General features: G+C 36.9%; 59 protein-coding genes (1 of these 59 running past the window's edge). 37 read left to right on the top strand and 22 right to left on the bottom strand.

Features of this window, described 5'->3' with window-relative positions:
- Positions 1 to 114 precede the first annotated feature (114 nt).
- Positions 115 to 1,632, bottom strand: coding sequence for an aldehyde dehydrogenase (gene adh, locus MF646_RS14535; protein WP_250097237.1), 1,518 nt, complete (start codon positions 1,630 to 1,632; stop codon positions 115 to 117).
- Positions 1,633 to 1,955: 323 nt separating this feature from the next.
- Here adh and MF646_RS14540 point away from each other — a divergent pair, with 323 nt between their 5' ends.
- From MF646_RS14540 to MF646_RS14565, 6 genes are all read left to right on the top strand, one after another.
- Positions 1,956 to 2,486: an RNA polymerase sigma factor gene (locus MF646_RS14540; protein WP_250097238.1), complete on the top strand. Its 531-nt coding sequence runs from the start codon at positions 1,956 to 1,958 to the stop codon at positions 2,484 to 2,486.
- Entirely contained in the window at positions 2,483 to 3,361 is an 879-nt protein-coding gene (locus MF646_RS14545) for a hypothetical protein (RefSeq protein WP_250097239.1), read from the top strand. The genes MF646_RS14540 and MF646_RS14545 overlap by 4 nt, the downstream gene beginning before the upstream one ends.
- A 205-nt stretch (positions 3,362 to 3,566) precedes the next feature.
- Complete coding sequence (pepF, locus tag MF646_RS14550; RefSeq protein ID WP_250097240.1) at positions 3,567 to 5,354, top strand: oligoendopeptidase F; 1,788 nt, start codon at positions 3,567 to 3,569, stop codon at positions 5,352 to 5,354.
- A 269-nt stretch (positions 5,355 to 5,623) separates the two neighbouring features.
- On the top strand, positions 5,624 to 6,823 hold the full coding sequence (locus MF646_RS14555; protein WP_250097356.1) for an MFS transporter: 1,200 nt from the start codon (positions 5,624 to 5,626) through the stop codon (positions 6,821 to 6,823).
- Between the two features lie 19 nt (positions 6,824 to 6,842).
- Complete coding sequence (locus MF646_RS14560) at positions 6,843 to 7,145, top strand: hypothetical protein (protein ID WP_250097241.1); 303 nt, start codon at positions 6,843 to 6,845, stop codon at positions 7,143 to 7,145.
- Between the two features lie 77 nt (positions 7,146 to 7,222).
- Positions 7,223 to 9,184, top strand: a complete 1,962-nt coding sequence (locus MF646_RS14565; RefSeq protein ID WP_250097242.1) for a tripartite tricarboxylate transporter permease — start codon at positions 7,223 to 7,225, stop codon at positions 9,182 to 9,184.
- Between the two features lie 54 nt (positions 9,185 to 9,238).
- Here MF646_RS14565 and MF646_RS14570 read toward each other — a convergent pair whose 3' ends face one another.
- Together MF646_RS14570 and MF646_RS14575 are read right to left on the bottom strand one after the other, a co-directional pair.
- Positions 9,239 to 10,204 carry a tripartite tricarboxylate transporter substrate binding protein gene (locus MF646_RS14570; RefSeq protein ID WP_250097243.1) on the bottom strand — a complete coding sequence of 322 codons (966 nt, stop codon included), beginning with the start codon at positions 10,202 to 10,204 and terminating at the stop codon, positions 9,239 to 9,241.
- A 100-nt stretch (positions 10,205 to 10,304) separates the two neighbouring features.
- Positions 10,305 to 10,937, bottom strand: a complete 633-nt coding sequence (locus MF646_RS14575) for a YitT family protein (protein WP_250097244.1) — start codon at positions 10,935 to 10,937, stop codon at positions 10,305 to 10,307.
- Between the two features lie 212 nt (positions 10,938 to 11,149).
- Between MF646_RS14575 and MF646_RS14580 the strand changes: the two genes are divergently transcribed.
- On the top strand, positions 11,150 to 11,248 hold the full coding sequence (locus MF646_RS14580; protein WP_250097245.1) for a YjcZ family sporulation protein: 99 nt from the start codon (positions 11,150 to 11,152) through the stop codon (positions 11,246 to 11,248).
- Positions 11,249 to 11,389: 141 nt separating this feature from the next.
- Positions 11,390 to 12,019: a LysE family transporter gene (locus MF646_RS14585; RefSeq protein ID WP_250097246.1), complete on the top strand. Its 630-nt coding sequence runs from the start codon at positions 11,390 to 11,392 to the stop codon at positions 12,017 to 12,019.
- Here the strand turns inward: MF646_RS14585 and MF646_RS14590 are convergent.
- Entirely contained in the window at positions 12,003 to 13,379 is a 1,377-nt protein-coding gene (locus MF646_RS14590; RefSeq protein WP_420842512.1) for an amino acid permease, read from the bottom strand. The genes MF646_RS14585 and MF646_RS14590 overlap by 17 nt on opposite strands.
- Before the next feature lie 153 nt (positions 13,380 to 13,532).
- On the opposite strand from MF646_RS14590, the gene MF646_RS14595 reads away from it, so the two are divergent.
- Positions 13,533 to 14,411: a metal-dependent hydrolase gene (locus MF646_RS14595; RefSeq protein ID WP_250097248.1), complete on the top strand. Its 879-nt coding sequence runs from the start codon at positions 13,533 to 13,535 to the stop codon at positions 14,409 to 14,411.
- Positions 14,412 to 14,424: 13 nt separating this feature from the next.
- On the opposite strand, the gene MF646_RS14600 is transcribed toward MF646_RS14595, so the two are convergent.
- From MF646_RS14600 to MF646_RS14610, 3 genes are all read right to left on the bottom strand, one after another.
- Positions 14,425 to 14,610 (bottom strand): hypothetical protein, encoded by a 186-nt coding sequence (locus tag MF646_RS14600; protein ID WP_250097249.1) that lies wholly within the window; start codon positions 14,608 to 14,610, stop codon positions 14,425 to 14,427.
- A 202-nt stretch (positions 14,611 to 14,812) separates the two neighbouring features.
- Complete coding sequence (locus tag MF646_RS14605; protein ID WP_250097250.1) at positions 14,813 to 15,727, bottom strand: MBL fold metallo-hydrolase; 915 nt, start codon at positions 15,725 to 15,727, stop codon at positions 14,813 to 14,815.
- Positions 15,728 to 15,880: 153 nt separating this feature from the next.
- Positions 15,881 to 16,747 carry a dimethylarginine dimethylaminohydrolase family protein gene (locus tag MF646_RS14610; RefSeq protein WP_250097251.1) on the bottom strand — a complete coding sequence of 289 codons (867 nt, stop codon included), beginning with the start codon at positions 16,745 to 16,747 and terminating at the stop codon, positions 15,881 to 15,883.
- A 163-nt stretch (positions 16,748 to 16,910) separates the two neighbouring features.
- On the opposite strand from MF646_RS14610, the gene MF646_RS14615 reads away from it, so the two are divergent.
- The 3 genes from MF646_RS14615 (at position 16,911) to MF646_RS14625 (ending at position 19,856) form a co-directional block, all read left to right on the top strand.
- Entirely contained in the window at positions 16,911 to 17,282 is a 372-nt protein-coding gene (locus MF646_RS14615) for a hypothetical protein (protein ID WP_250097252.1), read from the top strand.
- 107 nt (positions 17,283 to 17,389) lie between these two features.
- Positions 17,390 to 18,948, top strand: a protein-coding gene (locus tag MF646_RS14620; RefSeq protein WP_250097253.1) for an IS3 family transposase whose coding sequence is annotated in 2 segments (ribosomal slippage) — positions 17,390 to 18,032 and positions 18,032 to 18,948 — 1,560 coding nt in all. Because the reading frame shifts where the segments join, the coding sequence is not laid out codon by codon here.
- Between the two features lie 152 nt (positions 18,949 to 19,100).
- The gene (locus MF646_RS14625) at positions 19,101 to 19,856 is read left to right on the top strand and encodes an exodeoxyribonuclease III (protein ID WP_250097254.1); all 756 of its coding nucleotides are present in this window, start codon (positions 19,101 to 19,103) and stop codon (positions 19,854 to 19,856) included.
- A gap of 62 nt (positions 19,857 to 19,918) precedes the next feature.
- On the opposite strand, the gene MF646_RS14630 is transcribed toward MF646_RS14625, so the two are convergent.
- Together MF646_RS14630 and MF646_RS14635 are read right to left on the bottom strand one after the other, a co-directional pair.
- Positions 19,919 to 21,214: a hypothetical protein gene (locus MF646_RS14630; protein WP_250097255.1), complete on the bottom strand. Its 1,296-nt coding sequence runs from the start codon at positions 21,212 to 21,214 to the stop codon at positions 19,919 to 19,921.
- Between the two features lie 163 nt (positions 21,215 to 21,377).
- Positions 21,378 to 22,196, bottom strand: a complete 819-nt coding sequence (locus MF646_RS14635; RefSeq protein WP_250097256.1) for a Cof-type HAD-IIB family hydrolase — start codon at positions 22,194 to 22,196, stop codon at positions 21,378 to 21,380.
- A 179-nt stretch (positions 22,197 to 22,375) separates the two neighbouring features.
- On the opposite strand from MF646_RS14635, the gene MF646_RS14640 reads away from it, so the two are divergent.
- The gene (locus tag MF646_RS14640; RefSeq protein ID WP_250097257.1) at positions 22,376 to 23,431 is read left to right on the top strand and encodes an iron-containing alcohol dehydrogenase family protein; all 1,056 of its coding nucleotides are present in this window, start codon (positions 22,376 to 22,378) and stop codon (positions 23,429 to 23,431) included.
- A gap of 71 nt (positions 23,432 to 23,502) precedes the next feature.
- Here the strand turns inward: MF646_RS14640 and MF646_RS14645 are convergent, their stop codons facing one another.
- A complete protein-coding gene (locus MF646_RS14645; protein WP_250097258.1) occupies positions 23,503 to 23,673 on the bottom strand; it encodes a hypothetical protein in 171 nt (56 codons plus the stop codon).
- A 155-nt stretch (positions 23,674 to 23,828) separates the two neighbouring features.
- On the opposite strand from MF646_RS14645, the gene MF646_RS14650 reads away from it, so the two are divergent.
- Complete coding sequence (locus tag MF646_RS14650; protein WP_250097259.1) at positions 23,829 to 24,458, top strand: MOSC domain-containing protein; 630 nt, start codon at positions 23,829 to 23,831, stop codon at positions 24,456 to 24,458.
- 220 nt (positions 24,459 to 24,678) lie between these two features.
- Positions 24,679 to 25,071: a hypothetical protein gene (locus MF646_RS14655; protein ID WP_250097260.1), complete on the top strand. Its 393-nt coding sequence runs from the start codon at positions 24,679 to 24,681 to the stop codon at positions 25,069 to 25,071.
- Between the two features lie 7 nt (positions 25,072 to 25,078).
- Here MF646_RS14655 and MF646_RS14660 read toward each other — a convergent pair whose 3' ends face one another.
- Positions 25,079 to 26,038, bottom strand: a complete 960-nt coding sequence (locus tag MF646_RS14660; protein ID WP_250097261.1) for a LacI family DNA-binding transcriptional regulator — start codon at positions 26,036 to 26,038, stop codon at positions 25,079 to 25,081.
- 214 nt (positions 26,039 to 26,252) lie between these two features.
- Here MF646_RS14660 and MF646_RS14665 point away from each other — a divergent pair, with 214 nt between their 5' ends.
- The 6 genes from MF646_RS14665 to MF646_RS14690 all read left to right on the top strand — a co-directional run bounded on the left by MF646_RS14665 (position 26,253) and on the right by MF646_RS14690 (position 33,164).
- Positions 26,253 to 27,035 (top strand): Cof-type HAD-IIB family hydrolase, encoded by a 783-nt coding sequence (locus MF646_RS14665; protein WP_250097262.1) that lies wholly within the window; start codon positions 26,253 to 26,255, stop codon positions 27,033 to 27,035.
- A 278-nt stretch (positions 27,036 to 27,313) separates the two neighbouring features.
- Positions 27,314 to 28,603, top strand: coding sequence for a glycosyl hydrolase family 18 protein (locus MF646_RS14670; RefSeq protein ID WP_250097263.1), 1,290 nt, complete (start codon positions 27,314 to 27,316; stop codon positions 28,601 to 28,603).
- Between the two features lie 178 nt (positions 28,604 to 28,781).
- Entirely contained in the window at positions 28,782 to 29,171 is a 390-nt protein-coding gene (locus MF646_RS14675; RefSeq protein WP_250097264.1) for a thiol-disulfide oxidoreductase DCC family protein, read from the top strand.
- Between the two features lie 114 nt (positions 29,172 to 29,285).
- A complete protein-coding gene (locus tag MF646_RS14680; protein WP_338035498.1) occupies positions 29,286 to 29,876 on the top strand; it encodes a CBO0543 family protein in 591 nt (196 codons plus the stop codon).
- 87 nt (positions 29,877 to 29,963) lie between these two features.
- Positions 29,964 to 30,824 carry a hypothetical protein gene (locus MF646_RS14685; RefSeq protein WP_250097266.1) on the top strand — a complete coding sequence of 287 codons (861 nt, stop codon included), beginning with the start codon at positions 29,964 to 29,966 and terminating at the stop codon, positions 30,822 to 30,824.
- Between the two features lie 204 nt (positions 30,825 to 31,028).
- Positions 31,029 to 33,164: a peptidoglycan D,D-transpeptidase FtsI family protein gene (locus MF646_RS14690; protein ID WP_250097267.1), complete on the top strand. Its 2,136-nt coding sequence runs from the start codon at positions 31,029 to 31,031 to the stop codon at positions 33,162 to 33,164.
- Between the two features lie 50 nt (positions 33,165 to 33,214).
- On the opposite strand, the gene MF646_RS14695 is transcribed toward MF646_RS14690, so the two are convergent.
- Positions 33,215 to 33,784: an LOG family protein gene (locus tag MF646_RS14695; RefSeq protein WP_250097268.1), complete on the bottom strand. Its 570-nt coding sequence runs from the start codon at positions 33,782 to 33,784 to the stop codon at positions 33,215 to 33,217.
- Between the two features lie 178 nt (positions 33,785 to 33,962).
- Here MF646_RS14695 and MF646_RS14700 point away from each other — a divergent pair, with 178 nt between their 5' ends.
- Entirely contained in the window at positions 33,963 to 34,784 is an 822-nt protein-coding gene (locus MF646_RS14700; protein ID WP_338035499.1) for an ABC transporter ATP-binding protein, read from the top strand.
- A 165-nt stretch (positions 34,785 to 34,949) separates the two neighbouring features.
- Positions 34,950 to 35,459 (top strand): cupin domain-containing protein, encoded by a 510-nt coding sequence (locus MF646_RS14705; RefSeq protein ID WP_250097270.1) that lies wholly within the window; start codon positions 34,950 to 34,952, stop codon positions 35,457 to 35,459.
- Between the two features lie 93 nt (positions 35,460 to 35,552).
- Here MF646_RS14705 and MF646_RS14710 read toward each other — a convergent pair whose 3' ends face one another.
- The 4 genes from MF646_RS14710 to MF646_RS14725 form a co-directional block, all read right to left on the bottom strand.
- Positions 35,553 to 35,915 (bottom strand): DUF4363 family protein, encoded by a 363-nt coding sequence (locus MF646_RS14710; protein WP_250097271.1) that lies wholly within the window; start codon positions 35,913 to 35,915, stop codon positions 35,553 to 35,555.
- 21 nt (positions 35,916 to 35,936) lie between these two features.
- Positions 35,937 to 36,665, bottom strand: coding sequence for a DUF421 domain-containing protein (locus tag MF646_RS14715; protein ID WP_250097272.1), 729 nt, complete (start codon positions 36,663 to 36,665; stop codon positions 35,937 to 35,939).
- A gap of 155 nt (positions 36,666 to 36,820) precedes the next feature.
- Positions 36,821 to 37,162 (bottom strand): YolD-like family protein, encoded by a 342-nt coding sequence (locus MF646_RS14720; RefSeq protein ID WP_250097273.1) that lies wholly within the window; start codon positions 37,160 to 37,162, stop codon positions 36,821 to 36,823.
- Complete coding sequence (locus tag MF646_RS14725) at positions 37,159 to 38,388, bottom strand: DNA polymerase IV (RefSeq protein ID WP_250097274.1); 1,230 nt, start codon at positions 38,386 to 38,388, stop codon at positions 37,159 to 37,161. The genes MF646_RS14720 and MF646_RS14725 overlap by 4 nt, the downstream gene beginning before the upstream one ends.
- Before the next feature lie 185 nt (positions 38,389 to 38,573).
- Here MF646_RS14725 and MF646_RS14730 point away from each other — a divergent pair, with 185 nt between their 5' ends.
- From MF646_RS14730 to MF646_RS14755, 6 genes are all read left to right on the top strand, one after another.
- Positions 38,574 to 38,834, top strand: a complete 261-nt coding sequence (locus MF646_RS14730) for a metal-sensitive transcriptional regulator (RefSeq protein ID WP_250097275.1) — start codon at positions 38,574 to 38,576, stop codon at positions 38,832 to 38,834.
- A 37-nt stretch (positions 38,835 to 38,871) separates the two neighbouring features.
- Entirely contained in the window at positions 38,872 to 39,480 is a 609-nt protein-coding gene (locus MF646_RS14735) for a polysaccharide deacetylase family protein (protein WP_250097276.1), read from the top strand.
- A gap of 132 nt (positions 39,481 to 39,612) precedes the next feature.
- On the top strand, positions 39,613 to 40,683 hold the full coding sequence (locus MF646_RS14740) for a polysaccharide deacetylase family protein (protein ID WP_250097277.1): 1,071 nt from the start codon (positions 39,613 to 39,615) through the stop codon (positions 40,681 to 40,683).
- Between the two features lie 199 nt (positions 40,684 to 40,882).
- Complete coding sequence (locus MF646_RS14745) at positions 40,883 to 41,950, top strand: SDR family oxidoreductase (RefSeq protein WP_250097278.1); 1,068 nt, start codon at positions 40,883 to 40,885, stop codon at positions 41,948 to 41,950.
- 25 nt (positions 41,951 to 41,975) lie between these two features.
- Positions 41,976 to 42,770, top strand: a complete 795-nt coding sequence (locus tag MF646_RS14750) for an alpha/beta fold hydrolase (protein WP_250097279.1) — start codon at positions 41,976 to 41,978, stop codon at positions 42,768 to 42,770.
- 266 nt (positions 42,771 to 43,036) lie between these two features.
- Positions 43,037 to 44,131 carry a PRK06851 family protein gene (locus tag MF646_RS14755; RefSeq protein WP_250097280.1) on the top strand — a complete coding sequence of 365 codons (1,095 nt, stop codon included), beginning with the start codon at positions 43,037 to 43,039 and terminating at the stop codon, positions 44,129 to 44,131.
- Positions 44,132 to 44,228: 97 nt separating this feature from the next.
- Here MF646_RS14755 and asnB read toward each other — a convergent pair whose 3' ends face one another.
- The gene (gene asnB, locus MF646_RS14760) at positions 44,229 to 46,118 is read right to left on the bottom strand and encodes an asparagine synthase (glutamine-hydrolyzing) (RefSeq protein ID WP_250097281.1); all 1,890 of its coding nucleotides are present in this window, start codon (positions 46,116 to 46,118) and stop codon (positions 44,229 to 44,231) included.
- Between the two features lie 155 nt (positions 46,119 to 46,273).
- On the opposite strand from asnB, the gene MF646_RS14765 reads away from it, so the two are divergent.
- A complete protein-coding gene (locus MF646_RS14765) occupies positions 46,274 to 46,894 on the top strand; it encodes a restriction endonuclease (protein WP_250097282.1) in 621 nt (206 codons plus the stop codon).
- Between the two features lie 116 nt (positions 46,895 to 47,010).
- Here MF646_RS14765 and MF646_RS14770 read toward each other — a convergent pair whose 3' ends face one another.
- Together MF646_RS14770 and MF646_RS23450 are read right to left on the bottom strand one after the other, a co-directional pair.
- A complete protein-coding gene (locus MF646_RS14770; RefSeq protein WP_338035500.1) occupies positions 47,011 to 47,151 on the bottom strand; it encodes a YrzI family small protein in 141 nt (46 codons plus the stop codon).
- A 214-nt stretch (positions 47,152 to 47,365) separates the two neighbouring features.
- Positions 47,366 to 48,658, bottom strand: coding sequence for a glycoside hydrolase domain-containing protein (locus MF646_RS23450; protein WP_250097284.1), 1,293 nt, complete (start codon positions 48,656 to 48,658; stop codon positions 47,366 to 47,368).
- Between the two features lie 292 nt (positions 48,659 to 48,950).
- On the opposite strand from MF646_RS23450, the gene MF646_RS14780 reads away from it, so the two are divergent.
- A complete protein-coding gene (locus MF646_RS14780; protein ID WP_338035501.1) occupies positions 48,951 to 49,847 on the top strand; it encodes an EamA family transporter in 897 nt (298 codons plus the stop codon).
- A 49-nt stretch (positions 49,848 to 49,896) separates the two neighbouring features.
- Here the strand turns inward: MF646_RS14780 and MF646_RS14785 are convergent, their stop codons facing one another.
- The gene (locus MF646_RS14785) at positions 49,897 to 50,160 is read right to left on the bottom strand and encodes a DUF6154 family protein (RefSeq protein ID WP_250097286.1); all 264 of its coding nucleotides are present in this window, start codon (positions 50,158 to 50,160) and stop codon (positions 49,897 to 49,899) included.
- A 146-nt stretch (positions 50,161 to 50,306) separates the two neighbouring features.
- Here MF646_RS14785 and MF646_RS14790 point away from each other — a divergent pair, with 146 nt between their 5' ends.
- The 3 genes from MF646_RS14790 to MF646_RS14800 all read left to right on the top strand — a co-directional run bounded on the left by MF646_RS14790 (position 50,307) and on the right by MF646_RS14800 (position 52,331).
- A complete protein-coding gene (locus tag MF646_RS14790) occupies positions 50,307 to 51,038 on the top strand; it encodes an ATP-dependent DNA ligase (RefSeq protein WP_250097287.1) in 732 nt (243 codons plus the stop codon).
- 143 nt (positions 51,039 to 51,181) lie between these two features.
- On the top strand, positions 51,182 to 51,412 hold the full coding sequence (locus MF646_RS14795) for a DUF1450 domain-containing protein (RefSeq protein WP_250097288.1): 231 nt from the start codon (positions 51,182 to 51,184) through the stop codon (positions 51,410 to 51,412).
- Between the two features lie 307 nt (positions 51,413 to 51,719).
- Positions 51,720 to 52,331, top strand: a complete 612-nt coding sequence (locus MF646_RS14800) for a pyridoxamine 5'-phosphate oxidase family protein (protein WP_250097289.1) — start codon at positions 51,720 to 51,722, stop codon at positions 52,329 to 52,331.
- Positions 52,332 to 52,404: 73 nt separating this feature from the next.
- Here MF646_RS14800 and MF646_RS14805 read toward each other — a convergent pair whose 3' ends face one another.
- Both MF646_RS14805 and MF646_RS14810 read right to left on the bottom strand, forming a co-directional pair.
- On the bottom strand, positions 52,405 to 52,851 hold the full coding sequence (locus tag MF646_RS14805; RefSeq protein ID WP_250097290.1) for an Rrf2 family transcriptional regulator: 447 nt from the start codon (positions 52,849 to 52,851) through the stop codon (positions 52,405 to 52,407).
- A gap of 365 nt (positions 52,852 to 53,216) precedes the next feature.
- A complete protein-coding gene (locus MF646_RS14810) occupies positions 53,217 to 54,467 on the bottom strand; it encodes a hemolysin family protein (RefSeq protein WP_250097291.1) in 1,251 nt (416 codons plus the stop codon).
- Between the two features lie 268 nt (positions 54,468 to 54,735).
- Between MF646_RS14810 and MF646_RS14815 the strand changes: the two genes are divergently transcribed.
- The 3 genes from MF646_RS14815 to MF646_RS14825 form a co-directional block, all read left to right on the top strand.
- Positions 54,736 to 56,013 (top strand): cell wall-binding repeat-containing protein, encoded by a 1,278-nt coding sequence (locus tag MF646_RS14815; RefSeq protein WP_250097292.1) that lies wholly within the window; start codon positions 54,736 to 54,738, stop codon positions 56,011 to 56,013.
- Between the two features lie 85 nt (positions 56,014 to 56,098).
- Entirely contained in the window at positions 56,099 to 56,794 is a 696-nt protein-coding gene (locus MF646_RS14820) for a response regulator transcription factor (RefSeq protein ID WP_250097293.1), read from the top strand.
- Positions 56,791 to 57,671, top strand: the 5' portion of a protein-coding gene (locus MF646_RS14825) for a sensor histidine kinase (RefSeq protein ID WP_250097294.1). Its footprint extends 499 nt past the window's final position; the window shows 881 of its 1,380 coding nt (coding positions 1-881); the start codon lies at positions 56,791 to 56,793; the stop codon falls past the right edge of the window. Before MF646_RS14820 ends, MF646_RS14825 begins: the two co-directional genes overlap by 4 nt.

Here is a 57,671-nt window from a genome sequence, read left to right on the forward strand (position 1 = left end):
CCCCACGCCGTGCGCCTTTTGAGAAGATCGCTCAAAAGGCTTAAAAGATAACGGCGGCTCCGCACATCGCTTAGATTAAAGTAAAAAAGGAAAAATCGCCTTTTTTACTTTAATCTAAAAAAATCCTAATGCGTCTGGGCTGTAGCTTACTAGCATGTTTTTTGTTTGTTGGTAATGTGAGAGCATCATTTTATGGTTTTCGCGTCCGACACCAGATGCTTTATAACCACCAAATGCTGCATGTGCAGGATAAGCATGATAGCAATTTGTCCATACACGACCTGCTTCAATGTTTCTGCCAAAACGATAAGCTTTGTTTATATCGCGGGTCCATATACCTGCTCCAAGTCCATAAAGTGTATCATTGGCAATTTGCAATGCTTCTTCTTCATCCTTATAAGTTGTGACAGAAACAACGGGACCGAAAATTTCTTCTTGAAAGATTCGCATCTTATTGTGCCCTTTAAAAACAGTAGGTTGGATATAGTACCCATTTTCGAATCCCTTAATGATATTTCTTTCCCCACCGGTTAAGCACTCTGCTCCTTCTTGCTTTCCGATATCTAAGTACGATATTATTTTTTCCATTTGTTCATTTGATGCTTGAGCTCCCATCATCGTAGATACATCAAGCGGGTTTCCTATCTTTATTTCTTTTACCCTAGCAAGAGCTCGTTCCATAAACTGATCGTACATCGATTCAGGGATGAGTGCACGAGAAGGGCATGTACATACTTCACCTTGATTTAAAGCAAAAAGAACAAATCCTTCTATCGCTTTATTCAAAAAGGCGTCATCTTCCGCCATTACATCTTCAAAAAATATATTTGGTGATTTTCCTCCAAGTTCTAATGTGACTGGAATAATATTTTGAGAAGCGTATTGCATAATTAATCGACCTGTAGTTGTTTCCCCAGTAAAGGCTACTTTAGCGATTCTGGAGCTAGTAGCCAGTGGTTTTCCTGCTTCAACTCCAAATCCATTTACTACATTTAATACACCAGGTGGTAGAAGGTCCTGGATTAATTCTAGTAACACCATAATTGAAGCTGGGGTTTGCTCTGCTGGTTTAAGAACGATGCAGTTACCAGCTGCTAAAGCAGGGGCTATCTTCCAAACGGCCATTAAGATTGGAAAGTTCCAAGGGATAATCTGACCTACAACCCCTAATGGATCATGGAAGTGATAAGCAACCGTATCATTATCAATTTGACTAATAGAGCCCTCTTGAGAGCGGATGACTCCTGCGAAATAGCGGAAATGGTCAACCGCGAGCGGGAGATCTGCGTTCAATGTTTCGCGCACTGCTTTTCCGTTATCCCATGTTTCAGCAACAGCTAACATCTCAAGGTTTTCTTCGATCCGATCAGCAATTTTATTTAGAATATTCGCTCTTTCCGTAACTGACGTTTTCCCCCAAGAAGCTTTCGCCGCATGTGCAGCATCAAGGGCAAGTTCAATGTCTTCGGCAGTCGACCTTGCAACCTCACAAAAAACATTCCCAGTAACAGGGGTTACATTTTCAAAATATTGACCTTTCACAGGGGTTGTCCATTCTCCATTAATATAATTCTCATACTTTTTCTTAAAGGTTATTTTCGAATTGGGTGTACCTGGTTGAGCATAGATCATTTTTTATTTTCCTCCTTGAAAGAGAGTAGTGGTTCTCTCTTATTAACTTTATAAAATGCCTACATAAAAGGTGTATTATCGTGACTACTAGATTATTCATATAAAATAGATGTTTTTGGAAAAAATTTTAATAAAGCTGCTATATTAACAAACTAGTAAACTTCAGTTAGACTTAATATCAAAGTTTAAGTGTCATTGTTTCTTATTTATACAGGCAGTCGTCATAAAAAGAAGAGATATCTTTGTAAGTTGAAACCTTTTGTCATGATTGGTCGTTTCATTAGTAGAGAAATAAGTTGAGAGTATAGACGGAGGTTGCAAACATGGAAGAACAATTAATCGAGCGGGCCAAGAAAGGCGATGATGACGCCTTCCAGCAATTAATTGAGCAACACCTTAAGACAGTTGAAAAATTCGCCTTTCAAATTGGTGTCTCACCAACTCACATTGAAGATGTAACTCAAGAAGTCTTTATTAAGGTGTATCGTTTTATTCATAAACACAACCGTGGAAAATTTACAACATGGCTTTATTCGATTACGTTAAATGTTATCCGAGATTTTTATCGAAAAGAAAAACAAATGAAAAGAAAAACAGTTGAACTACAAAAGTATGCCTCACAGCAAATGTACTTTAATGACCATTTTGATGAGGAAGCCCAAGAACTGCATCAAATGATCCATGGTTTAGAAGAGAAATACAAAATTCCTATTGTATTACATTTTTTTCATGGGCAAAATTACCAAGAGATCGCTAAGGTACTAGGAGTAACAGAAGGGGCAATCAAAACGAGAATTTTACGTGCAAAGCAAAAACTCAAGGCGGAGTATGAAAAAGTAGGTGAGCAACTATGAGCAGAAACAATTTTGATGAGACGATGGAACGATTAAATAAATATTATGAAAAAATGCCGACTCAATCATCCTCTGCGGATATAATGGCTAATATAAAAAAGAGAAAGAAACGAAACTGGTCTTGGGCGAGGTCGTATCAACGTTGGCAAGTAGCAGCATTGGTTGTTCTTATGTTAGGAATTGGCTATGTGCTAGGTGCTAGTCAGTTTTCAGGTGGCAATGAATCAGCATCGCCAATTGATTCAGCATCTGATCAAGCGCCTATGGAGAGTATGAGTATCATGATGGCAGAAGAAGAGGCTGCAGATCAAGAAGCTGTTGGGGAGAATAGAATTCTTGAATCCTTGACTGATGAAGAGACAAAGTGGATTCAGATTGTTGATGAAGAGGGAATGAACGATGAGAAGCTAGTTCGTAGATTAGAAATTGAAGGTCTCTCATTTACAACGTATTATGATCATGAATTTGAGTTGGAACAAGTTACAAATGAGCAAGGACAGTCCATTAAAATTTTTGCAAATTATGGTCAAGGTCGTGTTGAACCAGTACTATTTGAAGTTCATAAATTTGCCGATTCTAACAGCTACGATCAAGCAGTTGAAGCTTATAAAACAATGATGAGTGAGTCAGGGTATAGCGAAGTTGAAGCAAATAACTATTTTGAGACCATTGGGGTTCCAGGGCAAGGTGTGGAAGAGTTTATGTTTGAAAAAGATGGCATGTACGCTCATGTAGTTCCAGTTGAACATGTAGATGGTTATTATTTTCTAAGAACAAGTTCTTTTAGCATTGACAATACAGAAATGATTGAATACAGTGAAGGATTTAGTCGAGAGCTAAAGGTGATCCTTGATGAGTTTAGTTGGGTTTATTAGTAACTTGAAAAATTAAACAAATAGGTTGTTTTAGAAGGCACTGAAAAAAGGAAACCAACTTTTTCAGTGCCTTCGTTGTTTTGGGCTTTCATTTCTCTAATATTAAGTAAGTCATATTGTCCTTTTTCTTTGTAACTAATTCAAAATGTAGTAACATATAACTGAAATGGAATACATAGGAGTCGATGGAAGGGAGCTTGATCAAATGCCACAGTATAAATCAAGAGAAGAAGTCCCATTAGAGGAAAAGTGGAATTTAGCTGATATTTATGAAGACATTTCACATTGGGAAAAGGACTTACAATCAGTTGAAGAGCGATTGCCAAAGTTAAAAGAGTTTGATGGGAGCATTAACGATGCAAAGTCGTTATATGATTATCTTGTCCTTAGTGAGGAAACAGGTTATACGTTTAAAAAAGTGTATGTTTATGCAATGCTTCAAGTGGATTTGGACACGAGAGATTCTAATTCTCAATCGTATCTAGATCGTGCTAAAACACTTGGTGTTAAACTTAGTTCAGCAACATCGTTCTTTATGCCATTTCTCTTAAGTTTAGAGGAGAGTACATTGAAAGGCTATATTAGTGAAATTGATGGCCTTACGTATTTTGAAGAAGACCTTTTAGAGTCGTATCGTTATAAAAAGCATGTACTTACAAAAGAAAAAGAGGAAGTTTTATCAGATCTAGGAGAGGCTCTTTCAGCTCCAAGTAATACGTTTGGAATGATTAATAATGCTGATATTAAGTTTGGTGAAGTAACAACAAAAGAGGGAGAGAAAGTTGAACTGACAAGAGGTATGTATTCAAAATTAATTGAAGACGAAAATCGTGATGTCCGTCTTGAAGCATATAAAGCGTATTATCAGCCATATGTTCAACTTAAAAATACGATTGCATCTACCTTATCTTCAGCGATTAAAAATAATGTGACGTTATCGAAAATGCGTCAATATCCTTCTGCTTTAGAGAAATCTTTATTCTCTGATATGGTTCCAAAAGAAGTGTATGATAATTTAATTGAAGCAACTAAAGCAAATATTGCACCGTTACATCGTTATGCGGCGATTCGAAAAGAAGTCCTTGGGCTTGAAGAGCTACGTCAGTATGACTTGAATGTTCCTTTAGTAAAGGATGTTAAAGAGGACATTTCTTTTGAGGAAGCATATGACACCATGTTAAAAAGCTTGGCGCCACTTGGAGAAGAATATGTTGAAACTTTACGTAGCTTCAAAGAAAAGCGCTATTTTGATGTTAGAGAAACACCGGGAAAAAGATCAGGAGCTTATAATTTAGGTCTTTACGGGGTTCATCCATTTGTACTGCTTAATCATCAAGATGACTTAGATAGTTTATTTACACTTGTACACGAGTGCGGACATGCGATGCATTCATGGTACTCATCCAAACATCAACCCCAAATTACGGCGGGGTATTCAATCTTCGTTGCCGAAGTAGCATCTACTGTAAATGAAGTACTTCTTATTCGCTATTTGTTAAAAACGACTGAAGATGCGAAAATGAAAAAGCATTTACTTAATCATTTTATTGACAGTTTTAGAGGTACGCTTTTTACTCAAGTAATGTTTGCTGAGTTTGAGAAAATCACACATGAAAAGGCTGGGAATGGAGAACCATTAAATGCCGATGTATTTAATGAGATATATGAGGGCATTTTTAGAGAATTTAATGGGGATGAAGTTGTCTTTGATAAGGAAGTTAAATACGGTTGGTCGCGAATCCCTCATTTTTATCGTCCGTTTTATGTATACAAATATGCAACTGGTTATGCAGCAGCCATCCATATCGCAGATCAACTTCTAGAAAGGAAGCCGGAGACGCTTGAGAAGTACTTGACTTTCTTAAAAAGTGGCAGCTCTGATTATCCACTCGAGCTACTAAAGGCAACAGGTGTTGATCTAACGAAACCAGAGCCAATTAAAAATGCATTAACGATATTCGGTGAGTTAGTTGATGAATTTTCGAAACTATAATTTTTGCTATGAGAAGGGAGTATCTAAAAGGTCAAAATTCAGGCCTTTTGGTATAGCCCTTCTTTTTTCTTGTCCTTGATCTTTTTCCCATGTATGAAATTGTAATTCCACCGCATCTTATAAAGGAATAAAACGTATGAAAAAGCATGATTTAACCCATTTGACCTACTTTTTGATACGTTTCAAGATGAATGAAGGATGTGTTATGACGATTGGCGAAAAAAGGCAAAGGCTTAGTCATATTAGCAATTGGGTCGATCCCTTTAATTATGACATTAGGAAATTCAATGCTCATACCGATCTTGCCGAGATTGGAAACTGAATTAGGGATAACTGCTTTTCAAGCAAGTTTGACAATAACAATTTTCTCAATTACAGCGGCCATTTTTATTCCAATTCTAGGATACATGTCTGACCGATTTTCAAGAAAAGCAATTATTGTGCCTGCTCTCATTCTTTACGGAATTGGTGGATTATTAGCAGGGGTATCTGCTGCCTGGTTTAATAGCGCTTATATTTGGATCATGATTGGCAGAGCATTACAAGGGATTGGCGCAGCCGGTACAGCTCCAATTGCAATGGCTTTAACAGGTGATTTGTTTAAAGGTGGAGACCAAAGTAAAGTGCTAGGGATTGTGGAAGCCTCAAATGGATTTGGTAAAGTACTTTCGCCAATTGTAGGATCGCTATTGGCTTTATTAGTTTGGTATGGTCCTTTCTGGGGATTTCCAGTATTTGTATTAATTTCTTTGCTACTAACCATGTTCTTTATTAAAGAAAAAAAGAAAAAGAAAAAAGCTCCTCCATTAGGCAAATATGTAAAGGGTTTATTTTCGGTCTTCAAACATGAAGGCAGATGGTTATTTACAGCTTATTTAGCCGGAGCAACTTGTTTGTTTACGCTTTTTGGGATTTTGTTTTATTTATCGGATACGTTGGAGACACAATATAATATCGATGGAGTACTGAAGGGTGCAATTTTAGCGATTCCGCTTCTTTTTATGATGATTACGTCTTTAACAACAGGTAGTAAAATTGGTAAAGACATAAAAAGAATGAAAAAAGTGATTATTACTGGGTTTTTATTAATGACTATTTCGTTTGCTTCGTTGGTCTTCTTTACAAGATTGGTTCCATTCATTGGTATATTAGCTATATCAAGCATCGGAACGGGCCTTGTCTTGCCTTGTTTAAATAGTCTCATTACAGGCTCTGTTGGAGCGGAACGACGAGGATTTGTGACGTCCCTCTATGGTTCAGTACGATTTCTAGGAGTGGCCGCTGGTCCACCGATCTTTGAAGCGTTAATGAATTGGTCGAGGACTGGTATGTTTTTAGCGACTGCTGGGTTAACTCTTTTCGTCGGATTATTATGTCTTGTATTAATCCATGTGAAAAATCAGAAGAACACAAGTGAAGACAGCGAAGTGACTACACTATTTAAAAAACTTCAACTAACGACAGAATAAGAACTAGGAGGAGTTCGTTTTGCAAATTTATTTTTCTCCCGAATTTTTAAAAGAGGATGCACAAGTATTAAATGTTGTAACAGATTCGAATAAGCCGGTTGGATACATGGCCTTTTTAATGGAAGAAGAAAAGAAAAAAATGTATGTTTATGGGCAGTTGCAAGAAGAGGGAGTATATGAGGACTTTAAAGATTTAGTGAAACCATACTTAGAAGGATTAAAAAAATTAAAACCAGATTTAGAAGTGTATTCTTACTTATCAGTTGGTGGGAAGAAAGTTGAATTAGGAGAAGGAGAAGGAGAAGAGGATAAAGAAGAATAGTCTCTAAATTTGTGTACACACACTAATTCAGAATTAGGTGAATATCATATCCTAGCTTAAAAAAGGGGGGCTAGGATATGGATTTTTTTTGGCAGGTGTTCGAGATCCATCACGTGCTCGTCCTGTTTCTAGGTTTACTACTTGGCATTGTTGTAGGAGCACTGCCGGGACTAACGCCAACTATGGGTGTTGCTCTTATGATACCTTTTACGTTTGCACTTGGGCCAACAGAGGGGTTAATTCTACTAGGTGGTATTTATTGCGGAAGTGTATTTGGAGGGTCCATACCAGCGATATTATTTAATGTTCCTGGTGCACCTGCAAATGTTGCAACAACCTTTGACGGTTACCCAATGACCAAACAAGGGAAATCCAGAAAGGCGCTGGAGTTAGCTACGATATCCTCGGTAATCGGCGGATTATTTGGGATGTTTTTGTTGCTATTTTTTGCGCCAGTATTTGCTGATTTCTCATTAAGGTTCGGACCGACAGAGAGCTTTTGGATCGCAATATTTGGAATAACCGTTATTGCAGCGATTTCTGATGGGGCAGTCACTAAGAACTTAATCGGTGGTTGTATAGGGATTGGCTTATCATTTGTAGGGATTAGTATGATTACAGGTACAGCTCGCTTTACGTTTGGTATGGACTCATTAGTTGGAGGGCTACATATGGTAGCTGTGTTAATAGGGCTGTTCGCCTTTCCGCAAGCGTTACGAATGATTGAGGATTTTCGAGAAAATTCTAGAGGAGAAAATAAGCAGAATGGCTATAAGCCATCCCGATCATCAATTAGAGAGTCTTTTGGGGATGTCTTAAAAAAACCAAAATATGTAACTATTGGTAGTGGATTAGGCGCGTTTATTGGAATGATCCCTGGAGCAGGAGGGAATATTGCCAGTTTACTAGCTTATAATGAAGCAAAGCGTTTCTCTAAAAAGAAAGACCAATTTGGAAAAGGCGATAAAAATGGGATTATCGCATCAGAAAGTTCGAATAATGCGATGGTCGGAGGTTCACTTATTCCATTACTAACGCTTGGTATTCCTGGATCACCAACCGCAGCAATATTTTTGGGCGGATTGCTCATTCACGGTATTTGGCCAGGGAATAACCTATTTGTTGATCATGCTCATGTAGCATATACATTTCTATATAGTATGATTGCTGCACAAATCTTACTACTCGTGCTTGGCCTTTCACTTATTAAATATATGACAAGGCTTACCTCTATTCCAGCTTACTTTATGGCTCCTGTTATTCTTTCATTTTCGATCATTGGTGCTTATACAACGCAAAACAATTTATTTGATATTTATACGGTTGTCATTTTAGGTTTACTAATGTTCTGTTTGCAAAAATATGGGTTTTCTCCAGCTCCCATTGCATTAGGTTTCATCCTAGGTCCAATAGCGGAGCAAGGGTTACTACAAGGACTTCAACTGGGCGGGGCTCGCGGTTCAGTTTTTGCTTATTTTTTTACAGGAACGTGGAACGTAATTTTATATAGCTTAGTATTGTTGACGATGGTTTTGGCAATAAGGCAAGCCGTAAACAAAAATAAAACTTTACGAAAAAAGAAACCTCAATTCACTCTTAAAGGATTAGGTACAACATATGCTTGGGCTTGGCTCCTCGTTGGAGGGGGAATTCTTAGCTCGATTTATATGATGTCTTCAATGCAATTTGAGCAAAAAATCTTCCCTCTTATTAATGCAGGTTTTCTCTTTCTTTTAGTTATGATTGAGTATGGTAAGAAAGCTTTTGTTAGTCAGGACACTAAAGGTATTTCACAACAACGAAGATCATGGTCGTTATATGTACTTATTGTTATAGTCTCAATTGTTAGCTTATTAACTACATTTATCGGCTACTATACTCAAGTATTACTATTAATGATTACGATACCACTGTTTGTTTATTTAAAATACAAACAAAAGGAATCATCTTTAACGATACGGAAGATAGTTATTGTCTCTTTTTCATTTACACTCGTTCTGTATGTCGTTTTCTCTATACTATTAAAGGTTCCAATTTAAAAATAAAGGGGTCTGATCCTACCCAATGGGGTAGGGTCAGACCCCTAATCTTTTTTACTCGGTTACACCAATTGATTTTAATAATTCCTCATAAATGTCAGTTCTAGCTTCCATGTCCGCTATAACTTCATTGCGGTTCATAATAAGCATATCGGCTCCAGCCTGTTCCATTTCAGCTAGGAACTTTTCATCTTGTAGAATGCTCAGAAATGCTTCTTCTAGCTTTTCAATGACTTCCGTAGGAGTATCTTTTCTGGCTGCAATACCACGGTCTGTACTCATAACGATTGGATAGCCTAATTCAGTAAATGTTGGGATATCAGGTGAAAAGGGATGGCGTTCTTCTGTTGCTATTGCAAGTGGGATTACTTCATCACCTAGGCGATAAATGTCAGAAAGGTTACCGGCAACAACATCTGTATGGCCACCAAGAACAGAGGCAATGGCGTCAGCTGCTCCTTGAAAAGGGACATCTTCAAGGTTAATATCTGCTGCGTTCTCTAGCATTAAAGTCGCCAAATGTTGACCAACATATAACCCCGCATTCCCAACCGTAATCGTGCCAGGAGAACGTCTGGCTTTGTCAATCAATTCCTCTAAATTTGTAATACTACTGTCTGCTCTTACCGCAAAAACTGTTGGATCTCCGCCCCAGTTAACAAGTGGCTCAAACGTATCGACTTCAAAGCTCGTTTGGCTAACTAACGGTTGAGTTATGATATGAGGAAGATTATAAGCTGCTAATGTATATCCATCTGGTTCCACTGTTGAAAATGAGTTCCACCCGACTTGACCGCCTCCACCTGGCCTATTTACGATGACAAGTTCTTGCCCAAGGTACTCACTAGCATACTTTGAGATAATTCTTGCTTGGGTGTCAGTAGCAGCTCCTGGAGAAAAAGCAACAATCAACTGAATGCTCTTGTCTGGAAATTCTTCGGTGGTGGGTGAAGAGTCTGAACAGCTTGCTAAAAAAAGAACAATAAAACAACCCAACAATGCGACCAAGCTTTTTTTCATAGTTACACATCCTTCGAAAAATTTACCTTCATATGAAGGATATGCCAAAAATACATAATAGAATGTTGTCTATAAGAAAAAGCGATACATATACGATGATCTATCGCTTTACACTTTTTTTCCTCCAACCTTGTATAGGTTGTTCAAAAAGTAACATTGTTCTTAAACGGAAAATAACATCAACCATTTTTGTAGAGAGCCATTGAGAAATTAGTGCTTGAATAACAATGGGCCAGGCAATGATTGAGCCGGTTACAATAAAAATGGAACCATTCAGAAGAAAAAGGGGCCTTCCTGGGGCAATGTCTCGAACGTTTGCTATGATAAGGGCAAGGACGCCCATCCCGCCATTTGAGACACCTTGGCGAAGAAGAATTCCTACACCAACTCCTAAAATAATGGATCCAATGACTAAATCAATCCAAACATTGTTATAGGGCCTGTACAACTCAAAACTGAATAAATGAACACTTAAGGATGTAATGGTAATCCCGTACATCGTTCCAATTGCACTTGCATTTCCAAGCCAATATATAGCAGCAACAAGCATTGAAAAGTTTACGAGCCATAAAGCAAAACTCAATGGAATATTTACCCAATAATTGAGCAAAACAGCAATTCCACCTGCACCACCTGAAGGAATTGAATGAGGAAAAAGAAAAAGTGCCATTCCAATGCCTTGAATGAACCCTCCGCACGTAATTAATAAATATGACCGTAATGAATGTACCATAGTAGCTCCTATAGTTTATTTGTTATTGTCGAGTTCTTGTCCTTATATCATTGTATTAGCTTTTTACATATTTATGTTAGCAGCTTTTCAAGGTTCATTGAATTACGCAGTTTTATTTTTTTAAGAAAATTGTAAAGAGCCCAAACGAAATAAAAGAATAAACATAGGATAGGATTGTAAGTTAACAATGAATCAAAAGGGGATGATTTTTCATGTCACACACAACTGCAGGTTACGGCGGCGGATTCGCGTTATTAGTAGTGCTGTTTATTTTATTAATCATTATTGGATGTAGCTGGTGCGGCTATTAATTTGCATTTTCAAGAGGGCTGGCTCATAAAGTCAGCTTTCTTTTTTTGTTAAAATCTTGTCCTAATAACCTAAATCATTTCATAGACTTGTACAAGCGTTAAAGTTGTCCGTCGTAAGATTGATGATTGGAGGATGGTTCTATGAGTGTGTTTTTAGGGTACATATTTTTAGGATTAAGTTTGGCTGCACCTATTGGTCCGGTTAATGCAGCCCAATTAGATCGTGGAATAAAAAGCGGTTTTTTTCATGCGTGGCTTGTCGGTTTAGGTGCTACTGTTGCGGATGCTTTTTATATGTTACTTGTTTTTGTTGGAGTGGTGCAATTTATTGAAATACCAATCATTCAAACGTTTCTATGGATTTTCGGTTTTTTTGTTTTAGTGTATACGGGGATTGAGAGTATTTCTGGGGCAGGAAGGATTTCCGCTACAAATATGAGGAGTTCAAAGGATTCACATTTGAAATCCTTCTTCTCGGGCTTTTTTATGTCACTATTTAACCCACTAACGATATTATTTTGGCTCGGAATCTTTGGATCCATTTTGGCAAAAACGGTGACGACTTATGGGACAAGTCAAGTGGTTTTATATAGTGCTGCCATCTTTATTGGTATAACTGTGTGGGATATAACTATGGCAGCACTTGCTAGTACATTGCGAAAATACCTTACGAATAGACTGTTAACCATCATTTCAATCGTTTCTGGTTTTTCCCTTATTGGATTTGGAGTTTACTTTGGGATTCAAGCATTTCTTATTCTAACTTCGTAAATAAAGAAGGGCTAGGCGGTTTATCATCTTCTTTCTTCTTCCAAAAATGGCTCATAATTAATGTAACAATAGCTACCACTAGGATAAAAACAAGGCTTATATAGAAGCCTGGTCGGCTTGTTTGATGAAACACCGTACCAATAACAGCAAGGAGAATGAAGACAAAACCAAGAACTCGCTTTATTTTGTCCTTTGTCGTTAATTCTAATAAACGTCCGTACGATCCTAAGATGAAAATCCAGTTATATAGCAACATAATTCCAGCTGCCGTCGTTACATATTCGTAAAGGCGGCCTGGGATGATAATGGCAAGAATAATAGAGACGACCATTCCAGCGGCTGTTAGACCAATTGCTGGTAAAGCAATGTTTTTCCCAATTCTTTTAGAAAATAAAGTAGGGGCATCTCGGTCTTCCGCTAAAGTAACAAGAATTCGAATAACAGCAAATAAAGAGGCTACCATCGTTGAAAAGCCTGCAATTATAAATACAGCATTAAAGAAATGATTTACATAAGGAACATTAAAAGCATTAAGTGCAGTTACAAACGGACTTTGCTCTGTCGTGAAGTTATTCCAAGAAACCATAAGCAAGGCTAGTCCAATAGAAGCAATGTAAATAATTGCTAGGACTGTAAGCATTACTTTACCCGATTTCGGTGCTTCTTTCATATTTTTTAAACGTATGGCAATTAAACCCATAATTTCGATCCCCGCAAAGCCGTAAAATCCGTAGATGAAAGCAGGAAGTAATCCAGTAAGTCCATTCGGAAAAAGGGAATCGAAAGTTCTTGGAAGGGGGACATCTTCTCCACCTTGACCGAATATTCCAAATAAGGCTAAAATGGCTAAAATAATAAACATGAGAATGGCTGCAACTTTTAGAACTGCCAAAAGGTTTTCAACACGGTCAAAGCTCTTTGTTCCAACTACTATAACAAGAATTCCAAGAGCAGCATATACACAAGCAAATACCCATAAAGGAACGGCTGGGAACCAAAATCTAGTGAAGATCGATAATGCAGTCATTTGACTTCCCATAATTAGCATTTCTGATAACCAATATACCCAACCACTACTAAAGCCTGCCCAGCGACCATAGGCTTTTTTTGCGTATGAACGAAACGATCCTTTTTGCGGATCAGCCATTGTCATCTTTGCCAGTGCTTCATAAACAAAATAGGTTCCAACAGCAGCTAAGGCAAAGGCAAATAAAACGGAAGGGCCAGCCATATCAATAGCAATGCTTGATCCGAGAAAAAAACCTGTACCAATTGTACCGGCTATACCTAGTAAGGATAATTCCCACCATTTCAATGGTTTTTCCGCTTGTTCACCAGCTTTTGTCTTCAAGTTTATCACTCCTCATTCGAAATTATTGTTCGAAAAAGAAGCGTTGTTTATGTAATGAATGAGATAGAATTTATGATTTATTAAATGGGAAGCGTCTTTCATTTGGATTACATCGTAGAAATGGTTATGATATAGGAAGGACAAAAAGGGTAGGGAAGCATTATGGACACAGTAACTCACACGTTGTTTGGTTTAACAACGTACGGCGCAGTGAAGAAAGAGGAAATGGACCGAAATACAAAAAGAGCATTGCTATTTTCTGCTTTGACTGCAAGCCAAATTCCGGATATAGATGTGGTTGCTAATATAACGGAAACCGGTAAAGTAATGGAACAAATGTGGCATAGAGGGTTAACGCATTCGTTTTTTCTTGTACCAATATGGGCCGGACTTATTTATGTAGTTGCCTATTTTATTTGGAAGCGTAAAGACTTACTTATTTTCTATTTGGCTATGGTAAATGTCGCAATACATAACGCGTCAGATGCATTAAATGCTTGGGGAACAGGGGTTTTTGAACCACTTTCACAGATGAGGGTGACGCTTGGAGTTATCCCAATTGTTGACTTAGTGATCTGGTCGATTATTTTATTTGGTTTCGTCATTATTAGGATCAAAAGGGATATACAACGGTATAAAGTATGGAGATATGTTTGGGTTGGTATCGCTTTACACATATTCATCCAGGGAACTCAAGGGATACTCATTTATCAAGAAGCGATAAAAGATTATGAAGAAGTGGCTCTCTCAGCTAGTTTCCTCCCAGGTCATTTTTCGGTTATTGGAAAAAACTCAGATATTGTCACACTTTCTAATGCAACGGTTTGGGGAGGAAAAGTTGTGAATGAAACCATTGTATCAATGGATGAGGCTAATTTAGAGCCACTTTATCAAGCAAATCCGAAAGCGGAAGTATTAGTGGAATGGGCACCATTTGTCGTAGTAGTTGAAACAGATGAAATACTTGGGGTGTATGATCCACGTTTTTATCGGGACGGTTCGTCTTTTTTGTTTGAATATATTAACATTAACCGAGATTAGAGTGACAATTAGTTCACTCTTTCTTTTCTTGGTTATGAGTATTTTTCGTTCGTTCACGTTGATACCTTACGATAATCGACATAAGCTCCGCTTTTGAAATAAAATCTCCAAATTCCTGTGAATATTTGTGCTGCAGTTTCTCAAGGTGCTTTAGTGACTTTTTGCTTAAGCGAGAAAATTGTTTTTCTGATAAATCCATTTGTATTCTCCCTTCTATAGTAAACCTATATATTATATGCAGGAATATCGATAATATTTCTACGAAAAAAGGCGGAATTTAGAACCGAAAAGCAGGGGGTGACGAAATACAAGCAGTAGATTAAAGGAAGTAATAGAAATTATAATGAGCCAGTCTTTTCGCATTGAAAGCAAACTGGCTACTATCATTTTTATTAGAGGCTCTACAATAAGATTGTCTCTCCTATTTTCAAAGTGTTTAACTTTTTGTCCGGTGTGTTTCTGCGGGACCATTCAGCATGCAGTCTTTCTAACGCTTCAGGACCCGTATCCATTGATAGTCGGTAAGTCCCGTAATGCATCGGTACAAATGTTTGTGCACCAAGGTCTAAAAATGCTTGTACCGCCTGTTCTGGGTTCATATGTTGCAATCCTGACATCCATTCCGGTTCATAATCGCCTATTGGCATAAAAGCCGTATCAATCGTAAAACGATTCCCAATATCATAAAACCCACGAAAATAACCAGTATCTCCAGCAAAATAAAATGTATGTTGATCAGTTTGAATGATCCAGCCTCCCCAATGTGCACGATTTTTATCAAAGAGATTTCTTCGGCTCCAATGTTGAGCGGGAACGAAATGGAGTTTGGTATCTTTGTACTTGTATGAATTCCACCAATTGGCCTCACTAACTGATGTGATTTTTCGTTGTTTAAATAGTTTTTTTAATCCTTGAGGTACGAAAAAATGAGGATTTCCTTTTAGTCTTCTAATGGATGAAAATTCAAGATGATCAAAATGTGCATGGGAGATGACGACGATATCTATTTCTGGTAACTTTTCAAGTTCAATCCCTAATGGAACCAATCTTCTTTCCGTTCCCATCCGTTTAGAAAAGACAGGATCTGTTAAAATATTGAGTCCGTGACATTGTATGAAGAAGGTAGAGTGACCAATCCATGTATACGTCATATGGGAGCGATTTTGTTGGAGATAGTGAATATTTGTATTCTCTTCTATGGGGATACGGCTTGTTAAATCCTTGCCTTTATTACGAATTCGAAAATAATGATACAACTTTCGAAGATTCACTTTATTTTTATCGATATTATCTAAATTTTGAAAAGGTCTCTTCAAAACAGATCACTCCTTGTTTAATCGTAGAGAGGTGATGAAGGAGCTGTTTCAAAAAGCCAAGAAACAGAAATAGCAATGGCTCTGGTCGCTACTCGCCTTGAGAAGAGAATCCAACTCAAGGCTTATAAAAGATGTAACGACCCCGCACATTGCTTAATGGTTATCTCCTTCTCTTAGAACAGGAAGAGTGCAGCAGCGGAACGACCCTCCAGATTTGATGATTTCGGTAATATCGACTTCAATCACTTCAAAACCACGTGCTCGTAACTGCTCATTTACTTTTGTATTCACTGGCAAACTAAAGATTTTCTTGTTGCCAATCGATAAGACGTTGGTTCCTAGTGTAAATTGTTCTTCTTCCGTGACTTCAATTAAATCGAACCGAGAAGCAAGGAAGTCAATTTCTTTCGGTGTTAAAGCGTCAGGATAAATAAGTGCTTCTTTAGGAGATACAATATTAAATACACAATCCAAATGTAAGTATTTTTCTGTAAAAGGAACAGGCACAACCTCGTAATGAGGCAAAATGCTTTGCAGGTGATCAATCGCATTTTGATTCGTACGATTGCTTAAGCCGACGTAGATCGATTCTCCGTCAACAATAACATCTCCACCTTCAATCATATCACCAATTAAATTGAAATAAGACATCCGCTCCTGTTTAATCCAACCACGTAATACTTCTTCTTCGCCTTGTCTAATCTTATGAGCCATTTCGGCAACAAATAAGATATGCCCAAAGGTAAATCCAATATCACGTGTAAATACTTGCTCTGGAAACATTTTTAAAGCAGGTAATAAAACAACATCGACCCCATGGTCCTCAAGTGTTTTCACAAATTTCTTATGTTGAGCCATTGCTAGTTCAATATGGATTCCTTCATCTTTAAATTTCTTTTGTGTTTCATTGATAACGTCGCGAATCGTCATATATTCTGGTTTGCATAAAATGACTTGTTTTAATACATCATATTCACTTCTTGCAAACGGCTTTCGTTGTTGCTTAGAAAAAATAGACATTTATGGTCCCCCAGTTTTTTATCAGTCTTTATCAATGATAGCATGCCCAATGTTGGCAGAAACATGAGGTCTACTTTCAATGTTTTGACCATGTTTATTTATAGTCATTTGGTTCATAATGGAAAATAGAGCCAATACACGCAGCCGTTATAAAGGAGGAAAAGTGGAGCAGCTAATTGAGTTTGTTGAAGCGCAACAGGCATGGTTATTTTTAATTGGTGTTGTGATTGTTGGTTTTTTGCTTATTTCCTTATTAAAAACGTTATTTAAATTTGCTGTTATCCTACTCGTAGTGGCAATAGGGGCAGTTGTTTTATTTGATATGGCACCAGAAGATCTTGCTGAGGGTGGCGTTAACTCGGTGAAAAAGGGAACAGCGTTTATCCAGGATAAAATGATCCCAATGATGTCTGAAGGTTTTTTAGAAGAACTGTTTAAACAGCCCATATCTATAAATGAATTATTAGATGAACTTGAACTAAACAATCACAACGAACAGGACACCATAGTTGAAGTAATTAAAGAGAATAAGTGAAGAAGGGGGTGTCTCAAAAGGTCTGTTTTTGACCTTTTGATATGCTCCCCTTAAGGTAGACAGATTAAAAAATAAAAATCTGTTTTTACCTTAGGGGGAGTTTTTTTATGGCGAAACAATGGTATTCACCTGAATATAAGCTTAAAGTTTTGCTTGCTTACGAAACCAAAAACTGCACAATAAGAGAACTGTGTTTAAAATACAAAATTGCTAAAACTTCGTTATCAAAGTGGATTAAGCAATTTAGAACGGATGGAATAGATGGTTTACATACATCGACATCTTGTAAGGCGTATTCTAAGGAGCTTAAGGAAGCAGCTGTTAGAGACTTTTTGAATGGTGACTACTCCCAAAATGAAATCATTAGAATGTATGAAATCTCCAGTTTATCCGTACTTCAGAGGTGGATTAACAAGTATAATAGTCATAGAGAATTAAAGGATACGAAAAAGGGAAGGATGGCCTCTATGACTAAAGGAAGAAAGACAACTTGGGAAGAACGAATACAAATAGCTACTGATTGTTTGGAAAGTGGTAAGGATTATCAAAAGACTGCGGAAGTTTATGGTATATCCTATCAACAAGTTTATCAATGGGTAAAAAAGTACGAAAAAGATGGAGCTGAATCACTTCAAGATAAGCGTGGAAGAACCAAAGCGGAAAGCGAACTATCACCAGACGAAAAGATAAAATTACAAATGCAGAAGCTTGAGAGAGAAAATGAACGTTTACGTGCCGAGAATTTATTTTTAAAAAAGTTAGAGGAGATCGAAAGGAGGCGGTAATAAGCCAAGTGCGATTAGAAGAGAAATATCTTGCCATCCAAGAACTTCAAAAGGAAGAGGGTCTCGCTATTTATTTACTTTGTGAAATCGCCGGCATTGCGCGTTCGTCCTACTATAAGTGGCTTAATCGAACACCTTCAACTAGAGAAAGTTTGAATAAAGAAATCATAAAAGAGATGAAAGCTCTCCATGAGAAAGTGGATGGCATTTTTGGTTATCGCCAAATGACATTACAAATGAGCCGAAAGTTTAATAAGAAACTCAATCACAAGAGGATTTATCGTTTGATGAAACTCTCCAATTTACAATCCGTCATTCGGAGAAAGAAAAGACAGTATAAACGTTCTACTCCACAGCACGTGACGGAAAATGTATTAAATCGCGATTTCAAAGCGGAAAAGCCTAATGAAAAATGGGTTACGGATGTCACAGAATTTAAGTATGATTCGTCAAAGAAGGCTTATTTAAGTGCCATTCGCGATTTATATGATGGTTCAATTGTTAGCTATGTCCTGGGCTCTTCCAATAATAATGACCTTGTATTTCAGACGTTTGATCAAGCTAAAGCGTTTTTGAATGGTGAAAAGCCAATGATCCATAGCGATCGCGGGTTCCAGTATACATCTAAAGAATTTAAACGAAAGATTGATACCGCAGGCATGACACAGAGTATGTCACGAGTAGGTAGATGTATTGATAACGGCCCAATGGAGTCATTTTTTGGAACACTTAAATGTGAGAAGTACTTTTTACAGAAATTCAGTACATTTGAAGAGCTTTCGTTAGCGGTAGAGGAATACATAGACTTTTATAATCATGATAGATACCAAAAACGACTAAACGGCCTTAGCCCTATGGAATATAGAGATAAAGCCGCTTAGATCATTTTTATTATTTCCACTGTCTACTTGACGGGGGGGCAGTTCATTTTGAGACACCCCTCCACTTTTGCTCACTATATTTCTTTACGCTCAAGAGCAACTTATAGTAAGATTAGTTTTTAAGAAAAATGACAAGGAGAAACTTTTAAAATATGAAACTTATTTCTTGGAATGTCAATGGCATACGTGCCTGTGTGAATAAAGGTTTTTTAGATTATTTTCATAAAGTGAATGCAGAAATATTTTGTTTGCAAGAAACAAAGTGTCAGCCGGAACAAATTCAATTACAGCTTGATGGATATGTGCAATACTGGAATTCAGCTGAAAAAAAAGGTTATTCAGGCACAGCTATTTTTTCAAAAGTGAAACCATTATCTGTCCAGTTTGGATTAGGGGATGACTTTAAAGAAAATGAAGGCAGAGTCATCACTTTAGAGTTTGATTCATTTTATTTGGTTAATGTTTATACACCTAATTCAAAAAGAGACTTGTCGCGTCTTGACTATCGACTTGAGTGGGAAGAACGGATTCGTACGTACTTAATGGAGCTTGATACAATAAAACCAGTCGTTCTTTGTGGAGATTTAAATGTTGCTCATCATGAGATCGACTTGAAAAACCATAAGTCCAATCAAAAGAATTCAGGTTTTACACCTGAAGAGAGAGCGAAGATGTCAACGCTACTTCAATCAGGTTTTGTAGACTCGTTCCGCTATCTTCATCCAAACAAGGAAGATTGCTATACTTGGTGGTCTTATATGAATAAAGTTCGAGAAAGAAATATTGGTTGGCGGATTGATTATTTTATTGTTTCTGATCGACTAAAAGGATCTATTAAAGAGGCTGAAATTCATTCAGAAGTGTTAGGGAGTGATCACTGTCCTGTTGAAATAGAACTAACTATTTAAGATAAAAAAAGAGTCCAGCAACGTTTTGAAACAATCGTTGCTGGTAGAGAAATAATCCACTATTAGCTTAATAAATCATTTGAAGAATTATCAGTGTTTACCGTTTTTTTCTCGGAATTCATGTCAACTACTGAAACACCTAAAGTAAAATGGTCAAATAGGATGTTCTTAACCATCTGTACCTTTTCTTGACTACAATGTATGATAACCATAATTTCTCCTCCATTTCCTTTCTTATGTTTGCGCTTTATTTTCTGCTTTTTTATTAAATAGTCAATGATAAAACCTAGGATTGCACCCGAGAACAACCCGATAAGTCCCCAAATGACTGGGCCACCTGTCCAAATAAAGCCATAAATCGTCCCAAGAACTGAAAAGGCTGTAGCCGTAGCAACTGAAGCTTCAAACAAGTTAATGTCTTCACCACCTCGGATGATATCAATATTTTTCTTTTGTTTCGTTTCTGTTAATGGAATGACAAAAATGCTGTCATCATTTATATCATTTTGTTTTAGTTCTTTAATGGCTAGTTCTACATACATAGAATAAGAAAAGGAGGCAATCACATTCATTTCAGTCACTCTTTTCGTAAGTAGGTTGGTTTTAATAGCATGAGGCTGAGTGTTGTCATTAAAATAAATAGCTTGTTGGGCTTTAAATAATTTATTTGATTTTTCACAAAATAAATAGGCGTCGACCATAGAAAAACAAAAGATTGACGGATAAAAGAGTACCCACTGAGGATTAAGAATGTTTGTCGCTTCATGAAAATTCCCCAAAAAAGTTAAATGGATAGCGGGAAGGATATTAGCAAAATAAATGGTAACAGAAGTACAGAAGAGAATGAAAAATGCTGTCGGTATTCTATGTGTATAAAGGTGACCAAGACCTGGTAAAATGAATGACCACATAGCAGCAATAGCTGGTTTTCTTCTTTCTAGAATATTGTTCTCATACCAAGCAACACTAACTGGATTAATTTGCTTAACCGAACCAGTCATATCAGCTAAAAGGGCATGTTTATTTACATCCATTACAACGCGCCTGCCATCCCAGATGCCAAATATATAAACAGGGATATATAGAAGAAACCATCTCGTATCTAGAACTTCTTGGGCCAATTCAAACCTTCCAGTAAAGGAGTATATAATCGCGACATTTAAATTTGAATATGTATTAATAATAAATTCCCAAGCAATGAGAATGACTCCAGAAATATATTTACACATGGCAATCTGAGGTAATCCTGGGAATGCAGCTCCCCACCACATTGCTAAGTTAGGATTCCGAATGGAAACTAAACTAATTGAGAAAGGAGAAACTACCCCTTTAGCATAACGGAATACATGATTTTTCACTTACATAGCCTACTTCCTAATTATTTTGATATGTAGGCGTTAGTATGTATCAAATCAAGTAGCTTATTACAAAATTTGTAAATTTGGATGTGTTTTTATTCATTAGAGACTATAGGTAGAAAAAAAATCCTAAAAAGCATGTGTGCTCTTTAGGATCTATGATTTAGACAGAAGCTTTTGCTAAAATAAACTTTTCTACGACTTTAGCAACTCCATCATTCATATTCGTATCTGTGACATAGTCTGCCATTTCTTTAATGTCATCAGGTGCATTTCCCATGGCAACGCCAAGGCCAGCAAATTCAATCATTGCTAAGTCATTATAACTATCTCCCATAGCTATGACCTCTTCTCGCTTAATACCAAGTGATTGAATGAGGGAATCCAAACTTGAGCCTTTTGTCACTCCTTCTTCCAGGAATTCTAAGAAATAAGGTTTTGAACGCATAATACTTAAAGTACCTGCAAATTCTTCTTTTAACTTTTGTTCGACTTTTACGAGCTTATCAGGGTCTTCACACATTAATACTTTTACGACAGGCTCATTTACGCCTTCAATAAAGTTATCGATTTTTTTAACGGGTAACCCTGTAATTTCACCTTCTCTTGTCGTATAGCGATTTTCCAATTCTGTAACGATTTCATCTCCAATATATGTATGGATATAGACACTTTCTTTTTTACTTAGCTCGTAAAGACGATGAGCAACATCAGGAGGAAGTGTACTACTATACTGTTCTTCTTTTGTTTTACAATTGATAATTTTTGCTCCATTAAAAGAGAGAATAAAGCTGCCGTACTCTTTTAATTGTAATTCATCCGCAATAGCATTCATCCCAAAAGTTGGACGACCGGAAGCGAGAACGACTTTTACGCCTTGTTGTTGTGCAGTCATTAGTGCCTTCTTTGTTCGTTCAGAAATGGTGTGGTCGTCACGAAGCAATGTGTCATCTAAATCAAGAACAATCATTTTGTATGTCATGTTTTTAATTCCTTTCTTTTGTAAGAGACTATAAACTAACTATAAATGAAAATAAGGAGAGAGACTAGCCCCATTCCATCATTAGTTTAGTAAAAGCGTTCTAAAATAACAAAAGTCATAATGATTTTTTAGTTTACTACTACAATGATGGCTAATATTTTGAAAGGGAGGTTTTTGGTGTGAACGAAAATCTACTAACGACTATTTCAATTCCGACCATTTTAGAAATTGGAGAAGGAGTGCTTACTAACTTACATACGATAGTAAAAAGTCATGGAATAGAGCGTGTGGTCATCTTGTTTGATGAATTTTCTTATTCTTTTATTAGCAATAAAATTCAACCATTTTTCGGTAAAAAAAATGCAATGATGATAAAGTTGCCAAATATGATGGATATTCATAATCTTGTTACGAAAGCGTTTGAATTGGGAGATTATGATGCGATCATCTCTATTGGGGGAGGAGCTGTTGTCGATTACGGGAAATATATTTCTTACGTAAGGAAACTTCCTTTTATAAGTATGCCGACTTCAGCATCAAATGATGGCTTTGCTAGTAGCAATTGCTCAATTTATGTAAATGGTAAGAAAACATCTGTTCCTGCCAAAGTTCCTTTTGGAGTGATTGTTGACCTAACGATATTACGACAAGCGCCAGAGCGATTTATATTTGCAGGCATTGGAGACCTTATGTCTAACATTACTGCACTGTATGATTGGGAATATGAAAGTCAAAAAGGAGTCAGTACGGTCAATGCATTTGCTTCTATGATCAGTAAGAAGGCTGTAAACAGTTTCGTACGAACTCCTATGGATGATATAAAGGCTACGATATTCTTGAAAGAGTTAGTTAGTTCGATGACAATGGGGGGAATTGCGACGGTTATTAGCGGCAATAGCTCACCAATAAGTGGTTCAGAACATCTAATCTCTCATGCATTAGATAAAATTACTAAACAACCACAAATGCATGGAATTCAAGTAGGGATTGCTACGTATATTATGGCCAAAGTTCAAAACCACCGTACAGAACGAGTGACAAAAGTCTTTGAACGAACAGGGTTCTTTTCTTTTGTCTCTACGTTACCGCTACAAAAAGAAGAGTTTATACAGGCAATAGAATTAGCTCCAACCATTAAGCCGAACCGTTTTACATACTTGCATGAAAAACTATACCGTGATCAAGCTATAGAGCTTTTAGAGAAGGACGCCATCCTCGTCGACCTATTTAAATAATTGTGGCTCAACAAATGCCTGTTTTGATTTGTAGAAAGGAAGCTTAAACAGGCATTTGTTGGCCTGTTTACTTACATTGTACTTCTTTCAATGGCATTGTCCCAATTAGGAAAATAGTGCAGAGCACTTCTCATCAATTCAGGGTGTGATTTTTTTACCTTTTTCTTATTAAGACTTTCACCAGCTGAACTTAGTTGTTGAATTTCTGTAATGACCTGTTCGGCACTCATATTGACTTCCATATCGTAACCTCCTCGCAAGATTTATTACAATACTTACCTTAGGAAAATCTTTTATACGTAACAATTTATCTTTTTATTTGAGAGAGCAAGGAAGGAATTAAAGGCCAAGTGCAGAAAGAATAGTTTGATAAAGGAAGAGATGGAGGTTTCAAACTGTGATTAAAGGTACCATTGTTTCATTAAATATAGGCAATTCTAAAAATATTGCTGCTTATGGGGAAAAGGAAGTTTTGTCTGCGATACACAAGCAATCAGTAAACGAGCAAGTACTTTATTTATCTGTAACTCAAATTGAAGGGGACGAGCAAGCAGATTTGATTAATCATGGTGGCTTAGATAAAGCAGTCTGCGTTTATCCATATGAACATTATCATTACTGGAACGAAAAATTAGGATTATCACTTCCGATTGGAGCATTTGGAGAAAATATTACGTTGCGTGGCCTAACGGAGACAGATGTGTTCATCGGTGATACATTTCAATGGGGAGAAGCCGTCGTTCAAGTAAGCCAGCCGAGAAGACCTTGTTTTAAAGTTGCCAAGCGCCATGGGGTTAAAAAGTTTCCTTTATATATTCAAGAAACAGGATATTCTGGTTTTTACTTACGAGTGTTACAAGATGGAAACATTTCTGTTAATGATTCACTTATCTTATTAGAACGTAAAACTGATAGTAGTATAGAGTTTGTAAATAAAGTAACGTATCATGATAAGCAAAATAAAGAAGCCATCCACAGGTTGCTCGAATTAAGGGAGCTTTCGGATGCGTGGAAAGAATCACTTTAGCCTTTAATTGATTACTTGTACATAGCGGAAGATACAAGGCAAGATTAGGTGACAACGTCTTAGATTACTATTTGCCGTTAGTAGAAGAGTTTACTCTGCTAACGGTTTTCAAACTATTAACATCATGATTTCACGTACCGTATTTTTGAATAACTAAATTCTTCCATAGCAAGCATAATGCTTCATACTTGTACATCAAATAGTTTAAGAGGTGAAAAATGTGAAAAATAAACTTTTGATCATGACTACCCTTATTCTGTTGATTTTGCTATATCAGTTTTTTCTGCGAGTTCCCACAGTGACCTATTCCGGAGAAACTGACAAGTGGCATGTAAGTATTGAATCAAAGCTTATAGGTACTGAAGGAAGCTATTCTATTTTCATTAAATACAAAGAAAATAAACAGGTAAAACAAGTTGAATATGACATCCACCCTCATTACGGAGGAGGGTGGATAAATGTTGAGGATATTAATAAAGATCAAGTGTATCAGTATGAATGCAATAGTTGCGGGTATTACGATGAAGAAGAGGAGTTGCTTTTTTTTATCAAATGGAAAGATAAATCCAAATTTAACTATGAGAGTGAATTGTTTTCTTTACGTAAAGAGTAATGAAACGTTAAACGGTACTTCTTTCAATTAAAGTAACATCCATTTCTTTATAGGAAATGTGACTTTGAACAGACTGGGAAAAAAGGTTTCTGCCGATTTCTACTAATGGAATTTCCATTGTTGTAATCCCCATGACTTTTGAGATAGGTTGGTTATCAAAACCTATTATTGCTATTTCTTGTGGTATAGAAATCTTGTTTGCTAGACTAGATGCAGCTATACCTGCGGCTACTTGATCACTTGTTACTAGAAGAGCTGTGGGAGGCTCTTTCATATTTGTAATTTTTGACACGACGTTTTCTCCATCTTCTAAATGCAAGCATTGTTCAAAAATATATTCAGGATGAAATGGCAATTTTCTTTTTGTTAAAAAGTCTTTGTATGCTAGAGCTCTGTTTGTACTATTTGCGCCGCTATTACGGCCAATGCAATAACCAATTTTTTTATGTCCCTTGTCTGCTAAGTAATGTAATGCCGTTTGAAAGCTTTTGTAATGGTCGACAAACGTAGCGGAAAAAGGCTGCTCTTGTGTATCCTCACAAAATACAATCGGTCCATAGCCCGCATAGTCATTTATCGTTGACCAAGAGCAAATTCTTGAACAGACAATAAGTGCATCAATTTGCTTATGCTTTAACATATCTAATGCTTCGATCTCTCTCGTTTCCTCATAATTTGTTTGAAACAAAACGAGTTTATAATTGTTTTTTACAGCCTCTTCGGCTATTCCTTCTAACAATAAGCCAAAATATGGGTGATTTGAAAAAGGAAGAACGACTCCTATTAAATGTGTTTTCCCCGTACTTAAGTGAACAGCATTTAAATTTTTTTGATAATTGCTTTCTTTCATTGCTTGCCATACCGCTTCTCTCTTTTTCTGACTCACGTAAGGGTGATTATTTAACACGCGTGATACAGTTGTGATCGATACATTCGCCATTTTAGCAATATCTTTTATATTTGCCATTTTTCTCACCTTCACTTGCTCTAATGAATATATTACTTGAATTTATTTTAGACGATGAAACGTATTTCATGTCAACAATAAGCATGTCGTTTTCTTTGCTTGTTATGAAACGCGTTTCATCATGTACCATATAAAACATGAAATAAGTTTTATTTACGTGTATCATGAAAAGAGATAAAGAAAATTAGTAGAAGTTAGGAGCTGGAGTATAGTAATGGCAGAAAAGAGCATTGTATTTTTTGATATTGATGGGACTTTGTTAGATCACGATAAGAAATTGCCTGTAACGGCAAAAAAATCGATCGAAAATTTAAAAGAAAAAGGACATGAGGTGGCAATTGCTACTGGACGTGCCCCTTTTATGTTTGCAGATTTACGTGAAGAATTAGAAATCAATACATTTGTTAGCTATAACGGGCAATATGTTGTTTTAAATGGTCGTGTATTATATAAAAATCCATTGGATCAACAAGCACTGCATACATTGACGGAATTAGCTGTTTCAAACAATCATCCAATTGTTTATATGGATCACGAGGATATGAAAGCAAACGTTGCTCATCATGATTATATTGTAGAAAGTATTGACTCTCTTAAAATCGGTCATTTTCCAAGCCATGATCCTCTTTATCACCAAGAAAGAGAGATCTATCAATCGTTATTATTTTTAAAAGACAAAGAGGAAGCCATCTATGAAGAACAGTACAAGAAGTTTGATTTTATACGTTGGCATCCACTTTCGGTGGATGTGATCCCAGCAGGTGGTTCTAAAGCAATTGGCATTGAAATAATTACTAGAGAGCTAGGGATCGCGAAGGAAAATCAATATGCGTTCGGAGATGGATTAAACGATATCGAAATGCTTAGTCAAATTACCAATAGTGTAGCAATGGGGAATGCACATGATAAGGCAAAAGAAGCAGCAAGGTATATAACGAATGATGTAGATGAAGATGGAATTCTGCATGGTCTAAAGCTCGTAGGTTTATTAAAATAGTTCATTATTAACGACTATCTCAATAGCGAGGTCATAGACGGCAATGGCTCTGTCTGCTATTCGCCTAGAGAGGAGAAACCCACTCCTCTCTAGGCCTTTAAAAGATATAGCGACTCCACACATTGCTTCGGGGTCACTTTAAAAGGTTAAAATCGTAAACCTTTGAAGTGACCCTTTTTTTAATGGTTGTTAACAAAATATGATGAGCCAGGCACCTTGTTCTAGTTTTTTGAATAAGGTTGTAAGGGAATAAATGTATAGATTAGGAGGACGAGATAGTGGAAATACATGTTGTCTCCGCTGGTGAGTCGTTATGGAACATTGCTCAAATGTACGGGGTGGATTTTCAAACGATTGTCGATGCAAATCAATTGCCTAACCCCGATCAATTAGTTATTGGTCAAGCGCTTGTCATTCCAGTAGGCGGTCGTGTTTATTGGGTTGAAGAGGGGGAAACTTTATCGTCTATTAGCGAACGTTTTCAAGTGCCGGTTGAAGAGATTGTAAGTTTTAACAATATTGAATATCCAAATAATATTCCAACTTGGTTTAGGTTGTATATCCCAAGTGATTACCGTCAAAAGCCAGCTGTTGATGTTGGAGCGTATGTTGATTTAGGAATTACGGGTGAAGAGTCTCCACAGTACGTAGATGAAGTTGGCCAATATTTAACGTATGTACAAATTTTTAGTTATGAATTGAATGCTGATGGGACACTGACACCAATTGATGATCAAGCAATAATAAATACGGCTTTGGCAAATCAAGTCGTACCGTTAATGGTTATTACAAATCTTGAAAATGGTGCTTTCGATACGGAGCTTGTCACTACTGTTTTGCAAAGTGAAGAGCTACAAAATCGTTTGCTTGACGAAGCGATTGCAATAATGGATGAAAAGGGGTATTTGGGTTTAGATTTTGATCTTGAATACTTAGGTGCACAAAACAGAGAACAATATAACGATCTAATGAGAAAAGCGAGAGTTAGACTAGATGAGCGAGGCTATTTTCTTTCTAGTGCATTAGCACCTCAAGTTGAGCCTGGTATGCCAGGTGTATTATATGAAGGACATGATTATGCTGCCCATGGAGAAATTGCCGATTTTGTTTTCCTTATGACTTATGAATGGGGCTGGACTGGCGGACCTCCTATGGCAGTAGCACCACTAAATGAAGTTAGAAGAGTTATCGAATACGCGGCTTCCGTAATGCCAAATGATAAAATTATGATGGGTATTCCATTATATGGGTATGACTGGACCTTGCCTTTTGTAGAAGGTGTTACAAGAGCACGTGCGATCGATCACCAGGAAGCAATCCGTCTTGCAGCAGAGCATAACGCTATTATTGAGTATGATACAGTTGCGCAGTCGCCTTTCTTCAATTATGTTGATGATGAAGGGCAAGAGCATGAAGTATGGTTTGAAGACGCAAGAAGCATGCAAGCAAAATTCGATCTGGTGAAAGAATTTGGATTACGCGGCTTCTATTATTGGGTGTTAGGATGGGAGTTTCCACAAAATTGGTTGTTGATTGATGCTAATTTTACTGTGAATAAACGAGTGTAGATGGAATGTATTGTTAGAGTGTCTGATCATTTTTTAGGGTGGCTTATATTAAGATGAGCCACCTATTTTTTTGTACTTCATTTTTAATATAAAAATGTAGACATTCAGTGATAGGATAAATCTCAAAAGAAGAGGCTATGGTAAAATGTATGTATATAGGAAAGGCAGGTGCAGTATGATGAAACAAATTATTCTATTTGATGGTGAATGTAACGTTTGTAATAAGAGTGTTCAATTTATTATAAAAAGAGATCCAAAAGCGATATTTACATTTGCTTCACAGCAAAGTACAACAGGTAAAAAAATTATGGAACAATACGGGATAGACTCCGACCTAAATAGTTTGGTTTTAGTAGATCAACAAACTTATTTTATCAAGTCATCTGCAGCTTTAAAGATTTGCATGAAGTTAAAATGGCCTTGGAGCTTGTTTTCACTTTTTTTGTTAATACCGACACCTATCAGAGATAGTTTGTATCATTTCGTTGCGAAGAATCGTTATAGGTTTGGAAGAAATGAAAGGTGTATGCTACTACCATCAGATGAACGAAAAAGGTTTTTAGATTGAAGGCAACTCAAATAGGTTGTTTTCAGTTATTTTACAAGGTTTTATTTTCGTTACATTTTTTTACTATAACTGTACATCATAATAGGTACACTTTATTGTAAAAGAGGTTAGGAAATGCATCTTGCGCTATCGCTAGTTGTTTTTTTGTTGAACGTAAGAAGGAAAACGTATTCAAATTTTAAACATTTTTTCCCAAGTGTGCTTTTTGTCATGTTTTTTAATTCGCTTTATTATTATCTTTTTAAACATTTTCTGCTTTGGGAGTTTAACTCTCCATTTGTAAAAGTCAAATATCTTAGGGCGTTGTATATTTTTTTTATTATGCCTCATGTCATTCTTCTCTATTTATCTGAGTTCCCTAGTCGCCTGTATAATCAATTCATTCATATTGTGAAATGGATTGCGATTTCAGCATCCATAGAGTTTTTTCTTTTCCATAAGAAACAATTAATTACATTTCATCACCGGTGGATGATTTTTTGGTCTATATGCGTGTATATAAAAATGTATTTGTTTAGCTATTTATTAACAAAAAAACCACTTATGATTATCAATGCATCTATTGCATCTGTCATTTGTATTCTCTTGATTTTCAAACCACCTTTAAGCAAAGGTTTCTATGAAGGTCCATTGCTAAAATGGATGAAAAGTGTTACTCCATATCGAACGAGAAGAAAGAATGCTTTATTAAAAGTAGGAGATTGAATACATATTGATGTGGGGTGTAGTCTACATAACAACTTAAAAAGATGCACACTATATTACTACAACCAGAAGAGAAGAGTCGTGATAATGATTAACAAAAAACGAAATAGACTGGCATTTGGGTTATTATTTTTCATTCATAGCACGCTGCTATTGGTTACTTTTATCATGAAAAAAGATCGAAAAAACTTGTTTATCGCTCTGTTATCGAATATTTCTTTTGCTTACTTTTTTGAGTACTTTGTTCTCAATGTGTTTCAAGCATATAAGTATAAACCAAAGTTTTTGAAAAACAGAAATTTGGACAATATTTTTGGTGCTCTTTTATCGCAAGCTATTTTTATCCCTTTTACTTCCTTGTACCTGACTGCATTTGAGGTGAAGTGGAGAACAAAGCTATTTGTTAATTTATACTTTGTTTCCGTGGAGTTCCTTTTCTTGCGGATGAAAATTTATAAACTAAATTGGTGGAATCCTATTTTTACTGGTTTGGCTATTCCCGTTCATTTTTACTTAAGTGATATTTGGTACAAGCATATCAAAAAAGGAACCCCGATTGTTTTATCGGTTTCTCTTTTTAATATGATTTTGGTCACTTCAGTCAATATATTGTTTTTGTTAGTTGTGTTAAGAAAGTTGAGGTTTGGAATTGGAAAAGTGTATACATGGTATGAGCATTTTCTCATTGGTCCTCTATATTCAATTGTATATGCTATTGTTGCCACAAAGACAGTAAAGGTAGGCGATTGGATTTCTAAATGTAAGTTGTTGGCTTTTTCAATTAGTTTTCATTTGATCTTAAAACGTCTCCAGGTTTTGAAGTCAACCAAAGAGAATCATTATCTGCTTATGTGGACTCATTTGTTAATGGTTCTTTTATCAAGTTTCTATAAGCAATTGGTCAATAGTCAAGAAGTGGTTAGGGAGGACGAACAGTTCAATAACTAGCTACTTCTTTTTTTACGTTTTAACTATGATTCTATGAAATGTAGATATAAGACTATTACTAAATTACTGGAAAATACCTTATTTTTATGGGGAAATATGTTAAAATAGTATTTAGTCATGTAAGTTTAGAGATTTATTCCATATAATAACCTTTTTTTACTTCGTTTTTACGGGGTTAAAAGTAGGTGAAAAGGTGAGAGGGTTATGAAGAAGAAGAACAAACCAAAACATAGGCAAAAGAAAAGGAATCATCTTTCATTTCGATTAAATGTCCTCTTTTTTGTCGTGTTTCTCTTGTTTTCCGCATTGATTTTGCGTTTAGGCTTTGTTCAAATAGTTGAAGGTGAAACATTTGTTAGTGAACTGGCTTCAACTACGAATGCAACAGAACGACACGATGCACCTAGAGGATTGATGTACGATCGTTTCGGTCATGTTGTTGTCGACAATCAATTGGAATTATCCGTTACATACACCAATCCTTCTAGAACAACAAGGGCGCAAACAATGCTTGAAATTGCTCAAGATTTGGAGCCATTAATTGAAGTTGAGACGGATCGAGTAACGCCAAGAGACAAAAGGGATTACATTTTATTGAATATGTCAGAGGAAGAGCGTTATGAGCTTGTGACTCGAGAAGAAAGAAGGGAACTTGATGGCCCTTCTGAAGAGTATCAGCTTGAGGTTGAGCGGATTACGGATGAACAAATTGATAGCCTCTCTGATCAAGAATTACAAGTTGCAGCAATTTATCGGGAGATGGCCAGAGGATATGCTAATTCGCCACAAAGAATCAAGCAGCGAATAACGGATGAGGAAGCACATCTTATAAGTGAAAATTTAGATAGACTACCAGGTATTGATATCGCAAGACATTCAAGCAGGTCCTATCCTTATGGGGACTCCTTTCAAAGTTTATTTGGTTCAACAAGACAAATACCAAGTGAAAGAGTGGATTATTATTTATCGCGTGGTTATGAGCGCTCGGATATCGTAGGAACAAGCTACCTAGAAGCTCAATATGAAGAAGTGTTACGGGGGCAAAAAGCGATAGTGGAAAGCGTTACAAAACGTGAAGGTACGCGAACGATTGATAGAACAGTGAATGAGCGATTAGGTCAGCGTGGAAATGATCTTGTTCTCACTTTAGATATGGAGCTTCAACAAAGGCTTGAAGACATTATTGATGAGGAGATTCGAAAGTCTGGAAATTCATTCATTTTAGATCGATCCGCTTATGCTGTATTAATGGATCCGCGTACGGGTGACATTTTAGCAATGGCAGGGTTTTGGGATCAGGCAGACCGTGAGCGTAATAGCTATGCAGATCACGCCGGTAATGTAAATAAAGTATTTGAAATGGGGTCATCTGTAAAGGCAGCGTCAGTTTTAACGGGCTTTCATGCAGGGGTTGCTTCACCAGGTACTCGCTTTAATGACCGACCTATTTATTTACCATCTACACCGCCAAAACGTTCCTGGAACACAAGTGGGTTTGGATGGATTGATGATCGACGCGCACTTGAGCAATCGTCCAATGTGTATATGTTTGAAATTGGAATGAGAATGGCTAACTGTTATTATACTGCTCCAAACACAAGTTGTGGTTGGACGACGGGGTCTGGAGGTACAGTTGAACGTGCTTATCAAGAGGTTCGAAATAACTTTAGTCAATTTGGGTTAGGCTCAGAAACGGGGATCGACCTTCCTTCTTATTCATCAGGTTTAACTGGAGGGAGTGAGAGTGGGGGGAATCTTCTTGATTTGATGATTGGACAATATGACAACTATACGACTCTTCAATTAGCCCAGTATATTGCTACGATTGCAAATGATGGTTACAGAATGGAGCCTCGGCTTGTAAGAGAAATACGTGAACCTTCTACGAACCAAAATGAGCAAGGAGCGGTTATGCAAAAGTTTGAACCAACGATCCTCAATCGAATTGAGATGAGTGATGCTCATATTAGTCGTGTTCAGCAAGGGCTTCGTGATGTGATGACAAGAGGAACAGCTCGGGGGAATTTTGCGAATGCTTCGTATCAACCTGCTGGTAAGACGGGTACCGCTCAAGTGAAAGTTGCTGTTGGTCAAGGTGATCATCGCCGAGTCGTTGATGGCAATACCCAATCATTAGTCGGATATGCACCGTTCAATAATCCAGAAATAGCTTTTGCTGTCGTTGTACCAGATGTGAAGCTTGGCAGCAATGGTGGTCGCCAAGGAATTGCTCAAGAAATTTCGAAGTCAGCACTTGAAGCTTACTTTGAGTTAAAAGAAAAACGAAATGGCGCAAAACCAATTGATGAACCACTACTAGAAGAAGTGAATATTGACTAAGAAACGGAAAGAGGCTGTCTCAAAGGGATATTTCCCTTGAGACAGCCTTGTTATGTATCCCATTTACTTACGTAAGCTGGTTTGAAGTTCTCCATTTTTTGTAAGAGCTCTTCTGGACAATCAGAGATAATAATGTTTTTAAGAAAATTAGCTTTCAGAAACCCTTCATTGGTCATATGTTCTAGTAATGAAAGCAGTTTATCATAGAAGCCATTTGGATTTAGAATGCCGATTGGCTTTTGGTGATAACCAATTTGTTGCCACGTTAATGATTCTGCCAATTCTTCAATGGTACCGATACCTCCGGGTAAGGCGATGAAACCATCAGCTAGTTCATACATTTTTGCTTTCCGTTGATGCATATCGTCCACAATAATTAAGTCCGTTAGCTCGATATGCTGAACGTTCTCGTGTATTTTTTTAGGAATCACACCTACTACTTCCCCTTTTCTTTCGAGAACATAGCGTGCTAGTTCCCCCATTAGACCATGGTTCCCGCCACCATATACGAGATTTATGTTTCTTGTGACAAGAGCTTGGGCAAATGTATGTACATCCTCGACATAGCTTGGCCTCGTTCCGAAGCTTGATCCACAAAATACACATATATTTTTAAACATCAACATCCCACCATTCTTTTAAGTTTATACATAAAAATAGTAATAGAAAGAAAGTGATTTGTAAATTATTCCAGGGGAACTTATGGTTTTTTTAAAATCTTATAAGATTCAGTTTGGGGGAAAGTGACATAAATAGTTTAACGCTATACAATATATTTATATCGGGAGGAGGAAAATGATGACAGAACAAGGAGTAGTTTCTTTAAAGAATGTTTCGTGGCAAAGAGAAGGAAAATCAATTTTACATAATTTTTCATGGAATGTCACTCCTAATGAGCATTGGGTCATTTTAGGATTAAATGGTTCAGGGAAAACATCGATCTTACAGTTGTTAATGGGATATCAGTGGGCATCAAAAGGGGAGATTCATGTACTTGATCAAAAATTTGGACAGGCTAATATTCCAGAGCTTCGCAAATCGATCGGCTGGGTCAGCGCCTCTATTGATGAACGTTATGCTGCAAGGGGGAGGGATACGGCCCTTGACGTTGTCCTAAGTGGAAAACATGCGTCCATTGGAATTTATGATAAAATTACTAGTGAGGATGTTTCAGAGGCTACACTATTGCTACAAGAATTAAAGATTGAACAATTATCGGGGCAAAGGTTTTCGAGTCTTTCACAAGGAGAAAAAAGACGAGTCATTATCGCCCGAGCTTTAATGGCAAAACCAAAAATACTTATTTTAGATGAGCCATGTAATGGATTGGATATATTCTCACGTGAACAACTTCTAGAGACGATTCAATCGTTAGCTGAAACAAAGGGAGGACCAACTCTTCTTTATGTGACACATCATATTGAGGAAGTCGTCCCTGCCATTTCACATGCATTATTACTTAATAACGGGTCAATTGTTGCAAAAGGAGAAAAACAATCGACGCTAACTGAAGAAAATTTGGAAAAAACGTTTCAACTTCCTTTGAGATTGAAGTGGGAAGAAGACCGCTTATGGCTGAGTATTCAATCAAAGCAAACAGTAACGGATGACCAGAAGTAGAAAAACGTCTTTTTTAGGGCCGTAATTAAGTATTTATGCCTCCGTGCAGCGTTTGCAGGTAACTAAAATCGTCTTTTCTACAATTTAGTAAGTTTGTTCTTTGTTGATTCTTTTCCTTGCATTTGGTTTACTTGGTATAGTGACTATTAGAAATGAGGGTTTGGTATGAAGGACTATCAGGCAGAAGATTGGATTAAGTATCTTGAGCTGGAGGCTCATCCTGAAGGCGGTTTTTTTAAGAGATCGTTCCGTTCTACGGAAGAAGTGCCTGGAAGAGAAAGAATGCTTTATACAAGTATTTATTTTTTATTACGAACCGGTGATGTTTCGCATTTTCACCGTTTACAGTCGGATGAATTGTGGTATTTCCATGCAGGGAATTCGTTATCCGTACATATTATTCATGAAAATGGAGAATACGAGGAAGCTCGTTTAGGTTTAGATCTTGAAAAAGGAGAAGTACCTCAAGTGTTAGTACCGAAAAATGCAATTTTTGGTTCATCCCTGTCACAGGAAGAAGAGGGAGCTTTTTCTCTTGTCGGTTGTATGGTATCGCCGGGGTTTGAATATGAAGACTTCGAACTTTTCACACAAAAAGACCTTCTAGAAACATACCCACAACATGAAGAGATTATTAAGAAACTAGCTTATGTAACATTACCTGAAATGGACTGAGGATAGTAATCATTGGGGGAATTGAATTTATGGACGATTCGTCCACCCGAAAAGGTGTGATATCTTTTTCGGGTTTTTTGTCTTTTGTATATATTAGCCGAGGTTTTCCCAAAGCTCGTAAAAAGAATATGCTTCTACTAAGGTGACATTAGCATCATTTGCCTCTATTGCTCCTTCCATGCGAGAGAGAATTTGGCTCACTTCGGAGAGGGACTCTTTACCTACACTGTATTGAATACGTTTTGAGACAATGGTCCAGGCTTTTTTTGTGTATGTATGTTCACGCTTTGCTTCTTGCCACTCATTTCTTTTTACATGCTGTTCAATGTTTTGAACGGATTTTAAGAGCTCATCTTGATCTCCCATTGGCTCTTTCAGCCAACCTCCACTAATCATCAAAGTTAAACTTACTAGGATAAATGTTACCGGGACAGCGTATAAGAGTGTTTTTCGCAAGAGTGATGCTCCTTTTTGCTATTAGTAAGGTCCTTTATAATCACTAATATCATTTGTTTTTGTTGTGTGATCATCAAATAAATCTACATAGAGTGTGTCGTTCGGTAAGATGGCTGCATAGGAGAGTTGTTTTAAATCTTTGATTCCTTTTCTGTCTAGTTGTGTTTGGACCCAAGCAAGATCCTTCTTGCGCTGTTGTAAATTTTGTGGAAGCAATAGTCCATCGATGATGATTTCTGTTGTTAATTTAGCTCTGCTCACCTTGATGTGCAAATCTTTCTTCTGTACATATTGAAATTCGGATTTTCTTAGAGTTGACAACGTTCCATCGGGCTCTAATAGAGCAACTTCTACTTCGGTAAGGTCAAAGATATTTTTGCTGCGGAGCTGTACCATTAGTTCATCTTTTGTTAAGCGTGACTTCATTAAATTGTTTTCTAAAATCTTTCCATCTTCTATGACGGTTACAGGTTCGCCATCAATCACTTTTGATAAATAACGATTTTTAATATCGGTAATTTGAAGAAGAATAGTAAAAACAATAAAGATCGTTAAGGCTAGCCAGTGATTTAACGCTTTTGATGAAGTATCGGTAGCCATCGTTCCAGCAATCGAGCCAATTGTAATTCCATTGATATAATCAAACATCGTTAAGTTTCCAATTTGCTGTTTTCCTATCAACCTTGTGTAAACGAGGAGGGTAAAAAAAGTAATAACTGATCTTATGATTACGACAAGTGTCTCGTTCATTTGTGTCCTCCATTTTTACTGTATGCGTGTAATATTTCCCAGTTATACCTAATTTATGTCAGTGGATAGAAGGGAATAGAAAAAGCAGCTAGACCGATGTAAGTTCTAGCTTCTAGAAAAAGTGATACGAAAAAAAGAACAGCAATGCTTACGAGTTAGAGTCGGACGACTGATTTTAAGCAATCAATCGCAATGTAAGTTGGTTCATCTCCAGCTTTTACTTTTATTTTCTTACAATGCCAGTCAATACGATCGACAATTCCTATAAGTGCATAAAACATTCCATCTTGCCAGTAGGTGATTTGAACATCGAGCTCATGTTTGAGTGAGTCGGTCACAATAATGCCGATTTCTTCTAACTCTTGTTCGTCTAATTCGGGCTTTGCGACTTTATTTAGTTCCATTCGCCGCTCAAGGAGAGCTTCTTTATGCTCAGGTAAAAACATTCTACTGCTTTCCCAAAGAAGGTTTCCACGGTGTAAATGCTGCTCGTTCATTTATAATGTCCTCCTATCTTTTTGGCACGTTCAAAAGCCTGACCAGCCTTTGTCAAAGAAGAAGCTCGAATGAGAGCTGTTGTGCCATATTTCTCTTTTATTCCGTCCATCACGTAGCCTAGATCGGTCTTTTTATCTCTTCCTGTATCAAATAGGCTAAGTTGTAGCTCATCATCACGACAAAGTTTTGTTAAGCTAACAGCCAGTCTTCGAATCGGATTTCCGTCCCAAAATTTAAGAAAGATCTTTTCAGCGACACGAAAGATATCCATTACGTAGTTCGTTGGCTCATATAAAGTTGCTTGACGATGAAAGCCGCTTCGTATTTCATAGCTAGCTCCGCTGACACTAACGGTTACGGTTTGCCCCATCACGTTTGATTTTCGTGCTCTCATACAAACTTCTTCACAGAGCTCAAGTAAGACAACGCGTATTTCAGCAAGTCCTATGTAGTCACGTGGAAGGGTCATACCATGGCCGATCGCTTTTTGTCCGTCGTGAGAAGAGGTTGTGACAGGGGAAAAGTCCTCGCCGTTAGCTGTCATAGAAAGAACATGCCCATTAATCCCCCACTTGTCCTGTAGACGTTTTAAGGGAACAGCCGCTAATTGACCAATTGTACGAATTCCCATATTCCGTAAGTGACCCGCCATTCGACCCCCAACTCCAAACATCTTCTCAACGGGCAGGGGCCATAATGTTTTTTCTAATTCTTCTTTTTTTAACCAAAAGATACCGGATTTGTTTTTCTTAGAAAAATGATCACAAGCCATTTTAGCTAACACTTTATTTTCTCCGATTCCAATACGCGCTCGAACCTTTGTTTTCTCCCAAATTTGTTGTTGAATCTTCTCAGCCATTTCAAGAGGAGGACCAAAAAGCGTGTGACTGCCGGTTACATCAATGAATTGTTCATCAATCGAAAAAGGCTCTACTAAATCGGTATACTGCTCTAAAATATTTGTAATCTCAACAGAGATCGTAATGTAGTCTTGCATTTTTGGAGGGACTACAACTAAATCAAGACATTTTTGCTCAGCTTCCCATAAGCGTTCGCCATTTTTGATACCACTTTTCTTTGCTAGAGGACAGGCGGCTAAAATAACTCCCGAACGCCGTTTCGGGTCTCCAGATACAACGAGCGGTTTGTCCTTTAAATGAGGGTATCTTGCTTTTTCAATAGATGCATAAAAAGATTGCATATCAACAAGAAAGATTGTTTTCATTGAATTCACGCTCCGAATTAAGAACAAATGTTTGTGTTATCATTATATGCGAAAATACGTTCGGTATTCAACATACATTTTGTGCCAAGTGTATAATGAAGGTTAGCAGAAGTTGAAAGTGTGAAGGAACGTAGGATATGATGGTATAGGATTAGGTTCGGTGTATTTTAGAAAGGGGAAGTAAAATGAAATATAATGATCAAATGAAAAATAGAGTAAAGCGTGTAGAAGGACAAGTGAAGGCATTAATTCGTATGATGGAAGAGGAAAAGGATTGCAAAGATCTTGTAGCTCAAATGTCTGCTGCAAGAAATGCACTAGATCGAACAATTGGACTTGTTGTGAGCACGAACCTAGAGCAATGTGTCCGTGAACAAATAAACAAAGGCGAAGATACGGAAGAAATGATTCAAGAAGCGGTTAATTTGTTAGTGAAAAGTAGATAGATAGAAGGAAGTGTAACAAATGCAAAAAAGTCCATGAGTGGTTACTACCGAGGTTGTGTACAACTCAAAAGAAGCAAGTGTCTTATCAAATATGACAAAGTGTAACAAAACAGGAATCGTCTTAACATTTGATGATGGCCCGAGTAGATACTTACCCCAATTTCTAGACATTTTAGAAAAAGAGGGAGTGAATGCAGTCTTTTTTTGGCAAACCAGATTGCTCCACCATAATAGGCCATGGAAGCGTGTACTTAATGATGGTCACCTAATCGGTGCTCATACCCATCGTCACCCAAATCTGACTAAGTTGAGTTTTGCTAAGCAAATGCATGAAATACAAACGAGTAAAGAAGCAATCGAAACCATCACAGGGCAGACCGTCAAGTATTTTAGACCTCCTTTTGGACAGTACAATCGAGATACATTGAAGATCGTGGAGTATTTACAACTACAGACGGTTATGTGGGATATTTCATCCTTTGATTGGAATTTAAAACAAGATCCTAATCAAATTATAGAAAACGTGGTCGGTCATGTTCAAGATGGTTCAATCATTCTTCTACATGAACTGGAGCAAACACTTTTAATTTTGCCAAAACTAATTCAAAAGCTAAAAAAGAAAGGGTACCATTTTTCTACGCTGTGATTCCGAACAAGCGAACCAATCGTTTTAAGCAGAAGAAGGGACTAAAAAAGTAAAAACGGCTTTTTTTAGTCCCCTCTTCATAAACCTCCTGGAATAGGAAAGACTAAACATACTTGGTCAGGAGGAATTGTTATGCTAAATAAAAATGGAATACTCATCCTTTTTTGCTTCATTATTTTGGCCACTTGCTCTGCCCCTGCATTGGCACAAGAGTCTCAGTTGCCAGAAGCGCCGATCTACATTGACAATCAGCCCTTTGAGACACGCTACATAATGAGAGACGGTCACTTACTCGTCCCAGCGTTATTTCTAAAACATACTGGTGTCAAAATTAGTTGGAATAAGCAGTATCGCTCTGTTGTGTTTAAACACAAAGACATTCAATTTGCTCTGCCCGTAGGAAGAGATTATGCCGATGTCTACGGTCATGCCACCGGGACCTGGAGGCGTCAAAGTCTTTCAACGAAAACAATTGAATTTAATGGTGAGGCATTTGTTCCACTTATTGATGTCGTTCGAAAACTTGGGATGGACGTAGCGTATCAAAGAGAAAGGGGCCATACATTTATAACAACAAATATTCCAGTGGCTCCAAGTGCTATATACAGAGGAGATCCGGCAGTGAAACAAGTAGCTCTCACTTTTGACGATGGGCCGGATAGTTATTATACACCGAGAATATTAGATATCCTCAACCAGAAAAATGTTCCGGCAACTTTTTTTGTCATGGGCCAACAAATAGAAGAATTCCCCGCTATGATGAAGCGAATTGTAAGGGAGGGACATGGGATAGCTAATCACACATGGAGTCATCCCAATATCCCGACTGTTATGACATCCACGTTAGTAGATGAAATACAATCGACTCAAAAAGAAATGATGAAAACAGTCGGTAGAATGCCGGATCTTTTCCGCCCACCATATGGTGCATTGACAAAGTCGGACCATATCGTTCTAGATGAGATGGGGATGCGAACCATTATGTGGTCTGTTGATACAATCGATTGGAGTGGTCAATCAGCAGAGGAAATACTGCATATTGTACGGCGAGATATTTCACCAGGCGGGATTATCCTTCAGCATAATTTTCAGTCGGATGCTCGTCTTCTCGATGGAACGGTAGAGGCTCTGCCAAGAATGATCGATGAGCTACAAGCACAAGGATACGAATTTGTTACGGTGCAAACACTTTTAGAAAAGTAACACAGAGGCTACTGAAAGGGAAAAATACCCTTTTTAGTAGCCTTTTAGTTTTGACCCCACTTATTAGGAGATAATTTGTAAATTTATGTTATAAAAGAATAAGACTTCACATAATTGAAAGATTTACAGCACGATTATGTTGGAAATGTTGTGTATAATGGCGGTAACTCATGAAAGCGGATAACGAAAGGGGAACTATATGAATATATTTATCACAGGTGGAACAGGCTTCTTAGGTACCCAATTTATCCAGGAACTACTAGATTCAGATAACAGAGTTTATGTGTTAGTAAGATCAACTAAGAAGAGCCAAACTTTATTAAATAAAATTCCGAAACATCAACATTCACAAGTAGAGATAATAGAAGGACATCTTGCGGACAATCACCTAGGAATCTCTAAGAAAGATCAAAGCAACCTTAAAGGTAAAATAGATGCTTTTTTTCATATAGCGGCACTGCTATCGTTCGATTTTAAAATGGCCGATCAATTGTATGAAGTAAATGAAATGGGAACAAAACATTCATTAGAGTTGGCTAAAAATATTGGCGTGAAATCGTATTATTATATTAGTACAGCTTATACTCTAGGAAAGAAAAACGCTGCTGAGGAATCATTACATGAAATGGACCAAGAATTTAATAATCCATATGAGGAAACGAAATGCAAAGCTGAGCATATCGTTATGTCTTATAGTGAACATATGAACGTTTCAATTTTTAGACCCTCCATTATTGTCGGTCATTCTGTAACTGGTAAATCGGATTCTACTTTTGGATTATATGGGTTTATGAAAGGGCTTGAAATATTCAAGAAAAAAGTATCTAGAGCAGGGAACGATAGCGGTAAAAGGTATAATATTATTGGAAATCAATCGGGTACTCAAAATTTAGTACCAGTAGATTATGTTTGTCGTGTTCTAATGGCTGGATTAGAAAAGGCAAAAAATAAAACAATCTATCATGTTACCAATCCTAACCCTCCAGTAAATCATGAAGGGCTAAAAATGATAGGAGAACTACTAGATTTCCCGAATATTCAATTTAATTCGAGAGAAGATACTTTATTAACGAAAGAGGAAATGGTTTTAAATGAGTTCGTATCAAATTTCACCATTTATGTAAATCGTGATATTGATTTTAGCATAACCAATACTCAACAGCTGCTAAATGCGACAAATAACCAAGTATTAAACATGGATAACGAAATGCTACGGACAATTATCGACGGATATAAAAAACAAGATAAGACACCAGTTTTAGTATAAATTTTGCTCATAAAAAGGAGAATGCATGTTATATTACAAAACGTATGAGGTCTCGCCTAAACACGAATGGATTGTTATGATACATGGGTTAGGTGGAAGTTCGACCATTTGGTATAAACAAATAAAAGACCTGAGGAAGCATTTTAATTTGCTATTAGTGGAACTAAGAGGACATGGAAAGTCCTCTAATAGAAAAACAAAGGATGAAAGATATACTTTTGCACAGGCTAGCAAGGACGTAGTAGAAGTAATGGATCATCTAAATATAAAAAAAGCCCATTTTATGGGGATTTCTTTAGGTAGCATTGTCATTAGAAATATAGCCTACTCCTTTCCGAAAAAGGTGAAGTCCATGATCCTCGGAGGTTTAATTATAGGATTTAATCTTCGCTCTAGAATCTTAATTACTGCAGGAAATTTAGTAAAAAAACGAATACCTTATATGTGGTTGTATAATTTATTTGCTTGGATTATGATGCCAAGAAAACAACATGAGGAATCAAGACAGTTATTTGGAAGAGAAGCAAAAAGGATGAACCAAATGGAGTTTATAAAATGGTTTCGAATAACAAGTGATGTGGACTCGAATCATCAAGAAATCCAGAATAAAGACTTAGATATACCGACATTATGTATCATGGGAGAAAATGATTATATGTTTCTTCCAAAAGTAAAAAAAGAAATTAATCACACATTTCCTGGTAAGTTAATCGTCATAAAAGAAAGCGGGCACGTTTGCAACGTGGAAGCACATGAACATTTTAATGAAGTTTCGTTAGATTTCATAAGAACAAGTAGCGAAAACCAGATAGCTGGATAAAAAGGCATGGCTTCGTTTAAATGAACGCATTTCTGTTATTTTAGAATTCCCTATACAATAGTGGAATTCTTTTTTTATTGACGTTTTAACTAATATGGTTATGGGATTATTACAGAGCGACCAGGCTTGTTGTTACAAGTGTTAGAAGAGGTAGAGGATAATCTAACAAATGGCATGTAACATTAAGTTTGAATTTACTTAGGTTAGGCAATCACCCTTGTAAGAATACTTACATATGTTGTGGTAAAGGCGGAAAGGGTGATTAGATGAAAGGAAAAGTTCAAAACTTTTATGCAGGAGGAAACACAGCGAAAGGGTTTTACAGTTTATATGATTCTGCATTAGAAGATTTAGAGCGTCTTTTTATTTTAAAAGGAGGGCCAGGGACTGGAAAATCCTCTTTAATGAAAGCAGTTGGACAACAAATGGTAAATAAAGGTATTAATATTGAGTTCTTACACTGTTCCTCAGACAACGAATCGATTGATGGAGTGATTATTCCTGACTTTGGGGTTGGAATTGTCGATGGTACCGCTCCTCATGTGATTGAACCGAAAGCACCTGGTGTCATTGAGGAATATGTGAACTTAGGAGTGGCGTGGGATTCAAACAAATTGCAACAGCATAAAGAAGAAATACTTACATTAAACAAAAAAATCTCTGCAACCTTTCAAACTGCTTACGATACATTTTCGGAAGCATTAAAGGCACATGATGATATTGAAGATATCTATATTTCCAATATGGATTTCAAGGAAGCGAATCAACTTACGGATGAGTTAATTTCTCGTTTTTATGGAGAGAATTCAGACACAAAACAAGCGAGAGTAAAACACCGTTTTTTAGGCGCAGCTACTCCAAACGGAGCAGTAGATTTTATTCAAAATTTAACGGAAGATATTAGCAAACGCTATTTCATTAAAGGAAGAGCAGGGTCTGGAAAATCGACGATGCTAAAGAAGATAGCAGCTGCAGGTGAAGAGAGAGGATTTCATGTTGAAGTGTATCATTGCGGTTTTGATCCCAATAGTTTAGATATGGTCATTGTAAGAGAGTTGGGTTTTGCCATTTTTGATAGTACAGCTCCGCACGAATATTTCCCTGATCGTGATTCAGATGAAATCATTGATATGTATGCAAGGTGTATCACGCCAGGTACAGATGAAAAGTTTGCAACAGAAATCGAGAAAACGACCAAACCATACAAAGACAAAATGAAAGAAGGAATTTCCTATTTAAAAGAAGCAAAAGCGCTCCGTGATGAATTAGAAGCTTTCTATATTGAAGCGATGGATTTCACTAAAGTAGAAGAGATTCAAAAAGAGATTTTAGCAGAAATTGAACAATTTGTTGGAAAGTAAGAGTAGAATTTGATCGATTGACAATGGCTACGTTCGCTACTTATCTTGAGAGGAGAAAACTCACTCCTCTCAAGGCTTACAAAAAATGTAGCTCGTCTTACGTAGTAACTGGTACTTTAGGTTCATTCAGTAAACTGTGATTCCAAGCATTTTTTTCAATATAGAGGGAATGCCATACCATAAAGCACAAAATCACCCAAATTTTTCTACTGTTATCCTTTTTCCCTTGTACATGCTCGTCTAATAATTTTATTGTTTCTTCCCTTTTAAATAAATACTCTGTTGGACTAGTTAGTAAAAGGTTCCGGGCCCAATCATAAAGCTCGTCCTTTAACCAGTGACGGATTGGTACAGGGAATCCAAGTTTTTTTCTGTGCAAGACGGATTCAGGAATAAACTCACTCATAGCCTCTCTTAACACGTACTTCGTCGTTCCGTGAGAAATCTTAGCATAAGTAGGGACCTCACTTGCCACAGCAAACACTTCTTTATCTAAAAAAGGAACTCGTAGTTCAATGGAATGAGCCATTGTCATACGATCTGCTTTAACAAGGATGTCGCCAGGTAGCCACGTATGAAGATCAATGTATTGCATTTTTGAGGAGTCATCAAATAGAGCCGCTTCGTCGTATAGATTTCTTGTCATCTTCATAAACGGATTAGATGTATCATAGACGGTAAGTAAGTGCTGTTTTTCAAGCTCACTCAAAATGTTGGCATTTCCAATATACCGCTCAGACAACGGAGTGGTTCCTCTTAACAAATAGCTTTTGCCTTTCGTCCCTTCAGGCAATCCTAATGCCACTTTATGCAAAAGGGATTTCATAGACCCAGGCATATAATTAAACCAATTTAATGCCAATGGCTCGCGGTAAATATTATAACCACCAAATAATTCGTCTGCTCCCTCACCAGAAAGGACAACCTTTACATGCTTACTAGCTTCTTTGGCAACAAAATAAAGAGGAACGGCAGCAGGGTCTGCAACCGGATCATCCATATGCCAAATAATGTTAGGAAGCTCTTGCATAAATTCTTCCGGTGTAATAATCTTGTGGATGTTTTCTACTTGTAATTTCTCGGCTGTATCCTTAGCAATATCAATTTCACTAAAACCTTGATGGTCAAATCCAACAGTAAACGTCTTTAAGTTAGGATTGTGTTGTTTAGCTAGTGCAACGATACTTGTAGAATCAATACCAGATGACAAAAAGGCACCAACAGGCACATCGCTTCTCATATGTTTTTCGACTGAATCTAGTAAAACATCTCTTGTTTTTTTAGAATAATGTTTCATGTTTTCTTTGACAGGAGTAAAGGTTTTTTTGAAATAGCATTCTATCGATACCTTTTGTCCTGGTGAAGTGAGCAAATAATGTCCTGGAAGAAGCTTTGAGATTTTATTCGATAAGCACAAAGGTTCAGGAACATATTGATAAGTTAAATAATGTTGTAAGGCCTCTTTTGATAATTCATCTATTGAGATATAGGAATGAATGCTTTTTTGCTCTGAAGCAAAAAAGAGACGATCCTCGGTCACAGTATAATAGAATGGTTTAATTCCAAAAGGGTCTCTTGCTGCAAAAAGCGTTTGTTCAACTTTGTCCCAAATAGCAAATGCGAACATTCCACGAAGCTCTTTCACACATTCAATCCCATGTGAAGCGTACATTGCTAGCAAAACTTCTGTATCTGAATCAGTTTGAAATACAAAACCTTCAGCTATAAGGCTATTTCTAAGTTCAATATAATTGTAGATTTCCCCATTAAAAACAATGTGGTATCTATTTTGCAAAGACATAGGTTGAGTCCCGTGTTCGAGATCAATAATACTTAATCTTTTAAAACCTAATTGAACATGTTCATCTAAAAAGTGTCCTGTCGAATCAGGACCTCGGTGATGAATTGCTTCAATTGCTTTAAACCATGTATGTGAATCAATTGCGGGCATATCCTTCTTTCTACATTCACCTATGAAACCACACATTTATATCCCTCCAGTAAACTTCCATTTAATATGGCTATATAAAATATACTTTATTTTTCGGAAATTACCAGCATTATTTTAATAAATTTAGAAGAATAGAAAAATGTTTGCCAATTTAGTGTTTTGTATAAACTTAATAAGTGGAGGTGCTACGAATGGATATACAAATTAATCTGCAAATGATGACAGTAATTGGAGCTATATTAATCACGCTCATTGCGGTAGTAAATTGGATTCGTCTTAAAAGTAAACATAATGATTTTGCAGAGCTTCTTCTTGATCAAATAGAGCGTGATTTGGAGTTAAGGAAGACTCTTGCAATGGGATTGTATATGCGCTTTAAAAAAGAAGAGTCAAGTAGTGCCACGACATATAGCTCGAACTTTTTAAAGGAAGACCCTCTTTCTTTTGAACATTTTGTCGCTGATATTATTGAAGCTAAGTATGGGGGAGAGATGTTTGTAAGTAAAGCAAGTGGAGACTTTGGCGTGGATTTTGAAAATAGGAGAGAAGATGGCCTTTATATGGGGCAGGTAAAATGCACGAATAAAGATGTAAATTTTGAAGCCATTGCGCTCGTCCATTCAAATATGGAGAAATGGGGAGCTGTTGGAGGTTATGTGATTACAACGTCAAGTTTTACAAAAAAGGCAGTTGAATATGCGGATGGATTAGGAATCGAGTTAATAAATGGGGTGGAATTGGTTACGATGTGGCTTGAAACGATGGAAAGTGATACGGCCTATTTAAAGCAGCTAAATCCATCGGATATTTAAAATGGGTGAAAGAGTGAGATAAAGACGGGGCTTTGAAGAGCTAACTAGCAGCCGTGAGAAGTGATACCATACCACTCACGGCTTTACAAGTTGGCCTATTGCTGTTTTATTAAAATCTAATTCCAGTACTTAGTTCTGTAGTGGTCTACCTGGGCTAGAACATGATTGTCATGAATAATTTGCTGTAACTCTTGTTCCGTATATGTTCTTTTATGAATTGTTATTGTAAAAAGTAGAAAGTGAAACGTCATATCCATTCCTCCTTTACATATAGCCTTATAAATAAAGGATATAGCAAAAGGAAGAGAAGGTCTTCGTACTAGATGCTGAAATTATCTACGACTTAAGGAGGAGGTGCCGAATAATTTAAATAACAACCAAAATAAAAAGGGGCTATCCCTAAAGGTCGAAACAGAGGGGGCAATGGCAAGGTCAAAAACAGAACCTTTTAAGACACCCCCCTTTAGTAAATTACCATAGGACATCTAGAACGTTTCCATCAAATATATTTGTATCAATGTTACACGTTTCGGCATCAAGACCGTATTGCCAACCACCGATTAAAGCTCCATCAGGGTAACTAGGATTATATGCTGGCGCATTTTCTTCTGTGGTAATGCCTTCATTTGGAGCTGCGGTCCATACATACATTTCATCTAGAATACTTGGATCAGAATCTACAGCGGCTTCAAATGCTACATACAGTTCTTCACTTGGGTCAAAAATTCCGTAAATTCCAGAACTGTATTCTGATTCTGAAACAACGTCATGCCAGCCTTGGATAAACGCCGAATCAATAGGGTAAATCGGTTCTACATTAGCGAATAATGCTACCCCTTCAGGTATCCCGAAGTCTCTTGCCATTTCAAGCGCTGCATTTGCATGGTCTTGCCCATGTTCATATCCTGTACCATCGTTAAAGTGGTTATAAATAACAAGGATTTGGATATTCTCAGAATGGAGCAAATTAACCTCTTCAGCGGTTAAGCCATACGAAGCTCCTTCATTGGTACCTAAATAACGGCCCCACACTTCGGGGTCACCAAAGTTATTACGAACGCAAGCAAGCATATCTTCTGTAGTAATACTGGCTGAATCAACACCCCATACCGTTTCAGGGGTTTCTTCGTTTCCGTTCCCATTCTCTCCAGTCCCATTGTCTCCGTTGTCAGAGTCTTCACCATTTTCAACTTGGCCGTTCTCTTCTCCGTTTCCATTGTCTCCGTTATTAGGTCCATCGCCGTCTTTTGTTGTATTTGTAATATGATTATTTATCTGATTTGTTACGTTTACATCAACACTAACGTTAATATCATTTCCGATGCTATTTGTGACATCATTGTTGTTAGTTTGAATGTTATTGTCGATAGCACTATCAACATCTGCACTTTCTGCGTCAATGTGATTTTGAATTGTATTATTAACTGAGGATTGGGTAGAGTTAATCGCATTTGTCACATTATTTTCTACATTGGAGCTAGAGGAGTTAATGTGATTTTCAAGAGAGTTATCGACTTCTCCATCATTTGCATTAATTGAGTTATCGACATGATTTGTGACATTGTTTTCTTTGGAGCCATTGTCACCGTTACTGGAATTTGATGATTCATCCTCAACTAAATCGGTGTGTTCTACTTGTGAATCATCGGAAGAAGCAGTAACTGGTATAGATGTATTGGATTGACTAAAAAAGGTAAGGGAGAAAAGAAATAAAAGAGAAACGACCCCAAGAACGATAAATGATACGTTTGATCTATTTTTCACTTTTTCACCACCTTTGTTATTCGAAAGTATCATACGTAATGAGAAAGATTTCGGTGAAGGAAATAGGCATTTACCTTGGATAATTGATGTGATTGAACGAAAAGGAGAGTATAATTGAAGAATCAAATGTGGAGAAAGCTATACTTGTAAATACATATATTGAAGTACGAGGAGGAATTTGAGGTGCAGCTTGAACGAGTGATTTGCGAAAAAAGAACGTACTCGAAACAATTTGATACACATGACCATGCATATGGTCAATTATTGTTTCCCCTTCAAGGAGGAAGATAAATTGAAAAATGTTTCCGTATTGTTAGTGTTAATTGCTGCCGTGTTATGGGGGACAACAGGTACAGCACAAACTTTTGCTCCTGAAAATGCAAATCCGGTTGTAATTGGTGCCGTTCGACTAGCGGTAGGGGGTCTTGCACTGCTGTTATTTGTTGTCTTTCAAAGAAAATTAACGTTGAAAAATTGGCCATTCGGTGTAACGCTCGTAGCTGCATTAAGTATGGCTGCATATCAGCCCTTGTTTTTTCAAGCGGTGTCGATGACAGGAGTAGCGATAGGGACAGTGGTTGCAATTGGCAGCGCTCCGATTTTAGCCGGTATTTTAGAGTGGCTTGTCAGAAGGAGATTGCCAAATAAAAAGTGGTGGTTGGCTACGGTGGTGGCGATTACGGGAAGTTTGCTCCTTTTTTCAAATACAAATGAGGGTGAAATGAGTCTCAGTCCTCTTGGAATCATTATGGCACTTGGAGCAGGATTATCCTTTGCCATATATACACTTGTTAGTAAGCAGTTATTAGAACGACACGCGTCCGAAGTAGTTGTGGCAATTGTATTCACCTTAAGTGCAATCATGTTAACGCCGATTCTTTTTATTTATGACTTATCGTGGTTGTTTCAAGTGAATGGAGTTGGAGTAGCTCTACATCTTGGCATTTTTGCTACTGCCATTGCGTACCTCCTCTTTGTCCGCGGTCTTACTGGAATTACAGCCTCTTCTGCTGTAACTTTCTCACTTGCTGAACCGTTAACGGCAGCAATGCTTGGGGTCTTTCTTGTCGGAGAATATTTACCGTTATTGTCATGGATTGGTGTTGGATTGTTATTTGTAGGGCTTGGAGTCCTGTCCTATACGCCGAAAAAGGCGCCATCAAAAAAAGTAGATAAGCAAATATCCTAGTTACCGGTGAATGAAAATGCGTCTATAAACGGACGCATTTTTTCTATGATTAATGATAAAATTTCACCTCGTCATGGTCATCTCGATTTCTTGTTTGGCCGATTCCTTCTTCAGCAACTTTTATTCGAAATTTCTCATATAAATACAACGCTAGCATTTCAAATCTCTCTTGATCCGGCATATCGTCAACCAACTTTTTTATATCTCTATCATTGAAATCATGCAGAATTCCGTTAATAATGATTAGCGCATCTTCTTCATCCCCAGTTAAATGATTTTTATATAGTTCATACAATTCATCAACAAATTTCATTTTATTTTCACTCCTGCTTATTATGAAAGATACTGTTAGGGTGAGTTGAACGAACCGCATTTATTCCTAAATTTTTACTAACTTCCAATTGCTCACTAATGAAATGAACAAATAGCCCATGTAAGATAAAGTGGGAGGTGGTGCATATGTTTATTTCGCCAATGTTGTTACAAGAATCAACTTCTCCGCCAGAAGATTATGCAAATGTCATTACTGAATTAAAATTAGATGGGGTTCGGCTAATATATAGTAACGTATCAGGAACCCCAAAATTATTTACTAGACATAGTCTCGAGGTCACTCACTTATTCCCAGAAGTTACAAAGGTTCCTCTTCCAAAAGGAATTGTTTTAGATGGAGAACTCATCTCAGTAAATTCACAAAACAAACCAGATTTTCCACGTTTGATGGAAAGATTTAGATCCGATAAGGTGAATACAACAATTCCAATACAATATGTAGCTTTTGATCTGTTATTCTATAAAGGGAAACAAATTACTCAGCTGCCACTTATTAAACGGAAAACATTATTAAATGAAGTTATCCCAACAGATACAATCACAGTTGTGACTTCTCAATGGGTAGAGGGCAATTCTAAGACGTATTTCGATGTTGTAAAAGATTACGACCTTGAAGGGATTATTGTCAAAAAACCGCAATCGAAATATCAAGCAGGAAAACGTTCAAAAGACTGGTTAAAAATTATTAACTATAAATACAGAATGGGAAAACGTTCTGAGCTGGTCGGAAAAGAGACAGGACTTCTCTTATATAATCAAGTAGGATACAAGCTTCAGCATATGAAGTTCAAAACCCAAAAAAATAGAGAGAAGCTATATGAAAAATATCGACAGTTTCTCAAAAATAATATTAGTTAAAAATTGACTCCGGTGTATCAGAGGGAGTCAATTTTTAATTTATAATTATCAGATTGTTAAGACTATACATATACGTTTATAGATGATATGATAGCATTAGTGAAAATGATTATAATTATCAATAAGTGATAGGAGAAAGAGCCATGCGGAAAGTCTATTTCTGTAAAGAGAATGAATTCAAAACAAAGAAAACATACAAGACTCTTAAAGGAAAGTATCCTAAGGTAACAATTAAACGAAAAGGTTGTCTCGGTAAGTGTAAAACGTGTAAGAGCTGTCCATTTTCTTTAGTCGATGGAAAAGTATTTTCATGTGAAACCGGAGATGAACTGTATAAAAAATTAAATAAACAGCTTAATAAAATATCCGTATAAAAATCTTACGAAAAGCGGGGATGTCCCAAAAGGTCAAAAACAGGGGACGCAATGGCTGAGTTCGCTACGCGTCTTGAGAGGAGAAACCCACTCATCTCAAGGCTTTTAAAAGATGTAGCGACTTCGCTCATTGCTTCGGGGTGTCTCAAAAAGGTCAAAAACAGACCTTTTTGGGACACCTCTTTTTTGCTGGATCTAAAATACATGTTAGATAATCTTACATCATGTGCTTTTTTGTTTGGATATCCAGTTAAGATGAAGGAAGATACGTTTTACCTAGTTCAGTAGTGAAAAGGGGTTGAACAAATTGTTTAAACAATCGGGAGAACAACTTTTACAGGAAAAATACAATACTGAAAAGCGTGCTAAGGCATTTTATAACAATCAGATGTTATCACATTTAAATGAAACGATGAAGGAATTTATTGAAGCACAAGAGATGATGTTTATTTCAACTTCTAATAGAAGTGGGAAATGTGATTCATCCTTTCGTGCAGGTGAAGCAGGATTTGTCAGAGTGATTAATAAAAATGTGGTTATGTATCCAGAATATCGGGGCAATGGCGTTATGGCAAGTATGGGTAATATTATGGAAAACCCTCATATTGGTTTAATGTTTATTGATTTCTTTCATAGCCGCTACGGTTTGCATGTGAATGGGAAAGCTTATATATGCGAAAATAAGGAATTAGATACCTTACAATTACCAAAGAAGATGAAGGAAGATATTCTACTAAGAGAAGGAGAAAAAGCGGAGAGATGGGTTGTTATTGAAGTCGAAGAGGCATTTATCCATTGTTCTAAGCATGTCCCCAAATTACAAAAAATAGATAACCTAACTAGTGGTTTGAAAAATAAGAAAGGAGGAGATTTTTTCAAAGTGAAAGAAAGCAAAAAGCAGGATAGAGTTAACCGCTGATGGAAAAGCCTGAAATAAAGCTTAACTATTGCTAAAAGATTAGTTAAGCTTTGTTTCAGCTTTTTTTAGCTCATTAGGCATTCTGCTCATGAAAAGTAAAAATTTCAAGTAAATCATGTTTGTTTGTAATTACATCAGCTAAAGTATATTTATCGAGAACACTTAGATAAGCTTGAAGTGCCTCATTTAATGCGAACTTTAACTTACAAGCAGAGCTGATAATACATGTGTTATTTTTCCGGTCAAAACATTCAACAAGATGTAAGTTCTCCGTTTTTCGAACAACAGATCCAATATTAATATCTTTTGGGTCTAAAGCTAATTTTATCCCACCATTCTTTCCTCGAATCGTTTTAATTAATCCAAGTTGACCTAATTCATAAACAACTTTACTCATATGGTTATTAGAAATGTTGTAGATTGTTGCTATATCCTTAATCTTTGCCAATTCAAGGTTATCTCTTGTACTTAAATACAAAAGAGTACGTAATGCATAGTCAGTATAACTAGTTAGATGCAAGGGACTCACTCCTATTAACACGATATTGTTATAGTAAGAACGTATTCATAAGCGCAATTCAACCTTCATCCCGAAAGAACAAAGGGTTACGCTTTCTTATACACCCATCGTACATGAAATGGAGAAGATTGTCTGTAATTAAGTATCAATTAGTTAAGGATAAACGAAAAAACTGTGTCAGATTAAATAACATTAAAATAGTTTTAATTGAAAATGAAGTTATGAAAGAGGAATAACGGAGAGCACTGAAAAGGTAAAACCGGAGGCCACTAAAGGAACTTGAAAATGGGGCCCCCCCCCTTTTTCAAGTTCCTCTGATGAATGCTCAAAAATAGCTTGTAAGACAGAAAAAGAAGCTTGCTTCATTAAGAAGAGTGAATCGACACTTTGATTTGCCGTAATCTTTTGTCATCGGATGCTTCCACTTGGAGGTCCACATGTTCATACGTAAATTGCTCACCCTCCCTAGGAATGCGCTCGAATCTCTCCGTTAACCAGCCGCCCAGAGTGTGGTAAGAAGAATTAGGTAATTCTACATTTGTTAACCTCGCAAAATCATCAAGGGGAAAATCGGCAGAGATAAGATACGTATGTGAGTCAAGTTGGCTAAAGGGTTTTATCTTTTCGTCGTGTTCGTCCCAGATTTCTCCGACGATTTCTTCTAGTATATCTTCGAGGGTGACAAGTCCAGCAGTCCCACCGTATTCATCAATCACAATCGCCATATGGGTTTTTTGTATTTGAAGCTGTGGTAATAATGTTGATACTTTCATTGATTCCACTACAAATAAAGGATCACGTAAAAGATCAGTTATTTGCGTTTCACTTTTTATAAGTAGTGATTTAAGAAAATCTTTTTCCGAAAGAATACCGACGATGTTATCAATGCTTTCCTCAAAGACGGGAATGCGAGAATAATGTTCACGGAAAAATACTTCTTTGATGTCGTCAATCGAACTTTTTACGTTTATCGCTACAATGTCTGTTCTTGGTTTAATAATTTCTGCGACAATAATGTCATTAAACTCTAGTGAACGATGAACGAGTTCCTTTTCGTGACTTTCAATAACTCCTTCTTCTTCACTAATGTTAATCATCACTTTGATTTCTTCTTCCGTCATAGAAGGATGATGCTCCTTTTTTCTTATAAACCTTGAAACCCCTTTGCGCAATTGGATAAAAGCCCATGTAATTGGTTTAAATATAGTAATCAAGAGAGTCATGATCCCTGATGTTTTCAAAGTATAGGACTCAGCATATTCTTTTGCAAATGACTTAGGTAATATTTCACCAAATATTAAAACGAGAATAGTCAGCACAACAGTACTAATAAAAACCCCCATATTAGGACCAAACAATTGTATAGCTAACTGCGATGATAAGGTTGCAGCTGCAATGTTTACTAAGTTATTACCAACTAAAATAGTAGATAACGCCTCATCAAAATTGTTTGAAATATGTAAGGCTTTTTTGGCACCTCTAAAGCCTTCATCGCTATAATTTTTTAAACGTATTCTATTTACACTTGAATAGGCAGTTTCAGCAGAAGAAAAAAAAGCAGATATAGCTAATAACGAAATTAATAACATTACGATACTTATGGGTACTTCAGACAAAATATCACTCCTCCTAAACAGATAAAGAAGGCTTAGAAAATTCCAATGTAAGAATAATTACTTACGTAAAGTATTCCCAACTTCAGATTGTATTAATAAACAATCACACAGAAAGAAGCCGTTTTTCCAAATAAAGTATGGATATAATAGGAGAAACCATTACCATTTTTGCACGTTTAATGAAAAGCTCGAATCTTCATTTTTTCTACATAAATTTTAAGTATGATGTTTCGTGTAGACATTTCTGAAGTCGAGAGGAGTATGAATAATGAAAGTTACAAGAAAAGTATTGATTGCCAATTTGTTAGGAGCAGGAATCATACTAGCAGGTTGTGCTAATGATGAAACAAGTGAACGTCATCATGAGGACCATCAAGAAATAGAAGAGCATCACGAACATGAAAATCATCATTCTAGTAACAACTCACGAGAACAGGTTGAAAGTGAGGGGGCAAGGGAGCCTAATACTTTTAATGAAAATGCCATGAACGGTCTTGTTGTAGAAAATACGAAGAATATTACACGAATTAATGAGGAAGATCCTGTAACTGCCTCACTATTCGTATCACAAACAGTATGGCCCGCAACACATGAGCAAAATCAACCAGGAACAGTTATTTTAGCTCCGGTTGATAATTGGCAATATTCGTTAGCTGCATTAACGTTGGTTCATCACCCGAATGATGGTCCATTGTTATTTGTTGAAGAAAAAATATCGGATCCTGTGTTAATGGAGATTAATCGCCTACAGCCAAAAGGGAATGACGAAGGAACGCAAGTGTTAGTCATTGGAGATTATGATGAAAACGAGTTAAGCAAATTGAATGGATTTGAAGTAAAACAAATTGTAGGTGAAAACCCAGCTGATTTTGCGGAAAAAATAGAACAATCTTTTTTTGAAACGATCGGTCATGTACATCAAGCTGTTATTATTGGATCAGCTGATGATGCTGCTAAAGGATATACGGTCCCAGTTGGCAACTGGATCGCTCATATGAACGAATCACTTTTATATGTAGAGGCAGATGCAGTCCCACAAGAAACAATAAAAGCATTAGAAAAGCGTGAAGGACAAGCACAAATTTACATTGTTGGTTCAGAGGAAATTATATCTGAAGAAGTAGAAAGGCAACTTGAAGAGTACGGAACGGTTCAACGCATTTCCGGTGATAACGAAATTAAACAATCTATTGCTTTTTCTTCATTTAAAGATGATAATAACTTCGGTTGGGGAATTACAACTCCTGGTCATGGATTAGTTTTTGTATCAACTAAAAGTCCTGAACTTGCTATTGCAGCCGCCCCGTTTGCACATTTAGGAAAGCACGCACCGATGGTATGGTTAGAAGATGGGGAAGTAACGAAGTCGTTGTATGAGTATTTAGCAAAGTTAAAACCAGCCTTTACTACAGATCCAACGGAAGGTCCATATAATCATGGATATGTACTTGGATCATTTGACCTAATTCCATTTCAAACACAAGGAATCCTTGATGAAAAGTTAGAGATTGTTTCTTTGGATGGAAATGATCATGCACATCATTAATTAAATAGGAAAAGGAAGGTAAGGTACAATACAGTTACCTTCCTTTTCACTTCTTTTTAAACGCTCTCTGAAAAAGGGGATTAGAATGAAAAAGCTTTTAATAGTAGACGATGAAGTTCAAATGCATAAGTTAATTGCAGTTTGCTTACAAGAAGAAAATTATATCCTTGATACAGCCTCTTCTGGTAAAGAGGCTATTTACATGTTAGGCCAAAATGAATATGACTTATTACTATTAGATGTAATGATGCCAGGCGTGAGTGGATATGAAGTATTACAACATATAGAGAAGGAACAAGCAGCACTACCTGTCATCCTTTTAACGGCACTAGGGGAAACAGAAGATGTTGTTAAAGGGCTGAATTTAGGAGCAGATGATTATATAACGAAGCCCTTTGAACCAAGTGAGCTTAAGGCACGAGTTCAATCTGTGTTAAGAAGGTTCCAAAAAGCAAATACAAGAGAAAAAGTGACCAACCTGTATGGAATTACTTTAAATGAGAATCAGAAACTATTTATGATAGACGGTCAAATCGTTGGTCTTACTAGAAAAGAATATCAAATTTTTTTGCGTTTATTTTCAAATCCAGGTCAAGTATTTACACGAGATCAGTTATTAGAATTGGAATGGGATGATTTGGGAGAAAGGTATGATCGCAACATTGATACTCATATAAAAAATATTCGAGAAAAAATTAAAAATGCAGGCTTAGAAAAGCGAATCATCGAAACCGTTTGGGGAGTCGGTTATAAACTATCACAACCAGAGTCTGTACAATGAAACTTTCAACAAAGTTAATAATCCTAGTCTTTGTTTCATCTTTAATCGGTATAGTTTCGATGAGTGTAGCTTTTTATCAAGTGTCAAAAACATTCTATAAAAATCAGCTCCAGCAGGATATAGAATTCCGAATGCAAGCCCACCTGGATGTTATTGAAGATGATTTTTCATATCATACACTTCACCATGTTGTTCTTATGGAAAGAAGAGGTCCGGAAAGTTCCTTTATAATTTTCGATCAGAATTTCGGAGTGATCGATCATTCATACCCAATTGATTCTGAAAGGCTTATATTTTACCGAGATTGGGTTAGTCAAGTAGGAGCATCCAAAAAAACAGAATTTGTTGAAACAGTTGCTCATCACATTCCGCATATTTGGGCAGCGGTTCCTATTAAGCAAAACGATAAGGTTGTTGGCTATTTGTTTATTGATCAAGATACAGGAGAGTTTGAACAGGCTAAATCACAATTGTTATTCATTTCAATGGTTATGAGTTTCTTTTCACTACTGTTATCAGGTCTTATCACGATTTATTTATCAAAAAAGTGGACAGACCCGATAGTGAAAATTCGTAATTCAACAAGAAAGATTGCAAAAGGGGACTTTGAGGTTCAGTTAAAGGCAAAGGGAAAAGATGAAATAGCTGATTTGATGAACGATATTTCGTCGATGGCTGAACAATTGAAGGGTTATCGCGACTCCAGACAACAATTTTTATCAAATGTCTCCCATGATCTTCGCACCCCTTTAACCTATATCAAGGCCTATGCTGCGATTTTGAAAGACAAAAGTGATGTACGTGCTGATATCGGGGACCATTCAAAAGTGATTTATCAAGAAGCTGTCAGGATGGAACGTCTAGTGAATGATATCTT

Source organism: Halalkalibacter alkaliphilus, from assembly GCF_023555415.1.
Taxonomy (GTDB): domain Bacteria; phylum Bacillota; class Bacilli; order Bacillales; family Bacillaceae_D; genus Halalkalibacter; species Halalkalibacter alkaliphilus.

What these genes read in the sequence shown, in the direction of transcription:
- adh (WP_250097237.1), bottom strand. Translation starts at nt 1,632, where the DNA reads ATGATCTATGCTCAACCAGGTACACCCAATTCGAAAATAACCTTTAAG.
- MF646_RS14540 (WP_250097238.1), top strand. Translation starts at nt 1,956, where the DNA reads ATGGAAGAACAATTAATCGAGCGGGCCAAGAAAGGCGATGATGACGCC.
- MF646_RS14545 (WP_250097239.1), top strand. Translation starts at nt 2,483, where the DNA reads ATGAGCAGAAACAATTTTGATGAGACGATGGAACGATTAAATAAATAT.
- pepF (WP_250097240.1), top strand. Translation starts at nt 3,567, where the DNA reads ATGCCACAGTATAAATCAAGAGAAGAAGTCCCATTAGAGGAAAAGTGG.
- MF646_RS14555 (WP_250097356.1), top strand. Translation starts at nt 5,624, where the DNA reads ATGACATTAGGAAATTCAATGCTCATACCGATCTTGCCGAGATTGGAA.
- MF646_RS14565 (WP_250097242.1), top strand. Translation starts at nt 7,223, where the DNA reads ATGGATTTTTTTTGGCAGGTGTTCGAGATCCATCACGTGCTCGTCCTG.
- MF646_RS14570 (WP_250097243.1), bottom strand. Translation starts at nt 10,204, where the DNA reads ATGAAAAAAAGCTTGGTCGCATTGTTGGGTTGTTTTATTGTTCTTTTT.
- MF646_RS14575 (WP_250097244.1), bottom strand. Translation starts at nt 10,937, where the DNA reads ATGGTACATTCATTACGGTCATATTTATTAATTACGTGCGGAGGGTTC.
- MF646_RS14580 (WP_250097245.1), top strand. Translation starts at nt 11,150, where the DNA reads ATGTCACACACAACTGCAGGTTACGGCGGCGGATTCGCGTTATTAGTA.
- MF646_RS14585 (WP_250097246.1), top strand. Translation starts at nt 11,390, where the DNA reads ATGAGTGTGTTTTTAGGGTACATATTTTTAGGATTAAGTTTGGCTGCA.
- MF646_RS14595 (WP_250097248.1), top strand. Translation starts at nt 13,533, where the DNA reads ATGGACACAGTAACTCACACGTTGTTTGGTTTAACAACGTACGGCGCA.
- MF646_RS14600 (WP_250097249.1), bottom strand. Translation starts at nt 14,610, where the DNA reads ATGGATTTATCAGAAAAACAATTTTCTCGCTTAAGCAAAAAGTCACTA.
- MF646_RS14610 (WP_250097251.1), bottom strand. Translation starts at nt 16,747, where the DNA reads ATGTCTATTTTTTCTAAGCAACAACGAAAGCCGTTTGCAAGAAGTGAA.
- MF646_RS14625 (WP_250097254.1), top strand. Translation starts at nt 19,101, where the DNA reads ATGAAACTTATTTCTTGGAATGTCAATGGCATACGTGCCTGTGTGAAT.
- MF646_RS14635 (WP_250097256.1), bottom strand. Translation starts at nt 22,196, where the DNA reads ATGACATACAAAATGATTGTTCTTGATTTAGATGACACATTGCTTCGT.
- MF646_RS14645 (WP_250097258.1), bottom strand. Translation starts at nt 23,673, where the DNA reads ATGGAAGTCAATATGAGTGCCGAACAGGTCATTACAGAAATTCAACAA.
- MF646_RS14660 (WP_250097261.1), bottom strand. Translation starts at nt 26,038, where the DNA reads ATGGCAAATATAAAAGATATTGCTAAAATGGCGAATGTATCGATCACA.
- MF646_RS14665 (WP_250097262.1), top strand. Translation starts at nt 26,253, where the DNA reads ATGGCAGAAAAGAGCATTGTATTTTTTGATATTGATGGGACTTTGTTA.
- MF646_RS14675 (WP_250097264.1), top strand. Translation starts at nt 28,782, where the DNA reads ATGAAACAAATTATTCTATTTGATGGTGAATGTAACGTTTGTAATAAG.
- MF646_RS14680 (WP_338035498.1), top strand. Translation starts at nt 29,286, where the DNA reads ATGCATCTTGCGCTATCGCTAGTTGTTTTTTTGTTGAACGTAAGAAGG.
- MF646_RS14685 (WP_250097266.1), top strand. Translation starts at nt 29,964, where the DNA reads ATGATTAACAAAAAACGAAATAGACTGGCATTTGGGTTATTATTTTTC.
- MF646_RS14690 (WP_250097267.1), top strand. Translation starts at nt 31,029, where the DNA reads ATGAAGAAGAAGAACAAACCAAAACATAGGCAAAAGAAAAGGAATCAT.
- MF646_RS14695 (WP_250097268.1), bottom strand. Translation starts at nt 33,784, where the DNA reads ATGTTTAAAAATATATGTGTATTTTGTGGATCAAGCTTCGGAACGAGG.
- MF646_RS14700 (WP_338035499.1), top strand. Translation starts at nt 33,963, where the DNA reads ATGACAGAACAAGGAGTAGTTTCTTTAAAGAATGTTTCGTGGCAAAGA.
- MF646_RS14705 (WP_250097270.1), top strand. Translation starts at nt 34,950, where the DNA reads ATGAAGGACTATCAGGCAGAAGATTGGATTAAGTATCTTGAGCTGGAG.
- MF646_RS14715 (WP_250097272.1), bottom strand. Translation starts at nt 36,665, where the DNA reads ATGAACGAGACACTTGTCGTAATCATAAGATCAGTTATTACTTTTTTT.
- MF646_RS14720 (WP_250097273.1), bottom strand. Translation starts at nt 37,162, where the DNA reads ATGAACGAGCAGCATTTACACCGTGGAAACCTTCTTTGGGAAAGCAGT.
- MF646_RS14725 (WP_250097274.1), bottom strand. Translation starts at nt 38,388, where the DNA reads ATGAAAACAATCTTTCTTGTTGATATGCAATCTTTTTATGCATCTATT.
- MF646_RS14730 (WP_250097275.1), top strand. Translation starts at nt 38,574, where the DNA reads ATGAAATATAATGATCAAATGAAAAATAGAGTAAAGCGTGTAGAAGGA.
- MF646_RS14740 (WP_250097277.1), top strand. Translation starts at nt 39,613, where the DNA reads ATGCTAAATAAAAATGGAATACTCATCCTTTTTTGCTTCATTATTTTG.
- MF646_RS14745 (WP_250097278.1), top strand. Translation starts at nt 40,883, where the DNA reads ATGAATATATTTATCACAGGTGGAACAGGCTTCTTAGGTACCCAATTT.
- MF646_RS14750 (WP_250097279.1), top strand. Translation starts at nt 41,976, where the DNA reads ATGTTATATTACAAAACGTATGAGGTCTCGCCTAAACACGAATGGATT.
- MF646_RS14755 (WP_250097280.1), top strand. Translation starts at nt 43,037, where the DNA reads ATGAAAGGAAAAGTTCAAAACTTTTATGCAGGAGGAAACACAGCGAAA.
- asnB (WP_250097281.1), bottom strand. Translation starts at nt 46,118, where the DNA reads ATGTGTGGTTTCATAGGTGAATGTAGAAAGAAGGATATGCCCGCAATT.
- MF646_RS14765 (WP_250097282.1), top strand. Translation starts at nt 46,274, where the DNA reads ATGGATATACAAATTAATCTGCAAATGATGACAGTAATTGGAGCTATA.
- MF646_RS14770 (WP_338035500.1), bottom strand. Translation starts at nt 47,151, where the DNA reads ATGGATATGACGTTTCACTTTCTACTTTTTACAATAACAATTCATAAA.
- MF646_RS14785 (WP_250097286.1), bottom strand. Translation starts at nt 50,160, where the DNA reads ATGAAATTTGTTGATGAATTGTATGAACTATATAAAAATCATTTAACT.
- MF646_RS14790 (WP_250097287.1), top strand. Translation starts at nt 50,307, where the DNA reads ATGTTTATTTCGCCAATGTTGTTACAAGAATCAACTTCTCCGCCAGAA.
- MF646_RS14795 (WP_250097288.1), top strand. Translation starts at nt 51,182, where the DNA reads ATGCGGAAAGTCTATTTCTGTAAAGAGAATGAATTCAAAACAAAGAAA.
- MF646_RS14815 (WP_250097292.1), top strand. Translation starts at nt 54,736, where the DNA reads ATGAAAGTTACAAGAAAAGTATTGATTGCCAATTTGTTAGGAGCAGGA.
- MF646_RS14820 (WP_250097293.1), top strand. Translation starts at nt 56,099, where the DNA reads ATGAAAAAGCTTTTAATAGTAGACGATGAAGTTCAAATGCATAAGTTA.